Source organism: Marinicrinis sediminis (assembly GCF_042685085.1).
Classification (GTDB): Bacteria; Bacillota; Bacilli; order Paenibacillales; family KCTC-33676; genus Marinicrinis; species Marinicrinis sediminis.
Window position 1 is genome coordinate 1 of sequence record NZ_JBHUMM010000012.1, and the last position, 57,671, is coordinate 57,671.

The following is a 57,671-nucleotide window of genomic DNA, read 5'->3' on the forward strand; positions in this document are numbered from 1 at the left end:
CTTGCATGTATTAGGCACGCCGCCAGCGTTCGTCCTGAGCCAGGATCAAACTCTCCAATAAAGGTAAAAAGTTTGGCTTGCTCATTTTGTTGCTGGTTGGAATTTTCATTCCGGGGGTTCCCGTCCGATCCATCATGGAAAGGACAATGAAACCTTATTTTGAAATTTGGACAATTTCGCTCGCTGTTCAGTTTTCAAAGGACAAGATGTTTCGTCTGTGTGATGCGTTTCTCAGTAGCTGCGTGGTTAGCAGCGAGAAGTATCATAACACATTCGTTTTTGTTTGGCAAGTCTTTTTTCACTCGGTGATGACTCTGTATGGAGTGAAGAAGAACTTATCCATGTCGCTGTCGTTTTCAGCGACGTTTTTTAATATATCACAATCGCTTGCGCTTTTGCAAGTGCTTTTTTCATCCGGTCTCTCGCACATGGCGCTGAGTCCAGAAGCGATATGACGCTTGCTGAGGCAGGATTACATCCTACCACGTTCGCTCCGTTCAGACAAGTTCATCTTTTTCCAGTTTCCAATTCACTCTATACGGAGATGAACTCGATTGTGGGGTGTTCGATAGACAAGCCGTTTGAAGCGGCGAGTAATAATGTATCAAATCTCTGGTGAATTTGCAAGCACATTTTTTTCCTTACGATCACCATATCTCTTCCCTTTGAAATCCAGGATGAACCTGAGCATTCAATCCATCACAAAAGACCTTTCGTGCGCGACGAAAGGTCTTTTTGCAGACATCCATATGATGATTTTAACCCCGAGAATCGTATCAGCATGCATATCGGGGTTCATCTTGCCGTTACTGCTGTTCCCCGGAACGCTCTCTCATGAGTGGGAATAACAGCACATCTCGAATGGAAGGCGCATTGGTCAAAAGCATGACCAGACGATCAATCCCGATACCGAGTCCTCCGGTAGGCGGCATGCCGTATTCCAGGGCACGAATGAAATCTTCATCCATCATATGAGCTTCATCATTTCCCTGTTCTCTTTCCTTCAACTGGGCTTCAAAGCGCTCACGCTGGTCAATCGGATCATTGAGCTCTGTGAAGGCATTGGCATGCTCACGAGCTACAATAAACAGTTCAAAGCGATCCGTAAAACGAGGGTCTTCTTCATTTTTCTTGGCCAGAGGTGAGATCGCCAGTGGATGCCCATATACGAAGGTTGGCTGGATCAAGGATTCTTCAACCTTCTGCTCGAAGAACTCGTTGACGATATGCCCGAATGTCATCATAGGTTCTACCTTGACACCATGCTCCTTCGCCAGGCGATGCGCTTCTTCATCGGACATTTCCTGTTTGAAATCAATACCCGTTACTTCTTTGATCGCGTCCACCATACTGACCCGTTTCCACGGGGTTCCGAGATCCACCTGCTGACCCTGGTATTCCACCATGGTCGTTCCAAGAACCTCTTGTGCGATATGACGAACAAGGTCTTCGGTCAATTGCATGATATCCTCATAATCGGCATAGGCCTCATATAGCTCGATCATGGTAAACTCAGGATTATGACGGGTGGAAATGCCTTCGTTTCGATACACACGTCCGATCTCGTATACTTTCTCCAGTCCACCAACGATCAGCCGTTTTAGATGAAGTTCAATGGCAATTCGCATATACAACTGCATGTCCAAGGCATTGTGATGCGTAACAAATGGTTTGGCAGAAGCACCGCCTGCAATGGCATGCATCGTAGGTGTCTCTACTTCCAGATAGCCGCGTTGATCCAGATATCTGCGCATGGACTGAATAATTTTTGAACGGAGAATGAAGGTATGTTGTACCTCCTGATTCATGATGAGATCCAGATAGCGCTGACGGTAACGCAGTTCTACATCCTTCAAACCATGATACTTTTCCGGAAGCGGGTACAACGATTTCGTAAGCACTTCCAATTCTGTCACTTTAATGGAAGTTTCTCCGGTTTTCGTTTTAAATACGTTTCCTTTTACCCCTACCATATCGCCGATATCAAGCAAATCATAAGCGTCAAATTTGATATCACCGACCGTATCTTTGCGGACATAAATCTGAATTCTTCCGCTAATATCCTGAATATGGGCAAACCCTGCTTTCCCCATGGAACGCTTTTGCATAATTCGACCGGCCAGAATGACTTCCTCTTTCAATTCCTCTAGCTCTTCTTTGCTCTTTGCATCGAATTGCTCCATGACTTCGCCTGCGGTATGCGCCCGTTCGAAACGCTTACCAAAAGGGTCCACGCCCATCCCTCTTAATTGATCCAGCTTATTGCGCCGAATCACCAGCATTTCATTCAGTTCCAACTCTTGACTCATGCTCTTCCACTCCTTTTACACGTACCTCTCGTACATCGTCTATTAAGTATCATATATAAATCAGCCCCGGAAGTCCATGGCGGACATACCCGCCTGCCTTTCCTGCAACTGTTCAAACCGATAAACAAGTTAAAAGGAATCCCCCATGCCACATTCGGCACAGAAAATTCCTTTCTCATGAAACGGCAGTTAAACAGCCATATGAAAAACGCCTCAAGTGATGAAGCTTTTCTTCATAGGATGATTATTTTTTGATGTCCAAAATCTTGTATTGGATTACACCAGCAGGTACGTTCACATCAACGGTAGCGCCTTTTGATTTCCCCAAGATGGATTTCCCGACCGGGCTTTCATTGGAAATTTTGTTCTGGGAAGGATCGGATTCCGCTGTCCCGACAATCGTATATTCTACTTCATCTCCAAATTCAATATCCTGGAGGATCACCTTGGAGCCAATGCTGACTGTGTTGGTATCCACATCTTCATTGTTAATGATGCGAGCATTGCGCAGCATTTTTTCCAGTGTAATGATGCGTCCTTCGATAAAGGCTTGCTCATTCTTGGCATCCTCATATTCGGAGTTCTCACTGATGTCCCCGTAACCAATTGCTATTTTAATCCGTTCCGCGACTTCACGACGCTTTACGGATTTCAAATTTTCAAGTTCTTCTTCAAGCTTTTTGAGCCCATCCTGGGTTAAGATCACTTCTTTTTCAGTCATCCCTACAAAACTCCCGTCGTGAATAAATTTTCTTCCCACGCTTCCAACGATAATAAGATGATGTGCACAGGTATTACCTATTCATATTCATGTCATCAGGCTTCATGACACATGCTGCTTCAAGCCTGCCTCATTTCTATTCGTTGATTATATTTCATGCTTTCCTAAATGTCAATGATAGGTAAAACAGGCGGGAAGGTTAGAAAAACGCTCGTATTGGCCTCTTCCTCACACGGTTTGACCTGACTTTTCCTGCTGCTCTTTCTCTTCGTACTCGTTCACATACTGCTCAAAAATTCGAACCATATCGTCGCGCCTGGTCAGCTCCATAATCTGATCCTTGATGCGAGCTGCACCACGCAGGCCTTTCAGATACCAGGCCATGTGCTTTCTCATTTCCCGCACGGCTACAGCCTCGTTGCGAAGCGCAATTAACCGGTCCATATGAAGAACGGCAATTCTCAGTTTCTCCCTTGCCGTCGGTTCTGGAAGAAGCTCGCCGGTGGAGAGGTATTCGATTGTCCGATAGAGCATCCACGGGTTTCCGAGTGCAGCCCGTCCGATCATCACGCCGTCACAGCCGGTTTCGTCCAGCATTCGCTTCGCATCCTCCGGAGAGAATACGTCGCCATTTCCGATTACCGGAATATCCACGCTTTGCTTGACTTCCTTGATAATATCCCAGTTCGCGGTCCCGGTGTACATTTGCTGTCTGGTTCTTCCGTGCAGGGAAACAGCCTGACCGCCTGCTCGTTCAACCGCGCGGGCATTGTCCACCGCGTAAATATGATCTTCATCCCAGCCCATACGCATTTTGACCGTAACCGGCTTATCTACCGCCTCTACAACAGCCGAGACCATCTCTTCAATCTTGGCTGGATCGAGCAGCCACCTGGCTCCCGCATCGCATTTGGTGATTTTCGGAACGGGACATCCCATATTAATATCAATGATATCCGCATTGGTTTGCTTATCCACGACCTTCGCCGCTTCGACCAGCGATGCCTTGTCACCACCAAAGATTTGCAGGCTGAGCGGCTTCTCGCGCTCATCTACATAAAGCATCTGCATCGTGCGTTCATTGCCATGCAGAATAGCTTTGTCACTCACCATCTCCGCACAAACCAGTCCGGTGCCAAACTCTTTGGCAATCAAGCGAAATGCGGGATTGCAAACGCCGGCCATTGGAGCCAGCACCACGTTGTTTTTCATTTCAATGTCTGCAATTTTCAGCAATGTTTTTCCCTTCTTTCTTGCGCGCTCTGATTATCCGAGCAGCTCTTTTTTATCAATATTCAGCCTCTCGCATAATTGGTGGATCAGTTCGGGGTCTGCCTTCCGATTGCCTCGTTCCACCGCACCGAGCACACTGATGGAGATCCCGAGCTCTGAAGCCAGTTCCGTCTGTGTGAGGCCTTTTAGTTTGCGAAATGCACGGATTCGTTTTGCCAATTGATTGTTTTCCATCTTGTTATTCCTTCCGTCTGTTCCAGGTTGTCCATCATCTTGCGCGCATGCGCCAACTCTTCCGGGCGGCAGGTCTGCTTCAGTACATCCACCAGGGGAACCAAAACAAATCCCCGTTCATGCATGCGAGGATGAGGCAATATTAAATCATGGCTATCGTAGGCACGTTGCAAGTGCTCATAGGCCAATAAATCTAGATCAAGGGTTCTGGGTCCCCAACGCATCGTTCGAACCCGCCCCTGCTGCTTTTCCACATCGAGCAAGACCGCGAGCAGTGCTTCGGGATGCAACAAGGTACGAATCTGCACAACCATATTTAGAAAGGAGTCTTGTTCCGTATACCCTACCGGGTCGGTCTCATAGAGAGCCGAGCAGCCTTCCACTTCGATTGCGTCATGCTGATGCAGGCCAGTCACCGCCTGAATCAGGGCATGTTCCCGGTCGCCCATATTAGAGCCGAGACCGATCCATGCCGAACAGGCAACTGAATTTTCGGTATTCATCTATTGCTCCCGCTTTCTATAAATTTCAACCGAAACGCCATCAAAATGAATGTCAAAAGGCGGGTTTGGCTTGATGACCCGCACCGTAAGTGCCTGCACCTGATCGTACTCAGCAAGTACCGCACGGGCAATATGTTCCGCTACCGCCTCAATCAATTGATAAGGTTTGCCCTCCACTATACCACGAATGGTATCCACAATGGTAGCATAATTAACGGTATCCTCCAGCCGGTCACTCTGGCCACTGGCCTGGAGATCCATATACAGCTCTGCATCAACCCGATAGCGCTGACCCAACTTGTTCTCTTCTGGAAACACACCATGGTACCCGTAAAATTGCATACCTGACAGACTGATTTTATCCATGATTCACTCCATCCTTTCTACGCAGTATGGCATCGGTCATATCAGCCGTTCTCCGCATCTGCTTGACATCATGCACCCGAATGATGGAGCATCCCTGTTCGATCCCCATTACCGTGGTCACCGCTGTTCCCTCCACGACATCATCGACGGGCCGTTGAAGAATGTGACGAATCATGCGTTTGCGAGACGTGCCCAGCAATACCGGATAACCGAGCTCACAAATCACGTGAAGATGATTCATCAGATACAAATTCTGCTCCATGTCTTTGGCAAAGCCAAATCCCGGGTCCAAGATGATCTGCTCTCGCTGCACACCGGCCTGGAGGGCCATATCCATACTTTCTTCCAAATCACGAATCACGTCGGTTAGAAAGTGTTCGTAATTCGCTTCCTCCCGGTTATGCATCAGAATGATAGGGGCGCCCGAATCTGCAGCTACCTGGGCCATATCGCGGTCTTTCTTGCATCCCCATACATCGTTGATAATATGAGCCCCTGCCTCCAAAGCCCGTCTGGCTGTCTCGGCCTTGTACGTATCGATGGAAATCGGTATATCGATCTCACCCGCTACCGCTTCAATTACTGGTATCACACGCGCCATTTCTTCCTCTGCTGTTACCGGCTGTGCACCTGGTCTGGTCGATTCCCCGCCTATGTCCAGCATATCTGCTCCTTCGGCTACGAGCCGACGGGCCTGATCGAGCGCTTTCTCTATATCCATGAACGTCCCCCCATCTGAAAAGGAGTCCGGTGTAATATTCAAAATACCCATGATGAGTGTCCGTTCACCCAGCTTCAATTCCCTTCCTCTCATTTGCAGCCATCGTTCATTCAAAATTTCGTTCATCCTTCCCGATTGTGAACCTGTCTTCTATATAAACGGAGCCATTGTTCCGTATGATATCCAATTTCACCCCTGCTTACAATCTGATGTTGTCCATGCTGGTCCCACAGCGCCGTAATGGGAATCAGTTCTTGAATAGAGTTGGTCATAAAAATTTCGTCTGCCTCTGTCAGGTCAGACCAATCATATAACCCTTCTTTGACGGAGACGTCAATTTCCTTCAGCAGTTGTATGACATAGGAGCGGGTCACACCAGGTAAAATGCCTGTGTGCAGGGACGGTGTGTACACCTGACCATCTCGCACGAAAAACAGATTGCTGACCATCCCTTCAGCAAGGTGACCATCCGCAGTCAAAAACAATCCCTCTACTCCATGTGGATGTTTCGCCCAGGTGTACTGGTTCAGCTCTTTCTTGGCAAGCAAACTGCTCATATAGTGAAAGCTTTTGTGACGAACAGCCGTCTCCGGTAGACGGCGGGGCTGCTTAAGCTGTACCAGTCCCTTGCCTGCTCGATAGACCGGGCTGTCTGTACCGCTCGGCAACGGTTTGCCGTACAAGATAGTAGTGGGCGATACATAAGCTGTTGTTGGCAAGCCCACCTCTGCTGAACCGGCACTGACGGACAGACGAATATACACATCATCCAGCTGGTTTTCTTCCAGCAAGCTTGCAATATCCTTGCGAATGTCCGTATCGGAAATCGACCATTCAATATCCAGTTCAGCCAGCCCTGAGCGCAGTCGCGCCAGATGCAAATCCAGCAACCATGGGTACCCGGCATAGGTGCGGAACGTTTCAAAACAACCCATTCCATAAAGAAAACCGTGATCGTATACCGACACCACGGCTTCCTCCTCTGCAACTGCCTTTCCATTCACCATGACCCTCATGATGACGCATGCTCAGCCCTCGATGTGCTGAGAAAATTACGCAGCATCTGATGGCCGTAATCCGTAATAATCGATTCCGGGTGAAACTGAACCCCTTCAATCGGGTACGTTTTGTGACGCAGCCCCATAATCTCGCCTTCGGCTGTCTCTGCAGTAATCTCCAGGCAATCCGGCAAGGTCTCCCGCTTCACGATCAGAGAATGATAGCGCGTAGCAGTAAAAGGGGATGGCATGCCCTGGAATACACCTTGCTGCTGATGATGAATGGGAGAGGTTTTCCCATGCATGAGCCGTTCCGCCCTTACGACCTCACCTCCGAACACCTGACCAATCGACTGATGTCCGAGACAAACGCCGAATATAGGAATCTTCCCCTTAAAGGTCTCAATAACTTCCAGACTGATCCCCGCCTCATTCGGTGTACAAGGTCCGGGGGAGAGCAGCAGGTGGTCCGGGTTTTTCTCCGCTATTTCTTCTACCGTAATTTCATCATTCCGGTAAACGATCACCTCTTCGCCCAGCTCCCCCAAATATTGAACGAGATTGTATGTGAATGAATCGTAATTATCAATGACCAGGATCATCGTGCACCCCTCCTATTTTACATAATCTGATCCATGTCGAGACGGATCACCATAGTAGCGTTCCTGATATTCCAATGCTTTAGACAAAGCTCTCGCTTTATTTAGCGATTCCTTGAATTCGCGTTCCGGATCGGAATCAATCACAATGCCTGCTCCGGCCTGCACATGCACAAGACCGTCCTTCACAAGCATCGTTCGTATAACTATATTAAATTCCATATTGCCCCGATAGTCAATCCAGCCCATAGAGCCCGTATACAGTCCTCGTCTGACCGGCTCCAGCTCTTCGATGATCTCCATCGTACGCACTTTAGGTGCACCGGTAATGGTTCCACCGGGAAATTTCGCGCGAATGACATCCAGCGCATCGGCACCATCCCGGAGTTGTCCCGTCACTTCAGAGACCAGATGCATGACATGGGAGTATCGCTCGATGACCATCAGTTCCTCTACTTGAACAGAGCCATAACGCGATACTCGTCCCAGATCATTGCGATCCAGATCCACCAGCATGACGTGCTCGGCTCGTTCCTTCTCGCTTTCCAGCAACTCCTGCTCGAGAAAAACATCTTCTTCCTCGTTCTTCCCGCGGCGCCTGGTCCCGGCAATAGGGCGGGCAGAAACCTTGCCCTCGTGCAGCCTGACCAGCAGCTCCGGAGAAGCAGAGGCCACCTCAAATTCCGGAAAACGCAGATAGCCCATATAAGGGGACGGATTAATAAGGCGAAGCCATTCATACAATTCCACAGCACTTCCAACGAGTGGCCGGCTGCGTCTGAGCGACAGATTCGCCTGAAAGACATCGCCATCCAGAATATAGGCTTGAATGCGGCGAACCGCCTCCATATACTGTGCTTTGGAGAATGGAGAATGCCAACGTGGATCCTCATATAAGAAACGATGATCGGAATCCTCCGTGGCATAGCGTTCATAACAAGCCCGACGCCGCTGAACATCATCTGCATCTTCCTGTTCGAGCACATGCTGTCTGAACCATTCAAACATTCCGGACACGACGCTCTGAGCAGATCGACATACCGCTCGCACCTCTTCGTCGGTAGCGTTGTCGAGGGTCGGATCAGACCGGTCGTTCTCTTCCTGACGGTTCATGTTCTCGATATAGATGCAATACAGTTGATCATCGGCATGATCCATGACATACAGCTCATGCACGCGAGTAAAGTAATAGGCCGGGCAATGGAGATCGTCTACAGCCCGGACAGGCAGACGCTCAATCTCTCGCGCCATATCATAACTGAAATACCCCGTAATGCCCCCAATAAAGGGCGGCAATGAAGAACAGACCTGCTCCGCTGGTGCCAGCTTGCCGCTATGCAGCCACAGGCGTAATGCGGAGATCGGATCGGTTGTCTCCCATTCCCGCTTCCCCTGCTCACCGGACGCATCCATCTCTGTCAATTGTCCATTCCCATATTGAAGCGATTGTGTGGCTGATCGGCTAAAATAGGTGTAACGCCCACTTTTGCCGCTCTCCAGCAGGGTCTGATACGAAGAATTGCCATGATCGTGTTGCAAGGCTTTCTGCCAGCTGGCTGCTCTCCACCCTGAGGGCAGCGAATAAGTAGCGACCATGGGTAGAAGCTTGTATCCTTGTTGATGCCACTGCAACCAGTGTCCTTCATCGATTTGAAACAATGGTGTACGTCCTCTCCAGGCACTGTCGTCCAAAAAGATGGATTCCGCATACAGTTGCCCTTGTCTTGATATGTCTATCGCTTATTATAATCGAAGAAACGCGATGTGAAAAAGCCCTCTGTCAGGAAATCATTGACAAAGGGCCTTTCGATGAATCGGTATATGAATGGATTACTGCTCGTCAAACTGATACAACGGTGTGCTTAGGTAGCGCTCTCCGTTACTTGGTACAACCGCTACGACGCGCTTGCCTTTGCCCAGCTTCTTCGCCACCTGCAGAGCGGCATATATAGCGGCCCCCGAGGAAATACCGCCCAAGATGCCTTCTTCTTTGGCAACTTGTCTGGAGGTCTCAAAGGCTTGCTCGTTTTCTACCTGAATCACTTCATCATAGATCTCTGTATTCAAGATACTCGGTACAAATCCAGCGCCGATGCCTTGAATTTTATGAGGTCCTGGGCTTCCTCCGGAAAGAACCGGTGAAGCGGCAGGCTCTACTGCGTAAATTTGAATGCCCGGGAAGTTTTCTTTGAGAACAGAACCTGCACCCGTGATCGTGCCACCGGTTCCAATCCCGGAAATAAACGCATCCAGCTTGCCGTCTTCGGCCTGAATCGCTTCTACAATTTCCGGACCTGTTGTTCTTCTGTGAATCTCCACGTTGGCCTGATTGTCAAACTGCTGAGGCATGAAATAGGAAGGATTCTCCGCTTTCAACTCTTCTGCACGCTTGATTGCGCCTTTCATCCCCTCTGGTCCCGGTGTCAGTACCAGCTCTGCGCCATAAGCCCGAAGTAGGTTGCGGCGCTCCATGCTCATGGTTTCCGGCATGACCAGAATGGCACGGTATCCTTTGGCAGCTGCCACCATCGCTAGACCAATCCCCGTATTACCGCTTGTCGGTTCTACAATGGTATCCCCCGGCTTCAGCTTGCCTTCTTTTTCAGCTGTTTCAATCATGTTGATCGCAATCCGATCCTTTACACTCGCTCCCGGATTTTGAAATTCCAGCTTGACGTACACCTCTGCACTGTCCGCTGGAACGACACGATTCAACCGAACTAGCGGGGTATCACCAATCAACTGCGTAATATTTTGAACCAATTTTGCCATGATAGGGCCTCCTCCTTCGTCACTCGCCACATTATTTCCGAGTAAATCGCTAGGTTTTATCTTAGGTCTATCTTACCAATGCCCTATTCACTTGTCAACTCTATCTTGTGTACGGTGTCAAATGCGTTCTGCCTGGCATTCAGCTTACATGGACGCCATAATCTGCTGCAGCTTCGCTCCGTTGAACAGATATTTCTCATTGCAGAAATGACAAACAATCTCAGCCTGTCCGTCTTCTTCGAGAATTTGGGACAGCTCTTCCTTCCCGAGGCTGATCAGGGTGCGTTCCACCCGTTCCTCGGAACACTGGCACTGAAAGCGGAGCGGGATGCGCTCGAGCTCGGTGAAGGAAGGGATCACTTTCCGCAGGACGTCTTCAATCGCCATGCCTTCCTCCAGATACTTCGTAACGGTATACAACTCGGAAATTTCTTTCTCAATCTCCGAAATTTCATCATCTGTCAGGCCAGGCAAGAGTTGAATGATAAATCCGCCTGCCGTCAGCAGCTCATCGCCCTTGCCCACGAGTACCCCGGAAGCAACAGCCGATGGCGTCTGCTCAGAGACCGCGAAGTAGTACGTGAAATCCTCACTGATTTCCCCTGAAATGATCGGAGAGCTTCCGCGGTAAGGCTCTTTCATTCCGAGATCCTTGATGACATAGATCTGGCCTTCTGTGCCTACTGCCCCTCGGACGTCGATTTTCCCTATCTCATTTTTCGGAAGCTGCACAGCAGGATTGTCGACATATCCGCGCACTTCGCCTTTGGCGTTGGCATCCACGACAATTTGTCCGATCGGACCGTTTCCCTTGACCTGGATGGTGAGCTTTTCTTCACCCTTCAGCATAAACCCCAGCATCGAGCCAATCGTGGCCGCCCTCCCGAGCGCAGCGGTAGCCGTTGACCATGTGTCATGCCTTTGCTGCAGTTCTGCCACAAGATGCTTGGAGTACGCTGCAAACGCTCTAACTTTTCCGTTCATCGCGGTACCGCGAATGAGATAATCCTGCATGGATTCTTGCTCCCTTCTGATGCCTGTTTATGGATAAACCTGAACCTTCACGATCCCTGATTGCGTTCATATAAGATTTTCAGACCTTGTAACGTTAATTGTCCGTTTACGATATCGATTGAATCACATTCGCCGGCGATCATTTCCGCCAGTCCGCCTGTGGCCACCACTTTCGCATTCACCTGCATCTCCTGCTTCACCCGGTTGACGATCCCTTCCACAAGTCCGGCATAGCCGCAAATAATGCCCGCCTGCATCGACTGGATGGAGTTGCGTCCAACCACACTTTTCGGTGTTTTCAGTTCGATGCGCGGAAGCTTGGCTGCCTTCTGATATAACGCCTCGGTTGAAATGCCGATACCCGGCGCAATCGCCCCGCCGATATATTGACCTTTCTCGTCAATGTAATCAAAGGTTGTCGCGGTTCCAAAGTCAACAATGACGAGCGGCGCCCCGTACAATTGAATAGCAGCCACCGCATTCACAATGCGGTCCGCTCCCACTTCACGCGGATTTTCATACCGGACATTGAGCCCGGTTTTAATTCCCGGTCCGACGAACATCGGGGTTTGCTTCAAATAGATCTCACAACACTTCTCCAGCACATGAATGAGCGGAGGCACAACAGATGAGATGATGATCCCCTCTACCTGGTCTTCGTGAAATCCTGCATGGCGAAACATCGTATGAATCATAATGCCGTATTCATCCACCGTGGCATCCCGATTGGTACTCAGTCTCCAGTGGTGGGCCAGTTTGTCACCTTCATATACACCAAGCACAATATTGGTATTCCCTACATCAATGACTAAAATCACGGGCGCCCCCCCTTTTTCTTCTCATTCAGATCGAGACTGATATCCAGTGGCGAGATGTCATTGGTTAATCGCCCGACCGAGATCACATCTACGCCGCATGCTGCAATGGCAGCAATCGTATGTAGCGTTACACCCCCGGATGCTTCCGTCACCACATGGGGAGAATGTGCCTGAATGTGCGAAACGGCTGTGCGCATTTCCTCATGACGCATGTTGTCCAGCATAATAATATCCGCTCCTGCTGCCAACGCTTGTTCGACCTGCGCCAGATTTTCGGTTTCCACTTCTATTTTCATCGTATGCGGAATCGCTGCTCTAGCCTGCTCAACGGCCTGCTGAATGCCGCCGGCCGCCTTGATATGATTATCCTTGATCATGACCGCATCATACAGGCCAAAACGGTGATTGTGCCCGCCGCCAACCTGAACCGCATACTTCTCCAATAACCGATGACCCGGTGTCGTCTTGCGTGTATCCACGAGACGGACAGCGGTACCCGCCACTTGCTGGGCATATTCATGCGTCCGGGTGGCAATGCCGGACATCCGTTGCAATAGGTTCAAGGCGAGTCGCTCCCCGATCAGAATACTGCGTGAGCTGCCTTCCACAATGGCCAGGGTGTCTCCCTGCTGGACGGTGTCCCCGTCGGCCTTGAGCGGTTCAAACGATACCGTGGCATCCACCACCTCAAAAACCCATTGCGCAATCTTCATTCCGCATGCAATCCCTGCTTGTTTCGCATGGATAAGGCCTTTGGATACATGTCCCTCCGGAATAGTTGACAGGGTCGTTACGTCCCCACTGCCTACATCTTCCTTCAGCCAATGGACAATCTGTTCTTTGATCTGTGTACTAGACGGATGAAACATCATTCACTCTCTCCTCTACCATCCCTTTTTCGCGATTCAAGATCGTATGCTTGCGCCACATCAAATCATCTTTTTCTGGGAAATCTTCCCGAAAGTGCGCCCCGCGGCTTTCTTCCCGATGGATCGCCGCATTTGTAATCAGGAGCGAGCAGGTAAGCATATTCGCAAATTCATATTCCTCACGCTTGCTAATGGCATATTGATAAAAGGGCAACTGGCGTTGCAGTTCTGTCAAGCCTTTCTGTAAGCCCTTCAGGGATCGCTTGAGACCGACGTAGCGCAGCATAATCTTTTGCAGCTTCAACCGCTTCTCTACGATAGCCTGAATGGGGGGGGCCAGATGTTCGACGGAAAACGAAACATGGGAGGCCTGAACAGGCTCCAGTTCATGAATCCGCTCAGCAATCCTGCGACCAAACACAATCGCTTCAGACAACGAATTACTCGCCAGCCGATTGGCACCATGCACACCTGTGGAAGACACCTCACCGCACGCAAACAAACGCTTCACCGACGTTTCTCCGTTCAAATCGGTGCGAACTCCACCCATCATGTAATGAGCAGCGGGGGCAACCGGAATCCAATCAGCAGCAAGATCCAGCCCATACCTTAGGCAAAACTGGTAAATGGTCGGGAAACGATGCTTGACCAATTCTTCCGATTCATGGGTGAAATCGAGATACACAAAGGTGGATTTCGTTTGTTCCATCTCACTGACGATGGCCCGGGCTACCACATCACGCGGGGCCAGTTCAAGCTGTGGGTGATACGATTTCATAAACCGCTCTCCCTTAATATTGCGCAGAACCGCTCCTTCCCCACGAACCGCCTCAGAGATCAGAAAGCGAGGAGCACCTGGATAGCAAAGGGAAGTAGGATGAAACTGAATGAACTCCACATCCCGAATATCTGCGCCCGCCCGGTACGCCATCGCAATTCCATCTCCTGTCGCCACATCCGGATTGGTCGTGTAGCGATAAAGTTGCCCCGCTCCGCCACTGCACAGCACAGTCGCCTTGGCCCGGACGAACTGCTTGTGACCCTGTTCATCCTGGACGAGTACTCCGACACATTCCTGTTGATCGGTGATCAGGTCGATCACATACCGGTCATCCCACATCTCAATATTCGGATGCTGATGTGCGGTATCCAGCAAGGCTCGTACGATCTCCGCTCCGGTAGCGTCCCCGTGCGCATGCAATATGCGGCGCTGACTGTGTGCCCCTTCCCGAGTCAAAGCGAGCATGCCATCCTTCTCATCGAACTTCGTACCCATGTGAATGAGGTCCTGCACCCCGGCAGGTCCTTCATGAACGAGCACATCTACCGCCTTTACCGAGCACAATCCTGCTCCAGCGATCAGGGTATCCTGCCGATGATACATCGGAGAATCCTCTTCCGAGATGACGGCGGCAATCCCTCCTTGCGCATACCTGGTATTGCTCTCCGTCAATGATCTCTTGGTGATCAGGAGAACACGCTGATGCTCGGCCGCCTTAATGGCCGTAAACAAACCGGCGATGCCTGCCCCGACGAGAATGACATCCGTCTCATAGCGGGACAACGTATTTAAGTCAAACCCTGTCAAGTACCGGGGGAGTTGTTCCATGGTGAACACCGACCTTCCGTAACATGCGATTTCCAACCTTTCGCAAATAAATGCCATTCAAACAGCGAAAAACAGAGATTCAACTGGAGTTCCCAATGAATCTCTGTCTGCATCACTCGTGACCTTTTATTAAACCGTCACTTCCAGCATCCGTTCGAGGGAACGACGTGCCTTGTCCGCAACCTGAGGCGGTACATAAATCTGCGGCTGCATCGTTTCCAGGCATCGCACCAGCTTTTTCAGGTTGTTGACTTTCATATTCGGACACACCAGAAATTTGCTCGCGAAATGGAACGTTTTGTCCGGGCTGTCCAATCGAAGCTGATAGCCGGTTCCATCCTCCGTGCCCACGATGAATTCTTTGGCCTCCGCCTGTTTGCAATATTTCAGAATGCCGGTTGTACTTCCTACAAAATCAGCCATCTCGACCACTTCCGGACGGCATTCCGGATGAACCACGAACTCGGCGTTCGGATACTTGGATCTCATTTCCTCTACGTCTTTGACGGTGAGCATATCATGTGTATTGCAATAGCCTTCCCAAATAATCATTTTCTTGTCGGTATACTGGGATACGTAGTGACCCAGGTTCTTGTCCGGAACCCAGATGATCTCATCTGAATCCACAGACTGGATCACCTTGACCGCATTGGCCGACGTACAGCAGATATCGGTTTCGGCCTTGATCTCTGCGGAGGAGTTAATGTACGTCACAACGGTGGCATTGGGGTGCTTCTGCTTCAATGCACGCAGTCCTTCCACATTTACCATATCGGCCATTGGACAGCCTGCACGCTCATCCGGGATCAGGACGGTTTTGTCCGGAGCCAGTATTTTGGCACTTTCCCCCATGAAATGCACGCCGCAAAAAACGATGACATCGGCATCGGTTTCGGCCGCTTTTTGTGCGAGCAGGAAGGAATCTCCCCGAAAATCCGCCACTTCCTGAATTTCATCACGCTGATAATAATGAGCTAATATAATGGCATTGCGCTCTTTCTTCAATTGCAGTAAACGTTCCTTCAGCTCCAGATTGCGTTGCTTTTTCGCCTCTATCGCTAACGTCTCCATGCTGCAGCAACCTCCTCTATCTCAAATGCTGACTCTGTTCATACGTATCTCCTGTGATCGCTAGCTTCGTTCAAGCGATACGTTTCATAGATTGAGCAATAATTCACAAGTGCAGTTTTAGTTGATACTTAATTTACAGCACCTTACTGCAGGTGTCAATGTGCAGAGAATGAAAAATCCGGAATCCCCAATGGAATTCCGGATCAAATCCAAGGATAACAATATTATTCGCTTTTCTTGTCATCCTTATGATCTTCAGTTGATTTTTCATCTTGCTGATCAGTGGAAGAAGTGGATTCTTCTTGCTTGTCAAAGCCCAGCTTATTGGCTTCATTCTCGGCATCATCCTGCTTCTGAATGTTGACTTTGACATCATTCTTCCCATCATCTGTTACTCGCTCGCGGATGTTAACCTCCAGTTTGCCGGTTTCCAGCAACTCGTAAATTTGATCCTTGTCGAGCGTTTCCAGTTCCAGCAACTTGTTCGCGATCAGATGAACCTGATCCGCATGTTCGCTCAGAATCCGTTTGGCTTCCTCATAGCAGTTGCGAATCATGTCCTGCATTTCCTTGTCTATTTCGTAAGCAACCTGATCACTATAGTTCTGCTCATGGTTAATATCTCTGCCTAGGAATACCTGCCCTTGGCTGTTGCCAAATTGCAGCGGCCCAAGCTTGTCACTCATGCCGTATTCCACGACCATAGCGCGAACAATACCTGTTGCTTTTTTGAAGTCGTCATACGCACCGGTTCCGATTTCTCCGATATACAGTTCTTCGGATACCCGGCCGCCAAGCAAGCCCGTCACACGATCGAGCAATTCTGACTTGGTCTGAAGCATACGATCTTCGCCATCTTTCGGAATCATCATCGCATATCCGCCAGCCCGGCCGCGTGGCACGATGGTCACTTTATGGATGATATCCGCGTTGCGCACATGATAACCGATAATGGTATGACCTGCTTCATGGTAAGCCACAGTGCGTTTCTCTTTGTCGCTGATGACACGGCTCTTTTTCTGCGTTCCGACGATGACACGGTCGAACGCCTCATCCAGATCCGCCATGCCGATATTCTTTTTGTTCCGACGAGCTGCGATCAACGCGGCTTCATTCAGCAAGTTTTCCAAATCTGCGCCTGTGAAGCCCGTGGTGTACTTGGCGAGTACATCCAGCTTCACATCATCGCCGAGCGGCTTGTTGCGCGCATGGACTTTCAGTACCGCCTCGCGACCTTTTACATCTGGACGATCAACGGTAATCTGGCGGTCAAAGCGTCCCGGTCTGAGAAGGGCCGGGTCCAGGATATCTGGACGGTTGGTAGCCGCGATGATGATAATGCCTTCATTCGCTCCGAAGCCGTCCATCTCGACGAGCAACTGATTGAGCGTCTGCTCTCTTTCATCATGTCCACCGCCAAGTCCGGCTCCACGCTGACGACCTACGGCGTCAATCTCATCGATAAAGATAATACAAGGCGCGTTTTTCTTCGCATTTTCGAACAAGTCACGTACACGAGATGCACCGACCCCGACAAACATTTCAACAAAGTCAGAACCACTGATGCTGAAGAACGGCACACCTGCTTCCCCTGCAACTGCACGGGCTAGCAAAGTTTTACCTGTTCCCGGAGGACCATTAAGCAATACGCCCTTCGGAATGCGAGCACCCAGCGTGGCAAACTTCCGCGGGTCCTTCAGGAACTCGACCACTTCCACCAGTTCCTGCTTCTCTTCATCTGCCCCCGCTACGTCATTAAAGGTAACCTTTTTCTTCTCTTCATTATAAAGACGGGCTTTGCTCTTGCCAAAGTTCATCACCTTGCCGCCCCCGCCTTGTGCCTGGTTCAACAAGAAGAAGAAAAGGATGAAGATAATCACAAATGGAATAATGGAAGTCAGGAAACTCAGCCAAATGCTGTCCCCTTCCATCTTTTTCACAGTCAGTTTCACATTTGAAGCTTCAAGCTCGTCAAATATACTGTCTGAGAAAGGCGCCTGAGTTTCAAATACGCTTGTACCTGTGTCCCGAATGTTGCTCTTGGTCGTCCCCTCGATATAATAGGAGTACCCTTCAAATTGAACGGTGACCTCATCAATTTGATTTTCCGCAAGCAGCCCTCTGAATTCGTCAAAACGGATCTCTTTGGTTTGATCGTTTTGTGAGCTAATAAAATGAACAATCCCGACGACAACTAAGAAAATTAGCAGATAAAATCCGGTGTTCCGGATGAATCGATTCATCCCTTACCTCCTCTCAACTGCAAAGCATGATTGTTATGATGAAGTCGACTCTTTACAAGAAAGAAGCGACTTGTACATGATTTTTAGGCAACTTTGTATATTGTACCACAGCAGGTATTCCGATCTCAATAAATGCAAAAACACCCTCAGCTGCTGTATACTTCTTCTTTTAGTACGCCGATAAACGGAAGATTGCGGTACTGCTCCGCATAATCCAGGCCATAACCGACGACAAAGGAATCCGGCAATTCAAATCCGCTGTAATCCGGCACCAGTTCCACCGTGCGTCTCACAGGCTTGTCAAAGAGGGTTACAATTTTCACTGAGGTGGCGTTGCGTCGCTTTAAAATATCAATCAGATAGCTGAGTGTCAGTCCGCTGTCAATGATATCTTCCACGATTAGCACATCCCGGTTTTCGACCGTCGCATCCAGATCCTTGATAATCTTGACGACACCCGAGGATTTTGTGGACTGTCCATAGCTGGATACGGCCATAAAATCCGTCTCAAGCGGAACCGAGATTCGTTTGACCAAATCCCCCATAAATATAAAAGCACCCTTCAGCACACAAATCACCAAAGGATTTTTCCCTTCATAGTCCACACTGATTTGCTTTCCAAGTTCCTCAATCTTGCTTTGAATTTCTTCTTCGCTGTACAATATTTCCTTAATATCGTTAAGCAAGTGTAAACCCTCCTAAATGGATTGTATGAATGCTGATGTTCGGATATGTAGAATCCGCTTCGTTGTCGGGCTGATCAGGGCATGCGCAGACCTTGCCACACCAGGCATCCACAAAATACGTCCCTTCGCGTCTGCAAGCAGCGGCAAGCCGTCGCGCAGCAAACGGGGGATTTTTCTGTCGATGAGCATATCTTTTACTTTTTTGCTGCCATTTAATCCGTGAATCTGCATGCGGTCACCAGGCTGTCTGGAGCGTACCTCCATCGGCAAAAGGAGGGCATCGGCATCAAAGCTTGCCGCATATATCGAATCCACTGATTCAAACCCTTCTCTCTCCAGCCAGCGTTCCTCAAACGTCAAATGGATTCCGCCAGGCAGCATCCATTCCGGCTGTGCCCGCCAATCCCATATCACATAAGCGAATGGTTCCGGGCCGTCAACAGCCCCTGTAAAACGCAGCTGTCCGTATTCCTTAACCAGATTGACGCCATTTGCACCCTTGATCACAAAATTGGCACGATCCTGTCTTTCGCATGCTTCTCGAAACTGCTCAATCGTCTCAAAATCCGCTTCCTTTTTTCGCGTATGGGACAAAAGATAACTTAATATTAGTTTAATCAATCTCCTTTGTAAAGAAGGATGGAGCTCCAGCCAATGCGCCTGCAGAATCAGGCAATCCGCCCCTTCTGTCTTTACCGTGTTATGGAAAACCTCCTGCGCCTGCTGCATGAGAAAATGCTCATCCGATCTGGACTGATCGCCCAGTCTAACCAGCGCATCCGAGATTTGCGGATTGATCTTCGACAGTTGCGGCATAACCTCCAGTCTGACCTGGTTTCGTGTATATCGTGTGGACAAGTTGCTCGAATCCTCTGCGTAGGGATAGCCGCCCTGCTCACAAAATGAAATAAGGTCTACCTTGGGTATACGGAGAAGCGGACGGATAAGTTTCACTTTTTTTTCATATCGGACGACAGACATTCCGCCAAGACCTGCAATACCGGTTCCCCGAATGACTCTCATTAAAATGGTTTCTGCCTGATCATCCGCGTGATGACCTAGCGCGACAGATGCCTGCCGCTTTGTTGCCAATTCGGTCAAAAAGGCATAGCGCAAATCTCTCGCCGCTTCCTGCAGTCCCTTGCCGGACTGAGCCATCTCCGCCTTCACATCCAGATGCGTCACATGAAATGGCACTCCGGCCGATCGGGCCAGCTCCCTGACCATCTGCTCTTCCTGCCTGGACTCCTGCTCTCTGAGCTGATGGTTGATGTGCGCAATCTCCAGCTCCAACCGTTTCCCTGCCGGAGAAGCAGACCATTCCCTCAGTATGTGAAAAAGGGCCACAGAGTCGGGTCCTCCCGACACGGCCACGATGATGCGTTCATCCTCATCCATGTATGGTTCCAGTTGGAGTTTTTCCCATTGCCTTGCACTCCACATCATTCGCACACTTCTTCCATCTTCTGTCATCCCTTTTAATTTGCCCACTGGCTTCCCTGCTGTCTTCCCTATCGTTATCCCGACTGTTTCCCCGCTATTTCCCCATTGCTTCCCTACTGTATTCCCCACTGTATTCTACTATTGTTTTCCCTACTGTATTCTTCTATCATCGATTGCTCATGCCGCATAAAAAACAAGCCATAATGCAGATACAAACAGCAATAAAGCGGCGAGGAAAGCCGTATTCAGCCATCTGATGGATGGCCTTGCACTGAATCTTCGTTGACGATGCCGGTGCAGAACCTGTTCCCAGTCTGACAAGACCTTGTCTGGACTGTGGCAATTGCCTGTAAGCATGTCTTTCAGGATACTTTGAAACGGTTTCAGTTCGGGCAGCTCCGTGCATCGCTGCTGCAACCATTTCTCCGTCCGCTGCTGGGGAAGCTCCCGAGACCAGGCTTTCATCTGCTCCTCTGGATCAAAAACATGCACAGCCAGAGCGGCAAAGGAAAACCAGTCGTAAGACGCATCGGCAATGCGAGACCCGCCATTCCAGAATCCCCGATCGTACCATTCCGTAAATTGCTTGACCCCTTTGCCAAATGGCGTGACCCCTCCAAAATCAATGAGCTGGCAGCGGCCATCCTGCTCCACCAAAATATTGTGCGGCTTCAGATCTCCGAAGACATAGCCTTGCCGATGAATGCTGTGCAGTTGCTGCAACACCTGAAATCCAACCACACCAAACCATTCCCAGCCCTTCTCTCTGAGAAATTGAGAGAACGGTTTGCCTGAAAAATAGGGCATCGTATAGAAAGGCCAGGTTGTCTGCCCCACCTGGGCATCATCTACATCATAGAGTGCCAGAAAGAAAGGTTTAGCCTTGTCTTTGGCCTGAGAGAGGGACTGAATGGCGTTGACCTCTGACTGAAGGTCTACCGCATCGAGTGCCACTTTCATCGCTACCTTTTTCCCCTGTGGGTTGGTAGCCAGATAGACTGTTCCGTTGGCACCTTCCCCAAGCTTCTGTCCAATCGTATACGTATGCCCGTTCCACTTGCCCTGTATGCGGGTGCCCGGCTTCCAGGCCACCCGATCCATGTCCGAACTAGACGATATAGTCACGATACATCCCCTCTTCATCGCTTGCCTCATTGCACAATCCTGCCTGCTGGACAGTCTGCTCCCTCTCCTGATCCGCAACCGATGCCATCTGAAAATAAGGGATCGTATGCAAAATAGCCGGACCTGTCGGGGTCGCTCCCCGCATATGCAGTTTCTTGAACAGCTCTGCAGCCCGCCCGAATTGTCGGGTCCAGGGCAGGTCCATCGCGGTTTCATCATGAGAGCGGCCCGGAAAATGCAAGACTGCCAGTTCACTGACTCCTGCTCTGGACTGCAAGCTCAACATGAGATCATATACCGCTTCTTCTACAGCTTGCAGCTTGGGCTTCATGCTCGCACTCGCATCGATCAGCAAGGCCACCCGCATCGGCAGGGAATCGGTTAACTTGTCCATCACCCCTACCGCTTTCGCCCGGCGTGAAGGAGACAGCTGTTCAATATCCGCTGTCTGGAATACTTCCTGCAGCTCCACCGATACGGCTTCTCTCACCGTAGACAGCACCGTCTTGCGGGTCATCATCTGTACCGTCCGGCTCAAATCAACCGCTTTCACCAATCGGCTCATCCCGCCTCCAGCTCGGGCAATTGCCTCCACTTCTTCTTCACCGCGTCTGCCAAACTCCCCATCATCGGTCATGCCAATGACATTGACCCGAATGTCTTTATTTCTCGCTTGTACCGCTGCCGCCACCGGGTCCATGCCGACATTGGAGCATCCGTCTGTAATCAGAATCAGTTGCTTCATCAAATTGAACGCCTCCCTGACAGATTCGCATCCGCAATTGCCTCATGTTCATAAGCGGATCTTTCTATCAACAGTGTTGCCCAATTCATAGATCACTAGACCTCTGAAACATAGATTCAAAACAAACGGCGGGCTTCCATCCACCTCACCGCCTCGTCCACAAACGGAACCATCTCAATCAGCCGGGCATGGGCCATCCCGATCGGCCCCGTCTGGTAATACTGATCCTTCTCTTCAAAAGCACGCCCTATGGTCTGAAAGTCTTCCGTATGCATTTCCAGCTCCGTCCATTCACTCCAAATCGACCCCGCTGCATCCGAAGCAACCGGAGCGGAACGCAGCACCCAGGCCTTGCCGGGATAATTCGCCCTGTATTCAGCCAAGTGAAGGGCTGTATTTACTTCATGATCGACGCCGAGCAGCAGAATACGCGCCTGATGCCGGTAACATCTCCCGAGTGGCGACGATTCACCAAGACCTTGCTCCAATGTATGCGGATGCAGCAGGTCACTCGCCAGTCTGCCATAGGCGCAAAATGAAAAATGAGGATGACTGCTTCGAAGGACACCCGGATAGGAGCGAAACGTTTCCGCAATCTTCCCCATGCCGTAGGTCATGGTTGTACGCGGATCATACGCCGGCATGTGACGCCTCATCTCATTCCACCAATGAGAGGGAACAGGAGGGTAATTCCATTGGGCCGGATCTGACAAGTCGGTAGATTGAGCGGGCATGACCAGCGTCCCCTGCTCTCCCACCGCTTCGATCAACGCTTCAATCACCGTTACTGCGCCTCCAACGACATATCCAAGGCGACTTAGACTGCTGTGCACCATCAATACTTGTCCCCGTTCGACACCCAGTGCCTGGAGTTCCTTCAAAAGCATCTCTCTTGTCAGTGGCGTATGGGTTCTTCTGATTACTTCTTGAAGGCTCATTGATTCGGCTCCTCTCCACTGAGAATCTCCATGCAATCCCCATGCTTATTGTCGGATATTCTCTATGTTAGCAAGCCTTCCTCAAAATGAAAAGTCCTTTGAAGAGGACTTCTTCAAAGGACTGCTTGCTACGGATTACGCTTACATGGATTGAGACGTATGCGGGTAGACAGACTGTTCATTGGAATACGAGCCGACAGGCTGCATATAAGAGGTTGCAGACTGAATAGAAGACGCATGCTGCTGGATCCATTGCTCGGTTTGCTGCTGGGTTTGCATATATTGCTTCACCTGCTTGTCCAATTCCTGACGCAGTACAGGTGAAGACGTATTGTACATTTGCTGCTGATTCATAAATTGATACAGCTCGCCTTGCATATGTAAGCCGTCCTGCAGCAAATCCTGAAACATCTGCCGCACCACCTGACAATTCGATTCCGTTGCAGCGGTGGTATATTCCCGGCAAACTCTTTTCAAATCAGCCAAAATGGTGTACAACGCATCCGAATCGGGCATATAGACATGAGATGATTGAGCGGTCATGAATGTATCATCCTCCTTGCACTCTTTGGGCTGTTGCTTGTTATTGTGTCATGTACGGCGGCTGGACAGGGGCGAGTGACGCATGATGCTGCATCACATTCATCAAATGATGGTAATGCTGCTGGTGACGCTGCATCATATGCTGACACAGTTGCTTAATTTGCGGGTTTTGCGTATGGATGCTCGTCATGGCACACTGCTTGATCAACAGATCCTCGTTGGACATGGAATCGACGATATACTCCAGTTCTTTGGCTGTCAAAGGTTGCATGTCATCCCTCCTTTCCAACGTATAGCATGTGCCAGCGGATGCCGATTTATTCCAGCCTCACCGTGCACGCTCAACTCACGGTGCGAGGACGCTCAATGCGCTTGAACCCAGGCCAGCGGAAGGTCGCCCATTCCGGCTTGTATTTCTCCACCTTGGCCACGATCACGGTCATGTCATCGTGAATACTGCCATGGTGATGACGTACTACCTGCTCCAGCAGGCAATCAGCAATCTCCTGGGGCTCCTCTGCCTTCATCTCCTGAATCACCCTTTTCATCCAGAGCTCCTTATTGACCGCATGACCCGGCGCATCATAGATGCCATCTGTCATCATGATCAAGGTATCCCCGGGCAGCAACTGAATATTGACCAGTTCAACGTCAATCTCCTTGATAATGCCGACCGGCAAATTGTTGGCCTGGATTGGAATCACTTCCTGTCCACGTTTAATAAAGCTTGGCGTAGAACCAATTTTCATAAAGGTTGTATGGGCATTGTACAGATCGATCAGGGCCACATCGATCGTCGCGTACATCTCATCCGAGGAGCGAAGCAGAAGGACGGAATTGACCGATTTGATCGCCAGTTGCTCGTCCATCCCGGACTGGAGCAGCTGCTGCAAAATATTCAGCGCGGTATGACTTTCTGTACTGGCCCGTTCCCCATTTCCCATACCATCGCTGAGTGCGACAGCGAACTTGCCGTTGCCAAGCTCTATGGTACTGAAACTGTCGCCAGACAGCAGTCCTCCCCCCTTGGCCGCACCTGCGACCCCGGTCTCTACTTCATATTCCTTGGCAGAACCGAAGGTAACGGTATAATATCCGCTTTTCCCCTCATTACTTTCCTCCTTTTTGACCGCGATGTTCTCCGACAGAATCTCTGACAAGAGCGGTGCAATGATCTTGCGGCACTCGTCAAAGCCTCTGCGGTACTGATGGATGATTTCGATTTCCACGTTGCCTTCATCCAGACTGATGATATCCACACTTTGGATAGACAAGCCCAGCTCCTCCAGCGCGTGGCGGATTTGCTCTTCCTGCAAAAACAGCTCCTGACCCTCCCGCTGGATTTCCTTGGCCAGATCCTCCATCACCTGAGATACGCCAAACAACTGGTCAGCTACAAGCTGACGGCTATCCTGAATCTGTCTCTTCCAGTGCTGATTATGGCGATGCAGCTCATGCTGCTGCTTCATGAGTTCCAGTACCTGAGGCAGCTTCACACACGATTTCTCCCAGCTGGGTGGAAGTGCTTTTTCTGAACAGGACGGATTCTCCTCAATCATCGTGATCATATCCGTCATGAGCCTGTAGGTCTGATAAAACCGGTCTTCCCAGCATTGCTTTTGCCGCCAGCAGGTCGCGCAGCTTTTCTCGGCGACACCATTCATGAAATGACCCATTTCCTCATCCGTCTTCCCCTGTGCTTGTGCCATCGGGGAAAAGCTGGTGGAGAGCTGGCGAAACACTTCTGAAAATTGCCGGACTCGATCCGCGGTCACATCCCGCACCCGTTTGGCATAATCATGCTGGGACTTGACGTGCTCCTGCGTACCGGGTATGTATCTGGCAATCATATGAACAAGCCCTTTCGGCGTTAGCAGAAAAAGAGCAATGGCACTAAACGACTCCCAGGCAGACTGCATGAATGCGCCTGTGCTGCCCAAGTAAAGGGACAAGATAGACGTTCCGAGCAGCAGTCCAAACGCGACGGCGAGACGCTTGCCCTCTCTGAGGAGGCCAGCAAGCATACCGGAAAAAGCCAGGACGCTCATCTGGTAAATGGCATCCACACTGGCCAGACTGAGAATGAGTCCGGTAATCACCCCGACCGAGGCTCCGATCGGCGCACCCCCGACAAAGGCGAACACGAGAATCAGGTAGCGGGACAGAATATTCTCGGCTGACATATCCCCGACAAACCAGCCGACGGTACCGGTCATCATCGAGGCCAGCAGGATCATCAGACAGATGATCTCTTCGCTGCGCAGCTGATAATTGGATTTCTTCATCGTAAATACAGGCAGGGACTGCATGAAAATCAAGGTCAGAATGAAACTTAGCCCTGCTTCGACTGCGCCCATGGTGAGGATATACCAGGAAAAGGACTGTGCAACAATTCCGGCAAACAAACTCACCGTAAAGGAAGAAACAAAGACAAGCAGCGGAGCTTGAGCCAGATCACCCTGCCTCCCTTTCTCCAGGCCTTTCTGAATGCCATAGAACAGCACCACACTGGCCAGGGAACCCATCATGTCCGGTGAATAGGCGAGCAGTTGACCACTCATCAATGCCGCGAATACCCAATAGCGAATATCGGGCCGCATAAAGTAAATGACAGCAAAATAGGGAAGCAGAAAAGGAGACAGCTCGTCCAAAATCATGGCACGTCCTAACAGAAACGCCGTGCCGATCAGGATCATATCCACCCTCTTCGCAATCATCCCCTGTATGAAACGATGTTGCCTTCCTTTCTCGATTCCGTTTTCCAGCCAGCCTTTCTTCCCTTTCATCCCCATCTTGTCAGGAAGCCACTTCCCGACGCGCTTGAAAATTTGTCGTGTAAGCATTCCGTTTCAGACACCACCTATCCGTATTCGAGTGAGTCTATTATATGGGGAATCTCTCATAAAGTTTGTCAGAATGAGTTGGTAGAATCAAAAAAGTTTACGACAAGATCCTTGAAAAACCGGACAGGTTGCCGAAATAAAAAAACCGCCTCGATTCGAAGCGGAGAAAGGTGTATGCAAGCTGTTTCTTCTATTTTGGTGCCATGTCTGCTCCTGGATGCACGCACAGACAGGGGCAAATATTCAGCAACGCTGTCGAGGAAGCAATGATCAGGGACGAAGTCGACAAAATCTGGTGCCTCACCCGGAGGCAACAAAACTGAAAATGAAAAACGCACCGGGATTTTCATTCCGATGCGCATTAACCTTCATATGTGAAAAGATCACGAGGTTAAGATCGACGTGCGCCTCTTCCCCCTCGTTTACCTTCCGTATTTTTCTTCAACGAGGACATTTTCTCTTCGCTGTCCTTCAAAAACTTGGACACTTTGTCCTCAAAACTTTGGCCTCTCTGGAAGCCCTGACCTCTGGAATAGCCCTGTCCCTTCGGACGATCAAAGTCACGTCTAGGTCGGTCTGTCCGTGGGGGCCTAGTTTCAACAGGCTTATCCACTGCTTTTCGGATCGATAATCCGATTTTCCCGTCCTTATCAACGTTGATCACCTTGACGGTAACCGTATCGTTCACTTTCAGATGATCGTTTACATCTTTCACATAATTATCTGCAATTTCCGAAATGTGGACAAGTCCAGTCACTCCTCCTGGTAGCTCAACGAAAGCCCCAAAATTTGTGATGCCTGTAACCTTGCCTTCAAGTTTGCTGCCCACTTCAATTGACATAAACCTAATTGCTCCTCCTTAAACGTAACCTTTAGTAGTTGGGAGTTCCAAATCTTCAACGAACAAAGACTCGGGCTATGCCGATTATACCCCGAACCGCATATGAGGTCAATACGCAACCGACTATTTGCTTTCAATGAATAGGGTTTCTCCCGGTCTCACCATATGATGCTCCTTGCGAAGAATCTGTTCAATGTATTCCGGATCGTTCAGCTTTTCGATATCCTCGTGAAGTTGCTCATTCTTGGCTTGAAGCTCGGAGAGCTTTTCCTCCAGTTGCGATAGACGAGCCTGGCTGGCGTTAATATTTCCGGTCTGGTGCCAAAAAGTCATGCCTGCCCACACCAAAAATACAGAAAGCACAAACAGGAGCAAGCGAAACCTTCTTTTTGCCCCTTTTCTTCTTGCGGAAGTTTGTACACTTTCACGCCCCATAACGGCCCCTCCTATTATTCTTTGGACTTCATCCAGTTTCGCAAGGCAACGGTTATCTTTGTCACGGCATGGATGCTGAACTGTACCAACCTCCATCGAAGGATGGGCGCACACAACCATCGAACCAATCTCCACAATGGATATCCTAATTGTAGCATAATTTTTACAATGTACATAGTGATCCCGATAACGATTCCGATGATAAACTTCAATAGCCGATAGCAGCCTATCAGCGGTTTGATCACGATCTGCCTGAACAGCATCACCAGAATCTGAATCGTTCTTCTGACCAGGTGAATGAGGAGTAAAGTCATTCGCTGCACGAGCTGACTGCAGCCGTAATGGTACGCAACGGTTCCTGCGGCCAGTGCCAGAAAAATATATACCCTGACTTGTCCATGATTGGTGATGGCGAGCATCTGAAAAACAAACAGGCCCGACAAGACCCAATAGCACAGATCCAGCACCGGGATCAGCCAGCGCTTAAAGCGAAGCTGCGAGGAGGTCACACGATACATATCAAATACCATACCCATGATGACACCACTCATAAACATCATGAGCAAGGTCATCAATTGTGTATGCAGACTCACTTGAACAGCTTACTCAAAAAACCTTTGGAGGCTTTTTGATTGGCGGAGTCCAGATAGGCCATGGTATGCATATAGCCTTCTATCGCCACCAGACCCTGCTCCAGATTCAGATTTTTGATATGCAGATTCTGGCCGGTAATCGCCAGGTATCCGCACTCTGTTTCGAGCAAGAACTCCTCGCTGTCAAAGCTCTCCACATTGAGTACCCCTGAGATTTCCATCAACTTCCGATTGAGCATCTTTACTTCCTGTCTCTTCGTTTTTCCTTGTTCCATCATAGCCTGTACCCCTCCTTACTTCTACGATATGGAGAGGATCGGCAAATTAGAACCAAGAAAAAAGACTTGCCTCGTAAAGGCAAGTCTTTATGTCGTGCTGCAATTCACTGTTAGCCTATGTGTACCTACAGCTGTTTACCATTCTGTCTCATTCTTGCGACTCTCTTCTTTGAGAATCGTATACATGCCGGCAGCCTCATCCTTCTTGGTCGTTTCCATGAGCTTCTCGATTCGCACAGTCATCAAGCGCTGTCCGAATTGAATGGTCAGCTCATCTCCGACCTTGACGGTACTGCTTGCCTTGGCTTCTCGTCCGTTCAGCTCGATCCGGCCCGCTTCGGAAACTTCCTTGGCTACCGTTCTGCGCTTGATCAGACGGGAAACTTTCAAGAACTTGTCCAGACGCATTACTTTACAGCTTCTTTAAGCTTGTTCCCAGCTTTGAATGCAGGTACAGTTGTTTCAGGAATGGTGATTTCTTTTCCTGTTTGAGGGTTGCGACCGGTACGTCCGGAGCGCTTGCGAGTTTCGAATGTACCGAAACCGATTAATTGAACTTTGTCACCGCTTGCAAGTGCGTCAGTTACTTCTCCGAGGAAACCGTTGAGTACTGACTCTACATCTTTTTTGGAAAGTCCGCTTTTCGCAGCAATGTTGTTTACGAGATCTGTTTTGTTCATGTTCAATTGCCTCCTAATTCATGCTTGGCGGTGCACAGTGCCGTGCTGACCGCGATCGTATTGGCTTTCGTTTTCTTATATTCTTCTTTTGCGAGGAAATTCCTTCTATTTAGACAAAGTTTTTTTTAGAAACGGTGTTTTTTTGCCTGCTGCCACAAGGATTCCATCTCAGCAAGCTGGACAGAAGCGGTTGTTTTGCCGGCTTGCTCCAGCTCTTTCTCGATATACTGAAACCGCTGAATGAATTTTTGATTGGTTAGTCCCAGCGCCTCTTCCGGGTCAATCTTCAGCATTCTCGCTGCATTGACAACCGCAAACAGGACATCACCGAGCTCTTTCTTCATCTCTTGCTTATCATTTCCAAGGAGACTGGCTTTAAGCTCCTCAATTTCCTCATTGATTTTGTCGAATACCGGATCAACCTGTGGCCAGTCGAATCCCACTCTCGCTGCCTTTTTCTGAATGGCTACCGCTTTATACAGAGACGGCAGGCCGGAGGGGATGCCGCTTAGGGCAGAGGCTGGGGACATCTGTCCCTTCTGCTCCTTCTCCTGCTTCTTGATGGCCTCCCAATTTTCAAGAGCACGCTCCGCATCTTCAGCCGCGATATCTCCAAATACATGGGGATGACGGCGGATCAGCTTTTCGTTAATGCCAGCGAGCACATCCCAGATCGTAAAGCTGCCTGTCTCTGCTTCCATCTGTGCGTGCATGATCACTTGCAGCATCAGATCTCCGAGCTCTTCCTCCATGCCTTGTACATCTTCTTCGTCTATCGCTTCGATGACTTCATAGGCCTCTTCAATCAGATTCTTGCGGATGCTTTGATGAGTTTGTTCCTGATCCCACGGACAACCTTCCGGTGAACGCAATATGTTCACGATACGGACCAATTGCGAAAAAGTGCGGCGAAGAACCGCTCCGTCATCCGATTTGGGCACATAGACGAGACTTCGATTGCCAAAGCTTTGCCGGTCAAGCTCATACAACGGGACGTTCGCAATGACCTCTTCGTCTTCGATTCCGAGTGAATGTGCCACCACAACCTGCTGATCATCCTGATACAGCTCCATGAGCGTCAGCTTGACATCGGAAGCCGTGAACCGGTCATAAACCTGGGTAATCACGGTGTGCAAATGAGGATTCAGCATGTCGCGATGGATGGTCTGCGCATCGAGCAGTTGGAATCCGTCAATCGGATCGAGCTGCAGCTTGATAAACAGTTCATCCAGAAAGCTTTCTCCACCCAGAATGGTTAACGCGATGCCCTGCTCCTCACACGCCATGCGCAATCGACGCACGACATCCTCCGCTACAGACGGATGACCCGGTACGGCATAGACGACGCTTCCCTTGCCCTGCTGTACCTGCTCCATGACATGCTTGGCTATGGCATCGTAGACTGCTTCAAACTGATCATGCTGCTCATAGAACATATCCAATGGCTGATAGGCAATACCTTCCTCATCCAGGAATCGGACGACGGGATGATCCTGGGTCCGAATCAGAAGATGGTCGGCATTGCGGATAGCCCGGTAGACACCCAGTGTGAGCGCATCGCTTGCTCCCGCTCCCAGCCCGACAATCGTAAGCCCGGGGCCTTGATTTGACATGAATGCCTTCTCCTCCTTTCAGCCGCTATGTAGGTGCGTGCTATGGCTTCACTTTACCCCTGCTTTGTCTAAAACGCAACCCAGGAATATGACGGATCTCTTCTGGTTCCAATCCCTTCATCGTAATCAAGACGATGACAAAGACAACCGCGCCGATCAACACCCCGGTCAGCGAAGTCAGGGTTGCCGTGGCCCGAGCAGGCCAGCCCATTTCCAGCAAAGGCAAGAGCTGCAGCAACCATTGCCATCCCTGGAGAACGAGCGCCATTGCAGCGACGGCGATGAGCGGAATGCCCATATCCATCTTCCATTTGAGGGTGATGGTCTGCATGCGGATCAGACTGCGGATGTTGAGGGCCGCGGCCGTTCCGAAACTCACCACGGCTGCGATGGCAGCTCCCTGAATGCCGTATACAGGCACCAGCAGGAGATTCAGTGCAACTTTCATCAAAGCGGCAATCATCAAATGCAAGGCGGGAATTCGAACGGCATCCATTCCCTGTAATACACTGGCGGTCATAATATTGGTCACACTGAACATAATGGTAAAGGCCAGAATGCGGATGGTATCCGACCCCATCGTATTCGTATAGAACATGCCGTTAATGGGTGTAGCCAGCAAACACAGACCCACAGAAGAGGCCAAACCAACCAGCCATGTCAGGCGCAACGCGGTCCGGGCCTGGAGCTGAACACCCCGCACAGAACCTTTGGCCCGGCTGGCTGCAATAGCTGGAACGAGCGCTACAGACATGGAACTGAACAGCATCGCGACCATCTGGACCAGCGGCAACCCGCGTGCATAAATGCCATATTCCTTCATGGCCGCTGCCGCTGTGTACCCCTGCGCTGCAATCAGCCTCGGCATGGTGAACGTATCTGCGATGTTCAGAATCGGTACCACAATGGCACCCAGGCAAATGGGGAGTGCATATTGCGTTAGCTTGCGAATCCAGTACTTAGAAATACGTGGACGGCTGCTCACATGCCCTAGACTTGCTGAGACGTGCTCTTCGACCTGCTGCTTGCGCCGCTGTCGGACATATTTCCGATGATAGTAGATCATCACGAGCAGTCCCGCCAATGCGCCGGTTGCAGAACCAAAGGTAGCTCCGGCTGCGACCCAATCATGACCGAAGTCGGCTTGATGAAACCACCACAGCAGGGCCAGCATTGTCCCCACCCTGACAAACTGTTCCCATACTTGGGATGCGGCCGTCGGCACCATATTTTGCTTGCCTTGATAATAGCCTCGCAGTGCCGCCATCACCGGTACGAAGAACAAAGCCAACGATACACTCTGAATCGATCTCACCGTCTGGTCATTGCCAATGAGATAAGCGATCCCGGGTGCTCCAAAAAATAACACGGCAAAAAACAAAAGGCCGGTTCCAGTCAGGACAACAAAGGCACTCAGCAAGATGTGTCCCGTCTCTTCATCCTGTCCTTGCTGTATGGCTTCGGAGACAAATTTGGATACAGCGACTGGGAAGCCTGCTGTGGCCAAAAACAGAATCAACGTATAAAAAGGAAAAACAATCGAATAAATGCCAAACGCTTCGTCTCCGCCAATATTTTGAAGCGGCACCTTCTGCAAGACACCCAGCAGTTTGGACACGATCGCTGCAGCACCCAGAATTGCGGCACCCTTCGCCAGAGTGGAGGTTGCTGAGGAAGTTCCTCCCGCCATGCTCGCATCTCCTTTCTCCACTCTCCGCGTTCTACTTTCTGATGACGACTTCCGGAACTTTTCTTTCTCCATGGTCTCCATTATATCCCAGTATGCGGCATGATGCACCGGTTGGTTGCAATATAAAAGCTTCCGCTCAGTCGCTCTCTGTCCGAGAAACGCCTGCTGCGGAAGCTAGGTGAATGAATCCAGATCACTGTTCCATTTGCTTGGCGAGAAATCCGGCTGCGGTTTCCGCCATTTTGATTTCCATTTGACTCATTTTCACACTGTCATCCTTGCTCAGCATCACAACGGTACCAATCGGATCTCCGCCTGCGATGATCGGTGCAATGACGACTGAAGAATACGTCTCATGGTGATCTTTCGTCACCTCATACTGTCCACTATTCGTTTCCAGCACCGTTTTTCGCTGCTCCATGCTGCTCTCCACGATGTTTCCGACCTGCTTATCCATGAAGTCTTTTTTGGAAGCGCCTGATATGGCGATGATCTGATCGCGGTCAGATATCATCGTGATGTGATTGGTGCTTTCATACAGCGACTCTGCATATTCTTTAGCAAAATCCCCTAGCTCACCAATGGGGGAATATTTCTTCAAAATCACTTCACCGTCGCGATCCACGAAAATTTCGAGCGGATCGCCTTCACGAATGCGAAGGGTACGGCGAATTTCTTTCGGTATCACAACCCTGCCAAGATCATCAATTCTACGCACGATTCCAGTTGCTTTCATACCTCTTGTTGCCTCACTTTCTCTGAAGATTTGTTCACTGGATAAATACGTGTATGGTTGTTTGTTTCTGACCATAGTATTCTTCTGCTCCCATTTTCTTATGCATGAGGGCAGGAATCCAATCGAAAGGAGAAACAGGCATGAGACCAACTTTCAGGCTTTAAGCAGGCAAGTCCATTTCCACGATGTGATCGGGAAGCTCCTGCTCCATAAAGGCCACGAACCGCTGTTCAACCATTTGTCCCTTTACGGTTTCAATGACGTCTTCGTACGTCGGCACTTCGCGCTCCTCCACCTTAATCAAATGATAACCGTAGGTGGTCTCCACCGGATCACTGATCTTGTTGAGGGGCAGCTCCAGTACCGCCTTACGGAATGGCGCCACAAAATTGTTGACGTTGGCATTCTTCATGGTCCCGCCTTGATCCTTTGATCCTGGATCATCCGAATACGAGGCTGCCAATGCGGCAAAATCCTCTCCATTATCCAGCTTCTGCTTGACACTTTCCGCTAATTCCAATGCTTCATCCTGGGTTCTGTCTTCATTGGTTCCAATCAAAATATGGCTCACCGTTACTTCAGATACATACGCGTTCGGATCTGCTGCGATGGTCTCTTCATAATGCGCCTTGAGGTCCGCTTCCGACACGGATGCCGCAATCTGATCAATCGCCATACTTTGCAACAGCATATATTCTTTATACTCGTCTTCGGTCAAGTCAACCTGATCCAGCATTTCATTCCACTGGGACTCCCAATCCGGGTTGGTCGTCTCAAGCTCCTTGGTCATGGATGTGAAGGCATCATTGGCCTCCTGTTTCAGTTTGTCGCGCTCTTCCTCTGACAGTCGGGATTCGAAAATTTTCAATGCGATATACTGCTTGAGCATATCTTCCTCAAACTTCGTATCCATCGATTTTCGCTGCTCATAATACGGATCATTGGCTTCTTTGACGGATTTGAAGGTTTCAAACTCTTCTTCCGTCACCTGTACCGTATCTGTGTCATTTGGCTCCAGCTTGTACACAGCAAGCTGGTCTTGACCACCGCATGCGGTAACTGCCAGCACAATCGCCATTAGCAGTATACCTATCCATACCACTGAACGTTTACTTCGAAACATCTTGCAATTCCTCCTTCGGCTTGATGACCTGCTCATATTGGGATAAAAACTTTAACAGCTGCTCCATCATGTTTTCTGCTGTATAGCCCTTGCCACTAAACTGGATCTTGATTTCTGAGCCTGCTGCAATTTTGATTCGTTTCTCAAACTGCATCGTCAGCTCAAACAGCTTTTGCCCATCGATGTGCGAGTTTTCCGTTTGGGAGATGACCATCTCCACGTCCAATCCCTTTTGGGAAACACTCAGGATATGATAACGTTTCCCGTACGCTTTCAGCTTGGCTACATCGATCAGATTCACGACCGCTTGCGGCGGTTCTCCGAAACGATCGATCATTTCATCCAGCAGATCCAGCGCTTCGTCGATGGTAGAAACGGCGGCCACCTTTTTATAAATCTCAATTTTTTGCATACTGTCGTATATATAGTCAGGCGGCAAATAGGCGTCGATATTGAGGTCAATCTGCGTGTTGATCTCGGGCTTGGGCTGCTCCACTTCTTGCTGGAACTGGGCTTTTCGCTTGTTGATTTCCTCCGTCAGCATCTGTGAATACATATCGAAACCGACAGACGCAATGAATCCATGCTGCTCCGCTCCCAGCAAATTACCCGCTCCACGTATGGACAAATCACGCATGGCTATCTTAAATCCGGAACCAAGCTCTGTGAATTCCTTGATGGATTGCAGTCGCTTCTCCGCGACTTCGGTAAGCACTTTGTCACGCTGATACGTAAAATAAGCATAGGCAATCCGGTTGGAACGCCCCACTCGTCCCCTGAGCTGGTACAACTGGGAAAGACCCAGTTTATCCGCATCGTGAACGATCAGCGTATTGACATTCGGGATATCCACTCCGGTCTCGATAATACTCGTGCTCACGAGCACATCGTATTCCCCGTCGAGAAAATCCAGGATGGTCTTCTCCAGCTCCTGCTCGGACATTTGTCCGTGGCTGACCGCCACTCTCGCTTCCGGTACGAGCATCGAAATTTGCTCGGCCATCTGGTAAATGCCCTGTACGCGGTTGAACAGGTAGTACACTTGACCGGATCTCGCCAGCTCCCGTTCGATGGATTCGCGGATCAGCGCCGGGCTGTACTCCAGCACATAGGTTTGCACCGGAAAACGATTCTCCGGCGGTGTCTCGATAACCGACAGGTCTCGTACGCCCAGCATGGACATATGAAGCGTTCTAGGGATCGGAGTAGCGGTAAGGGTCAGCACGTCTACGTTGGTCTTCAATCTCTTCAGCTTCTCCTTGTGTGTCACCCCGAATCGCTGCTCTTCATCGACAATCAACAGACCGAGATCCTTGAACTGAATATCCTTGGAGAGCAGGCGATGCGTACCGATCACGACATCCACCGTCCCTGCTTTTATGCCCTTTGCTGTCTCATTCTGCTCCTTGCGTGAGCGGAAGCGACTGAGCACCTCGATTTTGAACGGGTAGTCGCTGAAACGTTCCTTGAAAGTCTCATAATGCTGCTGGGCCAGGATCGTAGTCGGGACGAGTACGGCTACCTGCTTGCCTTCAATGGCAGCCTTGAATGCGGCCCGAATGGCCACTTCCGTCTTCCCGTATCCGACATCCCCGCACAGGAGGCGATCCATTGGGTATGTTTTGTGCATGTCTTTCTTGATCTCTTCAATGGCTCGAATTTGATCCACCGTTTCGTCATAAGGGAACAAGTCCTCGAATTCCTTTTGATACGGCGTATCCTTGGAAAACGCAAATCCTTGTGTCGATTGGCGTTCCGCATACAGCTTGATCAGGTCATCGGCAATATCCTTGACGGAGGATCTGGCCTTGCTCTTGACTTTGTTCCATTCATTGCCGCCTAGTTTATACAGCTTCGGTTCTTTTTCTTCTGCGCCTACATATTTCTGAATGAGGTGAATCTGGTCAATCGGAACCGAGAGCTTATCCCCGCCTGCATACACTACATGCAGATAATCCTTGTGTATGCCATTGATCTCCAGGGTGCCGATGCCTACATATTTCCCGATGCCGTGATTGACGTGAACGACATAGTCGCCTTCCTTCAGTTCGAGATAGCTCTTGATGCGCTCGGCATTCTCGATTTTCTTCTCGGTCTTCTTGCGGGTCTTCCGCTGCTTCTGAGAGAAAATTTCGCCTTCGGTAATGACCGAAATGCGCGCACCCGGGAATTCATAACCGGCATGAAGGTTCCCGTTGATAATCGTGGGCAGGGCAATGTCATAATCTTGCAGGATGCGCTTCAGTCGCTCGACTCGTTCCTCCCCGTTGGCCAGCATGATCACTTCCTGACCGCTCTTCTTCCAGCGGTCCATCTCGGTTTTGAGCACGTTCATCTGACCATGGAAGTTCTGCATTCCCCGGCACATAAAATTGACAATGTTCTGCGGCTGGGTTTGCGGTATCTGTCTCAGGAAGAGCGAGGTATACAAGATGGAATGGGCACTGTACTGCAGCAATGACTCATAAGACTTGGACATGACAAACCCGGGGAGACTCTCGCCACTCTCCAGCATCATCGCCAGCGACTCTGATTCATCCTTCTCCATTTGCTTGGCTGTTTCCACCAGTCTCATCGGCTCGTCGACCAGGATGAAGCTGTCCTCATGAATATAATCAAGCAGGGTATGTCGTTCCGGGTACAGCAGCGACACGTATTTATACATGGATTGAAAATAGACCCCTTGACGCAACTGCTCGATCTCTTCGGAAAGGGTCTGTTGCAATTTCGCTTTTGCTTCCCGATCGGACATTTTATTCAGTTGCTGCTCCAACAAATCATAGGCATGATCTGCACTGTTGCTCAGTCTGCGCTCATCGGCAATCAATTCCCTCGCTGGTGCAAGCAACAAGCTGTCCAACGCATCCGTCGAACGCTGCTCATGGGGATCGAATATACGGATGGAATCGACTTCATCTCCGAACCATTCTACCCGCACCCCCTGGTCAGACTGAAGCGGGAAGATGTCCACGATGCCGCCCCGCACACTAATCTCGCCTCTTACCTCAACCCGCTCTGTACGCTCATAGCCCATATAGACAAGCCGTTCAACGAACTTGTGAATATCCATTTCGTCCCCGACGGAAATTTGAAGCTGTGCCTGTTGCATCGCCTCCTTGGACGGAAGCAGTCTTCGGATGCCCGCATACGGTACAACCAGCACACCCTTGAATCCTTGCGACAACGCAGAGAGCACTTCAATACGCTGTGCCATCATCTCCGGACTGCTGATTGCCGCTTCTGTCATCATGATTTCATTGGCCGGATAGAGCCAAACCTGCTCGTTCGGAAGCAGCTCCACCAAGTCTTCCACGATTTTTTGCGCGGAAAACATATTATGCGTCACGACAACCATATTTTTCTGATGTGCTGTATACAATGTAGCGGCCATCACTTGCTTGGATGATCCCGCCAGTCCACTGATCAGCTGTTCCTTCATTCCTTTCTCAAGCCCTGCCTGGATGGAATGAAAATCGGAATCCTTCTGGAAAGATGCAAATAATTGTTCAAACATGCCGTGTGTTCCTCCCCTTCACGCCAAAGAAGCCTTAGCAGAAAGCCAAGGCTTACGTAAGCCGCGCATCCCTGGATGCGGGATGCTTAACTTTGCTTGTTGCGTTTCTTCTTTTTTCAGTATATGTATGAAACGGAAACGATACCAACAGTATGGACGATTCGGCTTCATTTCAAACTTAACCATTGCACTGCCCCATCACCTTCTCAAAAGGTTCTTGCAAGATCATTTTCATGGCCCGTTCCGATTGATCGAGGGCCATTTGCAACGCTTCCTGCTCTGCCTTGGCAAAAGGCGACAGGACGTAATCCACCACGGTCATTTGTGCCGGTCTGGAGATCCCCATCCGTATACGCTTGAACTGCTGCGTACCGGTATGCTGAATGATCGATCGAATGCCGTTATGTCCGCCAGCGCTCCCCTTGTATCGCAGTCTGATCTTTCCAAGCTCGGTATCCAGGTCATCGTAGACGACAATAAAATCATCCAGATCTATTTTATAGTAATCTAGAAAAGCTCGCACGGCTTCCCCCGATAGGTTCATATATGTCATGGGCTTCATCAGCATGACCTTGGTGCCCGCGATCGTTCCTTCTGCGATTTCAGACCGAAATGATTTTTTCGTGGTAAACGTCAACCCATGGGACTGTGCAAATTGATCCAGTGCCATAAATCCCACATTGTGGCGGGTTGGCGCATATTGTTTTCCCGGATTTCCCAATCCTACAAACCACTTCACCACATATCCCCCTTTCGAACATTTCTTTGCTTCTGGCATTCACGTGACCGAATAGCATGCTTCTCATTTGAGCAGGCACCCGTTTGTGAGAACAGCATGTACGAAAATACATGAAGTTTGTGAAAAATTTGTAGTATTTGTTTTGTTTCTGCTGAAACGAAACGGCTTTCTTAATTGTCTTATTAATGAACATGAACAAGTAGGTGATGAGATTGTATTATAATGGCCAAGCTTTAACAGAAGACATTCATTTTGAGGATCATATCGAGCATGCGGTTCCGATCCAAATCTACGAGGAAAATGCCCACTATGATATCGGGTTCGTAGAAAGGTATGATGGTTCACATGTCATCGTCAATCAAACCAGATATCCCCGAAGTCGATTTCATTTTGTTTCCCGGCCTGGTTATTAGATGATAGACGGTAAGGGTTGTTTCTCTCAAACAGAGAAACAACCCTTTTTTTGCTGAACTCAGCTTTTTGATAACCTCATGCTGTTCACTGCATCATGCGATTCGCTGACGACGAACGTTCATTCAGCCTTTTCTTCGCTATCTTCGTTCTCGTTTTCATTACTCGCTTCGATGGCAACTTCTTCCTCGGTGTCAAGTTTCTGTGCAGTCAGAATCGTCACAACAACCTCCGATGGGTCATTCTCAATTTCTACCCCTTGTGGAGTCTCGAGATCCGATATACTGAGATGGTCACCGGCATGTAAATGATCGATCGGTACTTCAATGTTGCCAGGAATCTCGGCTGGCATGCAGCGGACCACGACTTGATGGGTCTGAACCTGCTGCAAACCTCCCTCTTCCTTCACCCCGACGGCCTCTCCAGTGAAGATAAGCGGAACTTCCGCCTGAACCTGTTCATTCATCTGAATCTGATGGAAGTCTGCGTGTAAAATCTGCTTCTGCAAGGCATCACGCTGCATATCCTGGAGAAGGACAGAAACGGCATCGCCCTGTACATCCAGCTCCACAATCTGATTGGGATTGGACTGGTACAAGCGGTTCAATTCCTGCTCTGATACCGTAATGGCTACACTACCAAATTCCTTGCCGTATACGACAGCCGGAATATGCCCGGCATTGCGAAGCTGTCGCAATTCCGATGCCGTTTGCGCGGAATCTCGTTTCTCTGCCTGAAGTTGTACGGACATTTGAAGGCCTCCTCATTTCGTGGTATACGCATTAATGTACCCGAACGAGGATGTTTCAAATCAATTTTCGAACAATTTGCTGATGGAGAGCTCTTCGTGAATACGGACGATGGCTTCGCCAAGCAGTGGCGCCACAGACAGTACCTTTATCTTCTCAGGCAATTCCCGATTCTCGAAGGAGATCGTATTCGTTACAACGACTTCCCGAATATCCGCCTGATCCAGTCGCTCCATAGCTGGACCTGAAAGGACTGGGTGGGTGCAGCACGCATAGACTTCCTTGACCCCTTTGGCCTTCAGGGCATCCGCGGCCAGGCAGATAGTTCCTGCAGTATCTATAATATCATCAATCAAGATGGCGGTTTTGCCTTCTACTTCCCCGATAATGTTCATCACTTCACATACATTCGGTTCTGGTCTTCTCTTATCAATAATGGCAAGCGGCGCGGCCAGATAATCAGCCAGCTTTCTCGCACGTACAACTCCGCCATGATCCGGAGACACGATTACAATCTCCTCCAGCTGCTTGCTCTTGAAATACTGACCCAAGATCGGAACGCCAAGTAAATGATCGACCGGAATGTCGAAGAAGCCCTGAATCTGCGTAGCATGCAAATCCATGGAAATGACGCGATGAGCGCCGGCTTTTTCGATCAGGTTGGCGACGAGCTTCGCCGTAATCGGATCTCTGGAGCGTGCCTTGCGATCCTGTCTGGCATAACCGTAATAAGGAATGACGACGTTGATGCTCTTGGCGGAAGCCCGCTTCAGTGCATCGACCATCACGAGCAGCTCCATCAAATGGTCGTTGACGGGAGCAGATGTGGACTGAATGACGAACACATCGGCGCCACGTACACTCTCTTTGAGATTGATTTGAATTTCACCGTCACTAAAATTTTCTACAGTGGAATCACCCAGTTGTACATCGATTACACTTGCAATTTCTCTTGCTAGTCCAGGGTTGGAATTACAGGTGAATACTTTTAACTTTGAATCTGCGTAAGGCACAGCCGTTCCTCCTGATTGATTAGATTCCGATCACGATGATCCGATGGTCATGTTGGTAGACGAATTCAAGATTTTTGCTTGCGCTGACGCAACTTTTCCGCATAGCCAGGCTTGGTAGTTTGTCTGGCCCTTGCAATCGCCAGCCCGTTTTCGTCAATATTATGTGTAATGGTGGACCCTGCTACTACGTAAGCATTTTTGCCCACGGTGACTGGGGCAATCAGGTTGGAATTACTTCCGATAAACGCCCCGTCTTCAATGCGTGTCACATGTTTATTCATCCCGTCATAATTAGCCGTGATCGTTCCGCAGCCAATATTGACCCCGCTGCCCACTTCCGCGTCTCCTACATAGCTGAGATGAGGAACTTTGGAACCATCCCCGATCACGCTTTTTTTGATCTCGACGAAATCGCCAATTTTTACGTTGTTGCCAATCGTGCTTCCTGGACGAATATACGCAAATGGCCCTACCTGTACTTGATGACCGAGGCTGGATTCGGTAATGACGGACTGCTTGATCACACAGCCATCGCCGACCACACTCTGGTCGATCTCCGTATTGGGTCCCAGCACGCACTGTTCCCCGATCTTGCTTCCTGCTTTGATGATCGTGCCCGGCAGGAGCTGCGTATCCATGCCAATTTCTACTCCGGTCTCAATATATACACTGGACGGGTCCTGAATGGTTACACCGTTACGCATATGGGTTTCACAGATCCGCTGTCTCATCCATTGCTCTGCCTGGGACAGGGCTACGCGATCGTTAACCCCGATGGAATCCCGGATATCATCCAGCACATACGCCTGAATGGTCTCCCCCTGCGACTGCAAGATGGAAATGACATCGGTCAGGTAATATTCCTGCTGCGCATTGTCATTGGTCACTTGCTCAAGCGCCTCAAACAGCTTGCGATTGTCAAAACAATAGGTGCCGGTATTGATCTCCTGAATGGCGGCTTCCTCTTCGCTGCAATCCTTTTGCTCCACGATCTTCTGCACGAGATCATGTTGGTCCCGCACAATGCGTCCATAGCCTTGTGGCTGGTCCAGCACCGCGGACATGATCGTTGCAGCCGCGCCTGATTCCACATGCAAGCGATGCATCGCTTCAAGTGAATCTGCCCGAATGAGCGGTGTATCTCCACATACGACAAAGGTGACGCCTTCTTCCTGCGCCAATAACTCAGACGCCTGCAGTACAGCATGACCGGTTCCAAGCTGTTGTTCCTGCATAACATATTCAACGCGCTCATCCAAATAGCTGCGTACCGCCTCTGCGCCATGTCCAACAACGACCACACTGCGATCTGCCTCAACAGCCTCGAGCATGTCGACTACATGACCCACCATTGGCTTGCCGCATACGGGATGGAGCACTTTATACAATTTCGATTTCATCCGCTTGCCTTGGCCTGCGGCTAAAACGATTCCGATTTTTTTACCCACTGTCTTCACCCTCCCTGCGATATTTGGTTAAGCAGGATATGGCAGCTTTTTATGCCTCTTTTTTATGCCTCTAATGAATATATCTTACTTTGCACAAAAAGAAAAGAGAGCTTGACAGCTCTCCTTCATTTACACTCGAGTTATGCGCCTTCTTCAATGATCTCTTCTTCTTCGGATGCTGCCCGGTCATATTCAGCCAAAACTGCGCTTTGAATTTTTTCACGGGTTTCAGAAGAGATTGGATGGGCTATATCTCTAAATTCTCCATCTGGAGTTCTTTTGCTTGGCATTGCAACGAACATTCCATTGTTCCCATCGATGACACGGATGTCATGGACAACAAATTCGTTGTCAATGGTGATGGATGCGATCGCCTTCATACGCCCATCTGAGTTGACTCGGCGGAGTCTCACATCAGTAATTTGCACTAAGTTCACCACCTTTTCCTATCAAAAAGACTTGGTGTATAATTCCACAATTTAGAGCAAATTCCTTCTAGGATCACGAAAAAAAATACAAAATTTTATAGATTTTAAGTTTACTTAAACAGATTCGACAGAAATCGAGGAAATCAATTCTATTTCTACCCTTACATCTTTCGGTAAACGAGCTACTTCTACCGTGGATCTGGCAGGTCGATGTGTGGAGAAATATTGGCCGTATACGTCATTCAAAGCGGCAAACTCGTTCATGTCTTGGATGAATACGGTCGTTTTAATCACTTGCTCAAATGAGCTTCCTGCTTCATCCAGAATGGCTTTCAGGTTGCGAAATACTTGATGCGCCTGTTCCGTAATCCCGCCTTCCACCAGCTGCCCTGTTGCATCTAGCGGGATTTGACCGGACGTATAGAGCAGTCCTCCGTGGATGACCGCTTGGGAATAAGGGCCGATCGCCGCAGGGGCCTGATCGGTATGCAAGGTTTGGATGGACACATGACTCACTCCTTCTCAAAATAATTGCCTGGTTTCACGATAACCGTTCTGTTCTTGATATCTACCTTGGACAAGACGGCAAGCGACACATAATCCTCAACAAGCGTCTCTTCCTGCTGTTCGTCCCTTGCCTCCACCAGCACACCTACACCGCCAACCTTCGCATTGAACTCCTGCAACAAGTCCATCATGCCGCGTATGGTGCCCCCGGCTTTCATGAAATCATCAATGATCAGCACGCTGGAACCATCAGCCAGTGCACGCCGCCCAAGTGACATGGTCTGGATTCGCTTGCTTGATCCGGACACATAGTTAATGCTCACCGCCGATCCCTCGGTCACCTTGTTGTCTCGTCTTACGATTACGACAGGCAGATTGAGGTAGGAAGCGACGACATAGGCCAGCGGAATGCCTTTTGTCTCTACGGTCATAACACAATCGAATTCACGGCCTGAAAAGGCAGAAGCGAAAATTTTGCCGACTTCATTCAGACTGGACGGCATTCCGAGCAGGTCAGACATATACAGATAGCCGCCAGGCAGGATTCGTTCCGGCTGACTGAGCTGTCTGCATACCGCTTCGATCATTTGCAATGAACGTGTTTCAGATACTTTCGGAATGTACTTGACTCCACCAGCTGCTCCAGCCAGCGTGTTCAGCTCTCCTACATCCTCGTCTTCGAACAGTTCCTTAATGATCGCCAAATCTTCACTGATCGAGGATTTGGCAGACTGATACCGATCCGCAAAATACGTTAACGGAACGAGGGTGTGGGGTCTGGCGATGAGGTATTGGGTCATATCAATTAAACGCGAACTTCTCTTCAATTTTTTCATTGGCATCTATACCCCTAAAAATGATATTTTCCTGCATATTACGGGAATCACGGCGCTCATTTCCGAACTATTAAAGAAAATATATCATTTTTATACGTTTTTTATCAAGGTTTTGTTCCGTTTTATGTTAATATTCTTACCACATACACCTGTTTGCAAAACCCTCTGAGTCCGTTATAGATACGAGTAACTCTCGATTCCTTCTGCACAAGCCCGAAGACAGTCGGTCCGCTTCCAGACATGAGCACTCCTTCTGCGCCCATGCGAAGCATCGCTTGCTTGAGCTGCCTGACCTGAGGATACCTTTCCAGCGTCACTTCCTCCAGCACGTTGCCGAGCGCCTGGCACATCTGATCAAAGTCACGATTTTCAATCGATTGGATCATCTGCCTCGTATCAGGATGGCGGTGAATTTCATCGGCTTTCAAGGCGCCATAGATCTCAGCAGTGGAAACATTAATGGGCGGCTTGGCCAATATGACCCAGCAGGGGGCAGGCGAAGGAAGATAGGTAAGCTTCTCTCCTCTTCCGCTAGCAAGCGCGGTTCCCCCACTCACACAAAACGGAACATCCGAACCCAGTTCTTCACCCAGCTTCCGCAGCTCTTGTTCCGGTATGTTCAGACCCCACAGCCGATTCAGTCCCCGCAAGGTAGCGGCCGCATCACTGCTCCCGCCAGCGAGTCCGGCTGCGACGGGAATTTGTTTATCTAAATGAATGTAGACACCCTTTTTGACATCATAGCGATCCTTGATCAGCCTGGCAGCCTGAAAGGCCAGGTTTTTCTCATCAAGTGGTATGTAGCCAGCCTGACTGGTAATCATGATCGTATCTCTTGGGAGCTCCTCCATTTCAAGTCGATCTGCCAGATCGACCATGGTCATAATCATTTCCACCTCATGATAGCCGTCGTCACGCTTGTGCAATACATCGAGGCTGAGATTGATTTTTGCCGGAGCTTTCTCATAAATTTTCATGAAGCACCCCCATTGCCTTCCATCTTCATACAATTGGATATAACTCTTACTATAACAAATGGCAATAAAAAAAGCTAAGAGCATCGCTCCTAGCTGTTCCATCACACGCTAGCCTCTTAGCCGGTAAGGCGGATAGGTCTGTTGGGGATTGGCGTACGTCTGCATGCCGTTAGACGGATAGCCTGCTCCATTTGGCTGTTCGACCTTCTGCTGCGCAGCTTGCTCGGCCATCTGAATGGCGCGTTTCACCATATTCCCGGCATCCTTGGCTTTGATGCCGCCCCAGCCTTCTTCCTGAACGGTATTGTAAAACCCCAGATCCTTTGCCAGTTCATATTTGAATGATTCGGACATCGTGCCTCGTCTGCGACGTGCCATCACCATCATCTCCCTTTGACAGAAGTATGTGCCCCTGTAGTATGTGCGGGCACATCACCGTCTATACAACAAAAGCAAAAGCAGTGGAAGCATCCCTCCACTGCTTTTGCTTTCCTATCTCGGGAAACCCCTGGGCGTCCCATTTAATGTTGGACGAGCGAAATCCGAACCTGTCCGTCGTCCTTGCAAACTGTTACTTCTACGGATTCCGTCAAGATGTCCGCGTAACTATATGAAACCCGTTTAAACGCATGCTGTTCCTGATCCAGCTTCACGATAAATACGGAAGGGTAGGTTTCTTCCAGCACACCTGATCTTTCAATGGTCTTGCGGCGGCCTCCATTGGCCTTCAGCAGCACTCTGGAACCTACATGTGGCTCAAGACTGCGCTTGATATCAACTAAAGAGTTTTTTGCCATGTTTAAGTACCACCTCTTTCCTCTACATTATATAGATAAAAGGGCGGTATGTCAAACAAGCTAATAATTATATCAGCCAGTCAAAGTTTTTGTCAATGGAAAAAGTGCTTAATCTCTCTGTTTTTTCAATCGCTTTCAATCACTCTGCTGACTCATTCATCAGATTGGGCAGACCGATTCGATAGCTGCCTCTTGATTCGATCCCGCCCATGCCTTTCAGCCCGCTGACGGTATTGCGTATTACATCGAGCATGTTGACACTTTCCTGTATAGAGGTGTAGGCCACCTTGCAGGCAATCTGAACCGGGTCCAGCGCATGAATCAGAATGCGTCCCGGCGAACTGGCAAAATTGGAGCCCGCCTGCAACAGGGCTTCAAAATGAGACTGACACGCACCGGCGATAATGGTCATGGTATCCCGATTCTTCTCGAATTGCCTGGCCACCTTGATGGCTTTCACAAAATGGGTGGAGTTTTTATAGCTGTTCAAGTGATATTTGCTCTCCGCGTGTTCCTTTTTGAGCATGCCGTCATGTCCGGTGATGACGACGATATCCGGTTTCACCATCGGAAGCAGTCGATGAAGCGCTTCAGGCATTTCCCGCTCCGCTACATAATGCCCTTCGACCGGCACCTTCATTTTCCCGTACAGATCCATGCTCTTTCTTAGATAGCTGGCATCTCCGTCCAGATGCAGCACCTTGCCAGGGACTTCAAAATATTCCGAATCAATTCCGGCTTCCTGCATCGTACGCATCTGTTTGTCAATCTGATCCTTCCGAAATCGGTTCATTTGCTCCCGTGCCTCGGCAAAACGAGCATGGAACTGATGTGCGGGATGTTCGTTCGGCTCCTCCACGGCGGTCAAATCGGTTAACGGGGCATCCGCAATCAATCGAAACTCGGTCCCTCTTAAAATGGCTATGTGTCCGTCTATCTGTTCAACCCGAAAAATGACGTCGCCGCCATAGGATTTGCGTATACAGTAATCCCCTATTTTCATCCCGAATCCCTCCTCCGACTATCTTATGGTCAAAGGTCTAGTTCGGTTCCTGTCACAGCGAACGGTCCACGATCGGAATGGGATGGGTCTACGATTGCTTTGAGATTGTTTTAAAATTAGTCCGGGATCGAACAGGACGTACGCAAGGGGTGCCGCACGCTCCTGAATGGGGATCAGCGACTCGTGATAAAGGGCTTCAGTTGTTCCGTCAGTCCAGCAAATTCCTCCATGGTGAGGGTCTCGCCTCTCCGGCTTGGCTCGATGCCGCTGCTCTCCAGGATTGCCAACAGCTGCTCTTTGTTGTCCTTGCCAAAAAAACGCTGTGCCAGATTGTTGGCGATGGTTTTTCTTCGCTGAGCAAATGAGGACTGGACCACTTCAAAATACAGGTCAACATCACTCACTTCAACGGCTGGCGCATTGCGCATCGTTAACTTCATAACGGCTGAATCGACGTTCGGCTGCGGAACAAACACCGTCTTGGGCACCGTGGCGACGAGTTCGGTCTCACAGTAATATTGAATGGCAATGCTGAGGCTGCCATAGTTTTTGCTGCCCGGCTTGGCGGTCATTCTCTCCGCCACTTCCTTCTGCAGCATGACCACGATATGCTCTAATGGCAGTTTCGCTTCCAGCAGCTTCATAATGATAGGGGTCGTAATGTAATAGGGCAGATTCGCCACGACGCTTACCTTGCCCCAGGTTGCGAATTCTTCGCGAAACAATTGATGAAGGTCCGCTTTCAGTACATCCTGATGAAGCACCTTGGCCTGCGGATACGGCGCCAGCGTTTGTCCCAAAATCGGCAGCAATCTCTGATCGATTTCCAGTGCGACTACTTTACCGGCCTTTTGAGCCAATACTTCTGTCAGTGCGCCGATCCCCGGTCCGATTTCCAGCGCAGCCTTTTCCTGCGTCAACTCCGCAGCGGCTACAATATTGCGCAATATGTTCTGATCCATCAGGAAATTTTGTCCCAGACTTTTTTTCATATTCAGTCCGTACTGTCTCAGAATACGCTTGGTATAGGACGGCGAACCGATCGCCTCCAGTTTATCCATGCTGCTCTTCCTCCTCTTTGTGCACTGTACGGAGCGCTTGTTCGAATTCATCGACCGTGATGCCAAACTGGTTGCAACGTTTGAGGAACTGCTTGCCATTGCAGGAGCCGAGCTTCAATAACTCGCCCATTCGGCTGCGGCGTTCGGCCGAACCAGCCCCGCTTGCCAGACCCGCTCTCATGAGATGATGAATCGTCCACACCTCATCTACAGGCGCAATTGCTATGGTATGAACGGATTGGAGGGCGTCCTGAATCGCTTCTGGATCGGCATGCTCGACGCCAACCTTTCCTTTTGATTTGGCTCGCTTTATATCAATAAAGGCATGCTTGCAGCCTGGCACCTGTTCATGGATCAGACTGCGGATACGCTCGCCCGGATGATCGGGATCAGTGAAGATAATCACGCCTCTTCGCTGCTGGGCCAAGCGGATAGTCTCGATGGTGGAGGCATTCAGCGCAGACCCGCCCGTTTCAATGGTATCTGCCTCAACGGCCCGCAAGATGGCGTTCGTATCATCCTTGCCTTCCACGACGATAAATTCCTGTATCCGTATTTTGTCCATTATGTCCTTCCCTTCCCACACCCCCATAACGAACAGGAGTGGGTGAATGTCTTGTACCATCATATCCTTTCTCGACAAAAAAAAGAAGAGGTGCATCCACCTCTCCTGTCCGCTGCACGATATAAAGTCAAACATGAACAAAATGTCCGGTTCTGTGTCAGGATGGTTTTTTGGGACCGATCACATAGACCGTATATCCCTTTTGTCTGCCAAACTGCTTGGCCTCATCGACACTTTCCATATAGACATCGATATGCTTGCCTTTCACCGCACTTCCTGTATCCTCCGCTTTTCGGAGGCCAATTCCGTCAATATACACCCACCAGCCAAGCGGGATGACCTTGGGATCGACAGCGATGGTTCTTCCTTCCGCCACGGTCGTACCCGTATACGTCACACCGTACTGTGGATGAGATTTGTCTTTACCTGTGGAGCCTACACCGGCATCGTATGCGGTGAGCGTCACGTTGTTCAATACTTGCTTGTACGAAAAAGTCGTGCTGTTCATCGTGGCTTCTGCAATTGCAGGAGAAGTGGCAGAGAGTACCGTCACCGGATTCTTCATCCCGATCTGAATAATCTCATCAATGGCTTCTTCCACGACTGAGGTGGCCAGAATAGACTCGGACACCTGCTCGCCATCGGCGAAAATTTTCTCAATCTGGGAAACTTTCTTGCCTGATTTCCCTTCCTGCACAAGTCGCTGCTTGCCTTTGGTCAGGGCATGATCCTCTTCCTTCACCTGGGCAAAAGGAATGGATTCCTCCAGTTCTTCGACTTTCTTCTCAATATCTATGACGGTTACTTTCTGGTCTGGCGTGATGGCTTCCAGCTTGCTTGGGAAAATTTTGTCCTCCCCATCTACCGCAACGCCGAGATCCGCCAGCGCTTCTCCGACAGTAGCCGCCGTCGTGTAACGAGTTTCCTGTTCACCAGCAATCGTTAACTGAATGGGTACAGCATACTTGATTTGAATGTGATCTTCATCCGCGATTTCCTTTTCCAAAGGCACATTCAATTCATCGAACTCACCAATGACCAGTTCTTCCTCTTCCAGCAGCTCTGCTACCGTCTCGGCCTTGGTGCTGATTTCTAGTGGCTGATCATCTACGGAGAGATAGACCGTTTTGGCTGCAGTCAGTTGTGACCATAGCAGCCAGCCGATCACACTGGCCAGCAGCGCGGCTCCGATGATCATATACCACTTTTTATTTCCGCGTGTAAACGGGTATGCGAATGACATTGCGGATGATCGCTTCACGGGTTCGGTTTCGTTTGATTGAAACGACACGTGTTTCGCCCTCCTTCAAAGTCCCGCCTTGTAGGTGTATCCATGATGACTGTTTTGACGCGACTGTATTTTAATTTCTTCATAGTGCCTGTAATGGCGGAAACCTCCTCATGCTCCACATTGTATGAGGCAGGCCCTTCTTACATTCCAATTGTCTCAAGCTCGGCTCTCTGTATGGGTTGCCTTTGCTTGCCCGAACAAAACAAAAAAAGCCAGCGGGTGCGGAGAAGTCCGGTCGCGGCTTTTAGCTATCTTGCTCTTCGTGAATGCGCAGCGGTTCTCTCTTAGACGCTTACGAGGTTAGCTGTCGGATTCGGGCCAAGAGATGCCCTATTGATTCGAGTGGAATCAAATTCACCCCAAGATACCATTCTTCACAATTCGATCGGTCGAATGTGCAGCCATGTTTTCAATCTGGGTCCCCCGTTTTCCAATTAGGAAATAAAGCGATGTGCAATTGGAATTGCATATGAAGTTTCTAAGAAAGAATATTACGCACTTTCTGATAGACTGTAAAGGTTTAATAAAATGCGATTTTATGAAAAAAACTTGAAAACAGGATCAAAATCGAAAAAAAAGCTGGAGGAAGAATTGTTTCTTGCGAAATTGCTTTGATTTTCTCTCGAATAAACACTAATCTTAAAAGATGTCAAATACTTTTTTGGCATTATTTCCAGTTATTCGGATGATTTCATCAAAAGTTTTCCCTGTCAGCTCTGCTGCTGCCTCTGCCACCAACTTCACATAACCGCTTTCATTTCGCTTTCCTCGATAGGGGTGAGGAGTCAAATAAGGGGAATCTGTCTCTACCAGCAAACGGTCCAATGGCACCTTTTTGAGTACTTCTTTGGGCTGCTTGGCATTTTTGAAGGTGACCGGACCGCCAAATGAAATATAGAAATTCATATCGAGGCACTGTTTGGCGATTTCCCAGCTGCCAGAATAGCAGTGCATAATGCCTCCTACTTCTGAGGCGTTCTCTTCTCTTAGAATATCAACCACATCCTGGTGGGCGTCCCGGTTGTGGATAATGATCGGTTTTCCAATCCGCTTCGCCAGGTCAATCTGCTTGCGAAATACGTCCTGCTGAATGGCTCTTGGCGACTTGTCCCAGTGATAGTCCAGACCCGTTTCACCAATGCCCACCACTTTGGGATGTGTCGTGGCAAGCTGTTCGATCCACTTCAAATCTTCTTCCGTCATGTCCACGGCATCAACGGGATGCCAGCCAATTACGGCATAGATAAAGTCATATTTCTCGGCTAGCTCCAGCGTAGAAGTAATCGTCTTGCGATCAAAACCCACATTGATCATCCGTTCTACTCCCTGATCGAGAGCTCGCTGTATCACTTGTTCCTGATCTTCTACAAATGCGTCTGCATCCAAGTGTGTGTGCGTATCGATTAACATATGCGTCTCCTTTTCAATTAGATAAATGACATCCCTTCGGGATAATACAGGTGATGGGTACCCATCTGAACGCCGCTGATCGATCGGATGATATCTGATTTTTTCGAGATTTCGATCAGCTTCCCGCGATCATTCCAAAGATAAATGGGAATTTTACCGTCTGTCTCCCCGGCTCGATACACATCATAGGAGAGATCGGCGGGGAAATCAACTTCCAGATAGTATTGCGGATCATAGCCAGCCTGCACGACCTGCTGGCGCATGTTTCGAATTTTCCTCTCATCCAGTAACTCCATCGTACTATATTTGAACAATCTTCGATGAAGGAAGCGATCACACAGATCTGCCAGGATCTCGTCCCGTTCGTGGGTCCACTGCATCATAGACATCTGCATGAACGATTCATCCAGTAGTAGATACTCTTTCGACTCTATTCGATTTTCAATCAATGCCCCCAGTGGATGAGGAAAGAAGTCAAATGCGTAGCCATTCAGGTATAAATATTTGACACGCTCGAACATCTTTCGCAAGATGATTTCCGAGCTGCGCGTAACCGGGTGGAAATACACCTGCCAATGCATCTGATACCGGGACATGAGATAGGCCTCTACAGCATGCATGCCGCTTTCTTTCACCACCACATGTCCGCGATGCGGCCTGAGCACGCGAATCATGCGCTCCAGATCATAGGTTCCGTAGTTGACTCCCGTATGATACGCATCTCGCAAAATATAATCCATCCGGTCTGCATCGAGTTGACTGGAAATAAGGCTGACGACAATTTCTTTGGGATAGGTTTTACAGATGACTTGCTCCACTTTCTTGGGGAAATCGGCAGACACTTTCGACAACACTTGGTTGACCTCCGTCTGCTCTCTGAGCATTCGGCATGTCCATTCTTCATGATCGGTGTCGAAAGCCGATTCGATCGAATGGGAAAATGGCCCGTGACCGATGTCATGCAGCAAAGCCGCACACAGACAGAGCAGCCTTTCCTCGGTGGGCCAGTCGGAAAAACCATTGCGCTCAAATTGTGAAATGATTTTTCTCGTAATTTCATATACACCCAGGGAATGAGAGAACCGGCTATGCTCTGCCCCGTGAAACGTATAGAAGGAAGTTCCCAACTGACGAATGCGGCGAAGCCGCTGCATTTCCCTCGTATTGATGAGGTCCCAGATCACTTCATCCTGGACATGCACATACCGATGAACCGGATCTTTGAAAACTTTTTCCTCTTCTAACATCTGACTTCCCCTCCAATCTGACACATTTTGAGTATGATTTCGATACAATGGCACCCTTTTATATTTTTTTCGACAATTTTGCGATATTTTTCGACACGTTCTGTCGAATCCGAAAATCTTGACTTCCATTTTCTATTGCTTGTATTTTTCATGATATCCAGCTAATGTGTAATTATGGGGTAGTAATCACCGCTGGTACGTTACTGCATCATTAGTAAAGTTCACGCGCGTCAAATTGTATTGACTGTTATGGGAATGGTTGGTATGATAAGAATCGAAAATTATGTCGAATAATGACGATTCATTTTAAAATATTTAGGAGGTCATTTCGCTATGATGAAATCTACAGGTATTGTTCGTAAGGTTGATGAGTTGGGTCGTGTTGTTATTCCAATCGAGCTTCGCCGTACACTAGGTATCGGGGAAAAAGACGCGTTGGAAATTTATGTGGATGGCGAAAGAATTATGCTGAAAAAGTATGAGCCTGCTTGTATTTTTACAGGAAATGCAGACGAGCTTATTTACTTCAAAGGCAAGATGATCAGCAAGTCTTGCATCCCTGAACTAATTGATTTATATAATTCCATGACAAATGAGAAAGAATAAGTTATAATAGAGTTATTCCAATATGTTAATTCTAACCTTTTCATATCTCCTTTTGCTTGTCCGCTGTTCATTTACGAACAGCGGTCTTTTTTTTATAGTTCATGACACTGATCATACAGATCCCGCTTTGATACACCCCGATCTCCTGCCGCCAGCTTCATCGCTTCTTTTTTAGAATGACCCTGATTCATGTATGTTTTTACATGTTCCACAACTTGCATACCTTCCCACCATCCGACGATTTGCTCGGCTTCTGGAGAAAGATTGCCTTCAACGACCAGACAGAACTCACCAATTGGAGGCTGGTTTGCAAAGTAGTCCATGGCGGATGCCACGGTTCCTCTCAGCCATTCCTCATGACGCTTGGTAAGCTCGCGACCACAACTGATTCTGCGATCTCCCCATACCTCGAACATGGCCGCCAGTGTTTTCTTGATGCGATGAGGGGATTCGTACAGCACCAGCGTCTCTGTATGATTCTTCCATTGGTCCAACGTCTGTGTCAATTGCTTTTTTTCCCGCGGCAGGAAGCCGAGAAAGGTAAACGCCTTTGTGTTCAACCCCGATGCAATCAAGGCAGAGATGGCCGCATTGGCCCCGGGTATGGGAATGACCGACAAGCCTTCTGCAAGCGCAGCCTCCACGATCTCCATGCCGGGGTCTGAAACGGCCGGCGTTCCGGCATCACTGACCAATGCGACGCTTTGCCCCTCTTTCAACAGATCGATAATCCGTTCTCCGCTGGCCATCTTGTTGTGTTCATGGTAACTAAAAAGACGGGTGGAAATCTCAAAATGATTCAGCAGCTTTTTCGTTTGCCTCGTATCCTCTGCGGCTATCCAATCGACGGAATGCAGTGTATTCACAGCCCGGAAGGTCATGTCCTCCAAATTGCCGATCGGGGTAGCCACCAAATACAGTTTGCCATACTCAAGCTCGGCTGGGGCAGGGTTATGAGCTGGCAAGCGATGTGCTTGCGCTGCAGGGTGCGGCAAAAAGCTTTTTTGAATGTTCATTGCTCCCTCTCTCCCTTTCCGTAATAGATCTCCATCAATTCTTCGGCATATTGCTGCTGCTCATTATAAACAATGAGCGGCGGAAGCACTCTGACCTCCGGCTTGCCATCGCGGATTGCCTCGATAAGCACCATATTGGCCTCGGCATCCTTTTTCGGATGAATCCATCGGATGCGCTTTGGCTCCATTTTGTATTTGCGCATCAGAAATAAAATATCCATGATTCTCGAAGGACGGTGGACCATCGCTACTTTTCCGCCACTTTTGGCCATTCGACCACAGGCTGCGATCACATCCTCCAGCGTACAGGAAATCTCATGTCTTGCGATTGCGAAATGACTGTTCTTATTTTGATCCCCGGTCTGGGCGGGCATGTACGGCGGGTTAACGGTCACAAGATCAAAATGGCCGTTATATGTGGTGGTCATTTCTCTTAAATCTCCGTGTATAATTTCAACCTGCTGCTCGAGGTTGTTCATCTGTACGTTTCGCTTTGCGATGTCCACCAGTTTTTCCTGTATTTCTACAGCGGTGACAGAAGCTTTCGTACGAGCTGTAAGCAGTAGCGGGATGACCCCGTTTCCGGTACACAAGTCCATAATGCGACCCCGGTAAGGAACCGAACAGAAGCGGGACAACAAGACGGCATCCATGGAAAAGCTGAACACTTCATCACTCTGGATGATATGTAAATCCTGATTGATCAGGTCGTCTACTCTTTCGTTGGGATGAAGCGGTACTTTTTTTCTCATTCGGGTTTCATTCCTTCTCCTCGTGTTTAATCTTGTAGGGGATGTGTCATACGGGTGGAAAAAAACCGTAGAGCTGATCTCTACGGTTTCAATCAATGTGAAGGGACTATTTATTTAAAAAGGACAGGCAAAATAAGCAATCTCCTTCGGTGCGCAATTGACCATAATGCAAGTTACAAATATGGAAGCCTTCCGCATACAGACGAGCCAAGTTATCGTATCCTTCTCCTACATATCCGGCTTGCTCGTGTGGGGATTGAGGCTGCTCTTCGTTCCCATCTTCCTGTTCAGGCTGGGATTCTTTCAAGAGACGGCGAAGCTGTTGATTTTCGATGCTAAGTCGCTTGTTCTCCTCCACCAACGCAGCTACTTTCTGTTTCATTCCTGAGAATTGTTCCAACAGATGCACCCACTGTTCTTCCATATGTGAAAGTTCCGAATACATGTCTTTCTTGACCACGAACTTCACCTCAGTGTTTGTCTAACGGTTACTCTTGCAAGGCTACATCATCAAATGGCAGTTTCACATTTTTCTTCAGCTCGAAGATTTGAATGGAGGCAGTTCGTTCCTTGGGATGAACCGAAACAACTTTTCCTTCACCCAATGAAGTCACTACCAGGCTGCCAATGGACGGCATCTCTTCTTTTTCTCTGGCTTCTTCATAATTATCATGCTCATACTTCAGGCAGCACATCAATCGACCGCACAATCCTGATATTTTGGTCGGATTAAGGGACAGATTCTGATCTTTGGCCATCTTGATGGACACGGGCTCGAAATCGCCAAGCCAGGTCGAGCAGCATAACGGACGACCGCAAGGTCCAATGCCTCCAAGCATTTTCGCCTCATCACGGACCCCGATCTGTCTGAGCTCAATTCTGGTTCTGAAGATACTCGCCAGATCCTTGACCAATTCTCTAAAATCGACTCTGCCTTCTGCCGTAAAGTAAAATATCACTTTGTTGCGATCAAATGTATATTCAACATCAACCAGTTTCATCTGCAACTTATGCTGACGTATTTTATCCAAACCAATTTGAAAAGCATCTTTCGCTGCGTGTCGGTTCTCCTCAACGACATTTGCATCTTTCAGATCTGCAATGCGAATGACTTTTTTCAAGGGGAGAACCACATCCGACTCATCTACCTGTTTTTTCCCTACAACCACCTTGCCGTATTCAACCCCGCGAGCGGTCTCAACGATGACATGGTGATCTCTCTCAATCTGGAGCTCTGTAGGGTCGAAATAGTAGACTTTGCCGGCCTTCTTAAAGCGTACGCCGACAACACTATACATTCTACTCCCCCTTTATTTTGACACATAACTGCTCAAGTACGAGCTGTGGACTCACATGCGAGCGTAGCTGCCGCTTGGCTTCGACAGTTTCCTCCATCCACCTGACCATTCTTGACGTATCCATATATCGGGCATGCTGACGAATCCAGTCCGATTCATCCTCGAAAATGATTCGGTCTGCTTCCGCTCCAGCCTGCGCTCTTAGCATATCCTTAAACCATAGCAACAGCATGTCCAGCATCAGTGGAATGTGATCTGTCAGTGCGGCTTTGACAATCTTTTGCTGAATCGTCAGGCTTGCACTGGCAAAGGGTGCCGTAACACATTCCTTAGCCAATTGTATCACTACGTTTCTACATTCTGCAAATCCATTTCCTTGGATCAATTCTCTGGCTCCTTGTACACCTGCAGCCAAATGAACGGCCAGCTTGGCATCAAGAGCCCCAAATCCCTCTTGCTTCAGCTGCATGAACAAACTTTGTGGAGAGGGTGGCGAAAACGGTACCGGCTGTGTACGGGATCGAATGGTCGGCAATACAGCCTGTCCATTTTCCGTAATAAGCACAGCAGTCACCATCGAAGCGGGCTCCTCCAGAAACTTCAGCAAGCTGTTTGCAGCTTCTACGGTCATTTTCTCGGCCTGCTCGATGACATAAATCTTTCGCTTGTCACCTGTCTTGAGCGAGAATTCGCGTTGCAGCTTTCGAATCTGGTCGATTTTAATTGCCGTTCCCTCCGGCTCCAGCATGAAAAGACGCGGATGATTCCCGTGGGCTACTTTTCGGCATTCAATGCATGTGCCGCAAGCATCTTCTATTTGATTCAAACAAAAAACGGCCTGGGCCAAACTGACTGCCGCTTGCCGTTTCCCTGTCCCTGAAGGGCCGATAAATAAATATGCATGCGAAAGCTGGTTTTTCCGCAACCCGCTTTGCAAAAGCTGTTTCACCATATCCTGCCCTTGCAGTTCTTGAAAAGACATGTATATTAAACTCCCTTTTCTTCATTAAAACCATAGATTGATCAGCAGGCCTCTGATCTCGCCTACCCGGTTTAGCAGTTCTACCTTGCCATTCTCGGCCTCTAGCAGTTCATCGGCCATTTCCAGCAAATATTGATCGATCTCTTCCAGGATCTTGTATTTCTTGCCCCGTCCTCTGCGATCCCAGCCCCGGGTTTCCTTCAATCCCACTCCCCGGCGTACGGTTTCCTCCAAGAATCGTTTGACGAGCAGCTTGTATTGCCGAAGTTCCCGCACGGTCATCGATTTTAGCAATCTTTCACCTTGCTGTTGTACTTGATCCAGCATTTGCTTCAGTTGCTGCTGCGTCGCTTGCTGGTGCTGCTGTCGCATGGTATCTGAAAACTGATTTTGTTGGGTACTCGGGGTGCCGCCTGCATCATTTTTCTGAATGTTGCGTACAGGCTGAAAACCAGGGTTAATTTTCACAGCAGCTTCCTTCTTTCCATGCAGGTTGGATCATTCGGCATTCCTCAGGCAATTCAGAGGCATTCGCACAGCTTGCAAGCGGGCCTTCCCTCGTTCAAGCAGACCTGGAATGAACGGCTCCGGCCAGAGGTGCTAATAATGCTCAAACCGCTCAACCGGAA

Annotated in this window: 60 protein-coding genes, 1 rRNA gene, 1 pseudogene and 1 riboswitch (1 of these 63 running past the window's edge); of the genes and pseudogenes, 2 read left to right on the top strand and 60 right to left on the bottom strand. The window is 49.3% G+C overall.

The window, feature by feature from the left end; all coding sequences use genetic code 11:
- The 38 genes from ACFSUC_RS07785 to pth all read right to left on the bottom strand — a co-directional run.
- Window positions 1-61, bottom strand: a 16S ribosomal RNA gene (locus ACFSUC_RS07785); the annotation flags it as partial.
- 745 nt (window positions 62-806) lie between these two features.
- The gene (gene lysS / locus ACFSUC_RS07790) at window positions 807-2,309 is read right to left on the bottom strand and encodes a lysine--tRNA ligase (protein WP_379928979.1); all 1,503 of its coding nucleotides are present in this window, start codon (window positions 2,307-2,309) and stop codon (window positions 807-809) included.
- 244 nt (window positions 2,310-2,553) lie between these two features.
- A complete protein-coding gene (greA, locus tag ACFSUC_RS07795) occupies window positions 2,554-3,030 on the bottom strand; it encodes a transcription elongation factor GreA (RefSeq protein WP_379928980.1) in 477 nt (158 codons plus the stop codon).
- Between the two features lie 228 nt (window positions 3,031-3,258).
- Window positions 3,259-4,266 (bottom strand): tRNA dihydrouridine synthase DusB, encoded by a 1,008-nt coding sequence (dusB, locus tag ACFSUC_RS07800; RefSeq protein WP_379928981.1) that lies wholly within the window; start codon window positions 4,264-4,266, stop codon window positions 3,259-3,261.
- A 30-nt stretch (window positions 4,267-4,296) separates the two neighbouring features.
- Window positions 4,297-4,497 (bottom strand): helix-turn-helix domain-containing protein, encoded by a 201-nt coding sequence (locus tag ACFSUC_RS07805; protein WP_379928982.1) that lies wholly within the window; start codon window positions 4,495-4,497, stop codon window positions 4,297-4,299.
- Entirely contained in the window at window positions 4,449-5,000 is a 552-nt protein-coding gene (gene folK, locus ACFSUC_RS07810; protein ID WP_379928983.1) for a 2-amino-4-hydroxy-6-hydroxymethyldihydropteridine diphosphokinase, read from the bottom strand. Before folK ends, ACFSUC_RS07805 begins: the two co-directional genes overlap by 49 nt.
- On the bottom strand, window positions 5,001-5,366 hold the full coding sequence (gene folB / locus ACFSUC_RS07815) for a dihydroneopterin aldolase (protein WP_379928984.1): 366 nt from the start codon (window positions 5,364-5,366) through the stop codon (window positions 5,001-5,003). It lies immediately after the preceding gene.
- A complete protein-coding gene (gene folP / locus ACFSUC_RS07820) occupies window positions 5,359-6,213 on the bottom strand; it encodes a dihydropteroate synthase (protein WP_379928985.1) in 855 nt (284 codons plus the stop codon). The genes folB and folP overlap by 8 nt, the downstream gene beginning before the upstream one ends.
- Window positions 6,210-7,094 (bottom strand): aminodeoxychorismate lyase, encoded by an 885-nt coding sequence (gene pabC, locus ACFSUC_RS07825; RefSeq protein WP_379929044.1) that lies wholly within the window; start codon window positions 7,092-7,094, stop codon window positions 6,210-6,212. Before pabC ends, folP begins: the two co-directional genes overlap by 4 nt.
- Window positions 7,095-7,099: 5 nt before the next feature.
- Complete coding sequence (pabA, locus tag ACFSUC_RS07830) at window positions 7,100-7,687, bottom strand: aminodeoxychorismate/anthranilate synthase component II (protein WP_379928986.1); 588 nt, start codon at window positions 7,685-7,687, stop codon at window positions 7,100-7,102.
- Between the two features lie 12 nt (window positions 7,688-7,699).
- A complete protein-coding gene (locus ACFSUC_RS07835; protein WP_449288688.1) occupies window positions 7,700-9,280 on the bottom strand; it encodes an anthranilate synthase component I family protein in 1,581 nt (526 codons plus the stop codon).
- Window positions 9,281-9,514: 234 nt separating this feature from the next.
- Entirely contained in the window at window positions 9,515-10,456 is a 942-nt protein-coding gene (gene cysK, locus ACFSUC_RS07840; protein WP_379928988.1) for a cysteine synthase A, read from the bottom strand.
- A 144-nt stretch (window positions 10,457-10,600) separates the two neighbouring features.
- A complete protein-coding gene (gene hslO, locus ACFSUC_RS07845; RefSeq protein WP_379928989.1) occupies window positions 10,601-11,470 on the bottom strand; it encodes an Hsp33 family molecular chaperone HslO in 870 nt (289 codons plus the stop codon).
- Between the two features lie 47 nt (window positions 11,471-11,517).
- A complete protein-coding gene (locus tag ACFSUC_RS07850) occupies window positions 11,518-12,288 on the bottom strand; it encodes a type III pantothenate kinase (RefSeq protein ID WP_379928990.1) in 771 nt (256 codons plus the stop codon).
- Window positions 12,285-13,160, bottom strand: coding sequence for a carboxylating nicotinate-nucleotide diphosphorylase (gene nadC / locus ACFSUC_RS07855; protein WP_379928991.1), 876 nt, complete (start codon window positions 13,158-13,160; stop codon window positions 12,285-12,287). Before nadC ends, ACFSUC_RS07850 begins: the two co-directional genes overlap by 4 nt.
- Window positions 13,141-14,766, bottom strand: coding sequence for an L-aspartate oxidase (gene nadB / locus ACFSUC_RS07860; protein ID WP_379928992.1), 1,626 nt, complete (start codon window positions 14,764-14,766; stop codon window positions 13,141-13,143). The genes nadC and nadB overlap by 20 nt, the downstream gene beginning before the upstream one ends.
- A 129-nt stretch (window positions 14,767-14,895) precedes the next feature.
- Window positions 14,896-15,837 (bottom strand): quinolinate synthase NadA, encoded by a 942-nt coding sequence (nadA, locus tag ACFSUC_RS07865; RefSeq protein ID WP_379928993.1) that lies wholly within the window; start codon window positions 15,835-15,837, stop codon window positions 14,896-14,898.
- A gap of 224 nt (window positions 15,838-16,061) precedes the next feature.
- On the bottom strand, window positions 16,062-18,080 hold the full coding sequence (gene ftsH, locus ACFSUC_RS07870; protein WP_379928994.1) for an ATP-dependent zinc metalloprotease FtsH: 2,019 nt from the start codon (window positions 18,078-18,080) through the stop codon (window positions 16,062-16,064).
- Window positions 18,081-18,226: 146 nt separating this feature from the next.
- Window positions 18,227-18,766, bottom strand: a complete 540-nt coding sequence (gene hpt / locus ACFSUC_RS07875) for a hypoxanthine phosphoribosyltransferase (RefSeq protein ID WP_379928995.1) — start codon at window positions 18,764-18,766, stop codon at window positions 18,227-18,229.
- A 12-nt stretch (window positions 18,767-18,778) separates the two neighbouring features.
- A complete protein-coding gene (gene tilS / locus ACFSUC_RS07880) occupies window positions 18,779-20,257 on the bottom strand; it encodes a tRNA lysidine(34) synthetase TilS (RefSeq protein WP_379928996.1) in 1,479 nt (492 codons plus the stop codon).
- Between the two features lie 129 nt (window positions 20,258-20,386).
- On the bottom strand, window positions 20,387-21,334 hold the full coding sequence (locus ACFSUC_RS07885; RefSeq protein ID WP_379928997.1) for a serine/threonine protein kinase: 948 nt from the start codon (window positions 21,332-21,334) through the stop codon (window positions 20,387-20,389).
- Window positions 21,318-22,079, bottom strand: a complete 762-nt coding sequence (locus tag ACFSUC_RS07890) for a hypothetical protein (protein ID WP_379928998.1) — start codon at window positions 22,077-22,079, stop codon at window positions 21,318-21,320. Before ACFSUC_RS07890 ends, ACFSUC_RS07885 begins: the two co-directional genes overlap by 17 nt.
- A gap of 116 nt (window positions 22,080-22,195) precedes the next feature.
- Window positions 22,196-23,017 (bottom strand): aminoglycoside N(3)-acetyltransferase, encoded by an 822-nt coding sequence (locus ACFSUC_RS07895; protein ID WP_379928999.1) that lies wholly within the window; start codon window positions 23,015-23,017, stop codon window positions 22,196-22,198.
- 141 nt (window positions 23,018-23,158) lie between these two features.
- Entirely contained in the window at window positions 23,159-23,560 is a 402-nt protein-coding gene (locus ACFSUC_RS07900; RefSeq protein WP_379929000.1) for a spore coat protein, read from the bottom strand.
- Between the two features lie 40 nt (window positions 23,561-23,600).
- Complete coding sequence (locus ACFSUC_RS07905) at window positions 23,601-23,831, bottom strand: hypothetical protein (RefSeq protein WP_379929001.1); 231 nt, start codon at window positions 23,829-23,831, stop codon at window positions 23,601-23,603.
- Between the two features lie 70 nt (window positions 23,832-23,901).
- Entirely contained in the window at window positions 23,902-26,352 is a 2,451-nt protein-coding gene (gene spoIIE, locus ACFSUC_RS07910; RefSeq protein ID WP_379929045.1) for a stage II sporulation protein E, read from the bottom strand.
- Between the two features lie 442 nt (window positions 26,353-26,794).
- Window positions 26,795-27,244: a S1 domain-containing RNA-binding protein gene (locus tag ACFSUC_RS07915; RefSeq protein ID WP_379929002.1), complete on the bottom strand. Its 450-nt coding sequence runs from the start codon at window positions 27,242-27,244 to the stop codon at window positions 26,795-26,797.
- 123 nt (window positions 27,245-27,367) lie between these two features.
- Window positions 27,368-27,679, bottom strand: a complete 312-nt coding sequence (locus ACFSUC_RS07920; RefSeq protein WP_379929004.1) for an FtsB family cell division protein — start codon at window positions 27,677-27,679, stop codon at window positions 27,368-27,370.
- Between the two features lie 14 nt (window positions 27,680-27,693).
- The gene (gene yabQ / locus ACFSUC_RS07925) at window positions 27,694-28,272 is read right to left on the bottom strand and encodes a spore cortex biosynthesis protein YabQ (protein ID WP_379929005.1); all 579 of its coding nucleotides are present in this window, start codon (window positions 28,270-28,272) and stop codon (window positions 27,694-27,696) included.
- Window positions 28,269-28,550 carry a sporulation protein YabP gene (gene yabP, locus ACFSUC_RS07930; RefSeq protein WP_379929006.1) on the bottom strand — a complete coding sequence of 94 codons (282 nt, stop codon included), beginning with the start codon at window positions 28,548-28,550 and terminating at the stop codon, window positions 28,269-28,271. The genes yabQ and yabP overlap by 4 nt, the downstream gene beginning before the upstream one ends.
- A gap of 135 nt (window positions 28,551-28,685) precedes the next feature.
- On the bottom strand, window positions 28,686-28,958 hold the full coding sequence (locus ACFSUC_RS07935) for an RNA-binding S4 domain-containing protein (protein ID WP_379929007.1): 273 nt from the start codon (window positions 28,956-28,958) through the stop codon (window positions 28,686-28,688).
- Window positions 28,958-29,230: an HU family DNA-binding protein gene (locus ACFSUC_RS07940; protein WP_379929008.1), complete on the bottom strand. Its 273-nt coding sequence runs from the start codon at window positions 29,228-29,230 to the stop codon at window positions 28,958-28,960. The genes ACFSUC_RS07935 and ACFSUC_RS07940 overlap by 1 nt, the downstream gene beginning before the upstream one ends.
- A gap of 125 nt (window positions 29,231-29,355) precedes the next feature.
- Window positions 29,356-30,843, bottom strand: coding sequence for a bifunctional methyltransferase/pyrophosphohydrolase YabN (locus ACFSUC_RS07945; protein WP_379929009.1), 1,488 nt, complete (start codon window positions 30,841-30,843; stop codon window positions 29,356-29,358).
- A gap of 40 nt (window positions 30,844-30,883) precedes the next feature.
- On the bottom strand, window positions 30,884-32,533 hold the full coding sequence (locus ACFSUC_RS07950) for a putative polysaccharide biosynthesis protein (protein ID WP_379929010.1): 1,650 nt from the start codon (window positions 32,531-32,533) through the stop codon (window positions 30,884-30,886).
- Window positions 32,534-32,726: 193 nt separating this feature from the next.
- The gene (gene spoVT, locus ACFSUC_RS07955) at window positions 32,727-33,269 is read right to left on the bottom strand and encodes a stage V sporulation protein T (protein WP_379929046.1); all 543 of its coding nucleotides are present in this window, start codon (window positions 33,267-33,269) and stop codon (window positions 32,727-32,729) included.
- A gap of 160 nt (window positions 33,270-33,429) precedes the next feature.
- A complete protein-coding gene (locus ACFSUC_RS07960; protein WP_379929011.1) occupies window positions 33,430-34,392 on the bottom strand; it encodes a peptidylprolyl isomerase in 963 nt (320 codons plus the stop codon).
- Window positions 34,379-37,906, bottom strand: a complete 3,528-nt coding sequence (mfd, locus tag ACFSUC_RS07965; RefSeq protein WP_379929012.1) for a transcription-repair coupling factor — start codon at window positions 37,904-37,906, stop codon at window positions 34,379-34,381. Before mfd ends, ACFSUC_RS07960 begins: the two co-directional genes overlap by 14 nt.
- A gap of 178 nt (window positions 37,907-38,084) precedes the next feature.
- Window positions 38,085-38,645 (bottom strand): aminoacyl-tRNA hydrolase, encoded by a 561-nt coding sequence (pth, locus tag ACFSUC_RS07970; RefSeq protein WP_379929013.1) that lies wholly within the window; start codon window positions 38,643-38,645, stop codon window positions 38,085-38,087.
- A gap of 206 nt (window positions 38,646-38,851) precedes the next feature.
- Between pth and ACFSUC_RS07975 the strand changes: the two genes are divergently transcribed.
- Window positions 38,852-39,058 carry a hypothetical protein gene (locus ACFSUC_RS07975; protein WP_379929014.1) on the top strand — a complete coding sequence of 69 codons (207 nt, stop codon included), beginning with the start codon at window positions 38,852-38,854 and terminating at the stop codon, window positions 39,056-39,058.
- A 119-nt stretch (window positions 39,059-39,177) separates the two neighbouring features.
- On the opposite strand, the gene ACFSUC_RS07980 is transcribed toward ACFSUC_RS07975, so the two are convergent.
- From ACFSUC_RS07980 to ACFSUC_RS08050, 15 genes and pseudogenes are all read right to left on the bottom strand, one after another.
- On the bottom strand, window positions 39,178-39,807 hold the full coding sequence (locus ACFSUC_RS07980) for a 50S ribosomal protein L25 (protein ID WP_379929015.1): 630 nt from the start codon (window positions 39,805-39,807) through the stop codon (window positions 39,178-39,180).
- A 60-nt stretch (window positions 39,808-39,867) separates the two neighbouring features.
- Complete coding sequence (locus ACFSUC_RS07985) at window positions 39,868-40,818, bottom strand: ribose-phosphate diphosphokinase (RefSeq protein WP_379929016.1); 951 nt, start codon at window positions 40,816-40,818, stop codon at window positions 39,868-39,870.
- A 65-nt stretch (window positions 40,819-40,883) separates the two neighbouring features.
- Complete coding sequence (gene glmU, locus ACFSUC_RS07990; RefSeq protein ID WP_379929017.1) at window positions 40,884-42,266, bottom strand: bifunctional UDP-N-acetylglucosamine diphosphorylase/glucosamine-1-phosphate N-acetyltransferase GlmU; 1,383 nt, start codon at window positions 42,264-42,266, stop codon at window positions 40,884-40,886.
- A 140-nt stretch (window positions 42,267-42,406) separates the two neighbouring features.
- Entirely contained in the window at window positions 42,407-42,694 is a 288-nt protein-coding gene (gene spoVG / locus ACFSUC_RS07995; RefSeq protein ID WP_379929018.1) for a septation regulator SpoVG, read from the bottom strand.
- Window positions 42,695-42,808: 114 nt separating this feature from the next.
- The gene (locus ACFSUC_RS08000; protein ID WP_379929019.1) at window positions 42,809-43,201 is read right to left on the bottom strand and encodes a RidA family protein; all 393 of its coding nucleotides are present in this window, start codon (window positions 43,199-43,201) and stop codon (window positions 42,809-42,811) included.
- A gap of 5 nt (window positions 43,202-43,206) precedes the next feature.
- Window positions 43,207-44,037 (bottom strand): pur operon repressor, encoded by an 831-nt coding sequence (purR, locus tag ACFSUC_RS08005; RefSeq protein ID WP_379929020.1) that lies wholly within the window; start codon window positions 44,035-44,037, stop codon window positions 43,207-43,209.
- A gap of 122 nt (window positions 44,038-44,159) precedes the next feature.
- A complete protein-coding gene (gene ispE / locus ACFSUC_RS08010; protein ID WP_379929021.1) occupies window positions 44,160-45,014 on the bottom strand; it encodes a 4-(cytidine 5'-diphospho)-2-C-methyl-D-erythritol kinase in 855 nt (284 codons plus the stop codon).
- A 204-nt stretch (window positions 45,015-45,218) separates the two neighbouring features.
- A pseudogene (locus ACFSUC_RS08015) lies at window positions 45,219-45,392 on the bottom strand (small, acid-soluble spore protein, alpha/beta type); the annotation flags it as partial.
- 143 nt (window positions 45,393-45,535) lie between these two features.
- Entirely contained in the window at window positions 45,536-45,811 is a 276-nt protein-coding gene (gene veg, locus ACFSUC_RS08020) for a biofilm formation stimulator Veg (RefSeq protein WP_379929022.1), read from the bottom strand.
- 139 nt (window positions 45,812-45,950) lie between these two features.
- On the bottom strand, window positions 45,951-46,814 hold the full coding sequence (yabG, locus tag ACFSUC_RS08025; protein ID WP_379929023.1) for a sporulation peptidase YabG: 864 nt from the start codon (window positions 46,812-46,814) through the stop codon (window positions 45,951-45,953).
- A 173-nt stretch (window positions 46,815-46,987) separates the two neighbouring features.
- The gene (gene rsmA / locus ACFSUC_RS08030) at window positions 46,988-47,875 is read right to left on the bottom strand and encodes a 16S rRNA (adenine(1518)-N(6)/adenine(1519)-N(6))-dimethyltransferase RsmA (protein ID WP_379929024.1); all 888 of its coding nucleotides are present in this window, start codon (window positions 47,873-47,875) and stop codon (window positions 46,988-46,990) included.
- Entirely contained in the window at window positions 47,868-48,440 is a 573-nt protein-coding gene (gene rnmV / locus ACFSUC_RS08035; RefSeq protein WP_379929025.1) for a ribonuclease M5, read from the bottom strand. Before rnmV ends, rsmA begins: the two co-directional genes overlap by 8 nt.
- Window positions 48,441-48,597: 157 nt before the next feature.
- Window positions 48,598-49,731 (bottom strand): 3D domain-containing protein, encoded by a 1,134-nt coding sequence (locus ACFSUC_RS08040; RefSeq protein WP_379929026.1) that lies wholly within the window; start codon window positions 49,729-49,731, stop codon window positions 48,598-48,600.
- Window positions 49,732-50,005: 274 nt separating this feature from the next.
- Window positions 50,006-50,190: riboswitch (cyclic di-AMP (ydaO/yuaA leader) on the bottom strand.
- A 180-nt stretch (window positions 50,191-50,370) separates the two neighbouring features.
- A complete protein-coding gene (locus ACFSUC_RS08045) occupies window positions 50,371-51,141 on the bottom strand; it encodes a TatD family hydrolase (protein ID WP_379929027.1) in 771 nt (256 codons plus the stop codon).
- Window positions 51,142-51,158: 17 nt separating this feature from the next.
- Complete coding sequence (locus ACFSUC_RS08050; RefSeq protein WP_379929028.1) at window positions 51,159-52,388, bottom strand: HD domain-containing protein; 1,230 nt, start codon at window positions 52,386-52,388, stop codon at window positions 51,159-51,161.
- A 333-nt stretch (window positions 52,389-52,721) separates the two neighbouring features.
- Here ACFSUC_RS08050 and ACFSUC_RS08055 point away from each other — a divergent pair, with 333 nt between their 5' ends.
- The gene (locus tag ACFSUC_RS08055; protein WP_379929029.1) at window positions 52,722-52,994 is read left to right on the top strand and encodes an AbrB/MazE/SpoVT family DNA-binding domain-containing protein; all 273 of its coding nucleotides are present in this window, start codon (window positions 52,722-52,724) and stop codon (window positions 52,992-52,994) included.
- A 92-nt stretch (window positions 52,995-53,086) separates the two neighbouring features.
- Here ACFSUC_RS08055 and rsmI read toward each other — a convergent pair whose 3' ends face one another.
- The 7 genes from rsmI to ACFSUC_RS08090 all read right to left on the bottom strand — a co-directional run.
- Window positions 53,087-54,010 carry a 16S rRNA (cytidine(1402)-2'-O)-methyltransferase gene (gene rsmI / locus ACFSUC_RS08060; RefSeq protein ID WP_379929030.1) on the bottom strand — a complete coding sequence of 308 codons (924 nt, stop codon included), beginning with the start codon at window positions 54,008-54,010 and terminating at the stop codon, window positions 53,087-53,089.
- Window positions 54,007-54,762 (bottom strand): tRNA1(Val) (adenine(37)-N6)-methyltransferase, encoded by a 756-nt coding sequence (locus tag ACFSUC_RS08065; protein ID WP_379929031.1) that lies wholly within the window; start codon window positions 54,760-54,762, stop codon window positions 54,007-54,009. The genes rsmI and ACFSUC_RS08065 overlap by 4 nt, the downstream gene beginning before the upstream one ends.
- Window positions 54,763-54,868: 106 nt before the next feature.
- Window positions 54,869-55,222: a DNA replication initiation control protein YabA gene (yabA, locus tag ACFSUC_RS08070; protein WP_379929032.1), complete on the bottom strand. Its 354-nt coding sequence runs from the start codon at window positions 55,220-55,222 to the stop codon at window positions 54,869-54,871.
- Between the two features lie 28 nt (window positions 55,223-55,250).
- Window positions 55,251-56,060, bottom strand: coding sequence for a PSP1 domain-containing protein (locus tag ACFSUC_RS08075; RefSeq protein WP_379929033.1), 810 nt, complete (start codon window positions 56,058-56,060; stop codon window positions 55,251-55,253).
- A 1-nt stretch (window position 56,061) separates the two neighbouring features.
- Entirely contained in the window at window positions 56,062-57,042 is a 981-nt protein-coding gene (gene holB, locus ACFSUC_RS08080) for a DNA polymerase III subunit delta' (RefSeq protein WP_379929034.1), read from the bottom strand.
- A gap of 24 nt (window positions 57,043-57,066) precedes the next feature.
- Window positions 57,067-57,510 (bottom strand): YaaR family protein, encoded by a 444-nt coding sequence (locus ACFSUC_RS08085; RefSeq protein WP_379929035.1) that lies wholly within the window; start codon window positions 57,508-57,510, stop codon window positions 57,067-57,069.
- A gap of 132 nt (window positions 57,511-57,642) precedes the next feature.
- Window positions 57,643-57,671: the end of a cyclic-di-AMP receptor gene (locus ACFSUC_RS08090; protein WP_379929036.1), read on the bottom strand. 301 nt of this gene lie beyond the right edge of the window; 29 of the gene's 330 nt are visible here — the last part of the coding sequence; its start codon lies beyond the right edge, outside the window; it ends in the stop codon at window positions 57,643-57,645.

Bases quoted from the DNA above. Each gene is read 5' to 3' on its own strand.
- folK (WP_379928983.1), bottom strand. From the start codon at position 5,000: ATGAATACCGAAAATTCAGTTGCCTGTTCGGCATGGATCGGTCTCGGC.
- nadA (WP_379928993.1), bottom strand. From the start codon at position 15,837: ATGGAGACGTTAGCGATAGAGGCGAAAAAGCAACGCAATCTGGAGCTG.
- ACFSUC_RS07950 (WP_379929010.1), bottom strand. From the start codon at position 32,533: ATGGCGGGAGGAACTTCCTCAGCAACCTCCACTCTGGCGAAGGGTGCC.
- purR (WP_379929020.1), bottom strand. From the start codon at position 44,037: ATGAAAAAATTGAAGAGAAGTTCGCGTTTAATTGATATGACCCAATAC.
- ACFSUC_RS07920 (WP_379929004.1), bottom strand. From the start codon at position 27,679: ATGGGGCGTGAAAGTGTACAAACTTCCGCAAGAAGAAAAGGGGCAAAA.
- folB (WP_379928984.1), bottom strand. From the start codon at position 5,366: ATGGATAAAATCAGTCTGTCAGGTATGCAATTTTACGGGTACCATGGT.
- pabC (WP_379929044.1), bottom strand. From the start codon at position 7,094: ATGGTGAATGGAAAGGCAGTTGCAGAGGAGGAAGCCGTGGTGTCGGTA.
- ACFSUC_RS07935 (WP_379929007.1), bottom strand. From the start codon at position 28,958: ATGCGTCTGGACAAGTTCTTGAAAGTTTCCCGTCTGATCAAGCGCAGA.
- rsmI (WP_379929030.1), bottom strand. From the start codon at position 54,010: ATGAACATTCAAAAAAGCTTTTTGCCGCACCCTGCAGCGCAAGCACAT.
- nadC (WP_379928991.1), bottom strand. From the start codon at position 13,160: ATGATGTTTCATCCGTCTAGTACACAGATCAAAGAACAGATTGTCCAT.
- ACFSUC_RS08055 (WP_379929029.1), top strand. From the start codon at position 52,722: ATGATGAAATCTACAGGTATTGTTCGTAAGGTTGATGAGTTGGGTCGT.
- spoVT (WP_379929046.1), bottom strand. From the start codon at position 33,269: ATGAAAGCAACTGGAATCGTGCGTAGAATTGATGATCTTGGCAGGGTT.
- nadB (WP_379928992.1), bottom strand. From the start codon at position 14,766: ATGGAACAACTCCCCCGGTACTTGACAGGGTTTGACTTAAATACGTTG.
- yabG (WP_379929023.1), bottom strand. From the start codon at position 46,814: ATGAAAATAGGGGATTACTGTATACGCAAATCCTATGGCGGCGACGTC.
- ACFSUC_RS07975 (WP_379929014.1), top strand. From the start codon at position 38,852: ATGAGATTGTATTATAATGGCCAAGCTTTAACAGAAGACATTCATTTT.
- ispE (WP_379929021.1), bottom strand. From the start codon at position 45,014: ATGAAAATTTATGAGAAAGCTCCGGCAAAAATCAATCTCAGCCTCGAT.
- ACFSUC_RS07805 (WP_379928982.1), bottom strand. From the start codon at position 4,497: ATGGAAAACAATCAATTGGCAAAACGAATCCGTGCATTTCGCAAACTA.
- ACFSUC_RS07915 (WP_379929002.1), bottom strand. From the start codon at position 27,244: ATGTCAATTGAAGTGGGCAGCAAACTTGAAGGCAAGGTTACAGGCATC.
- rsmA (WP_379929024.1), bottom strand. From the start codon at position 47,875: ATGGATAAACTGGAGGCGATCGGTTCGCCGTCCTATACCAAGCGTATT.
- ACFSUC_RS07980 (WP_379929015.1), bottom strand. From the start codon at position 39,807: ATGTCCGTACAACTTCAGGCAGAGAAACGAGATTCCGCGCAAACGGCA.
- yabP (WP_379929006.1), bottom strand. From the start codon at position 28,550: ATGATGGAACAAGGAAAAACGAAGAGACAGGAAGTAAAGATGCTCAAT.
- ACFSUC_RS07835 (WP_449288688.1), bottom strand. From the start codon at position 9,280: ATGGTCGCTACTTATTCGCTGCCCTCAGGGTGGAGAGCAGCCAGCTGG.
- holB (WP_379929034.1), bottom strand. From the start codon at position 57,042: ATGTCTTTTCAAGAACTGCAAGGGCAGGATATGGTGAAACAGCTTTTG.
- ACFSUC_RS07940 (WP_379929008.1), bottom strand. From the start codon at position 29,230: ATGAACAAAACAGATCTCGTAAACAACATTGCTGCGAAAAGCGGACTT.
- hslO (WP_379928989.1), bottom strand. From the start codon at position 11,470: ATGCAGGATTATCTCATTCGCGGTACCGCGATGAACGGAAAAGTTAGA.
- ACFSUC_RS07945 (WP_379929009.1), bottom strand. From the start codon at position 30,843: ATGTCAAATCAAGGCCCCGGGCTTACGATTGTCGGGCTGGGAGCGGGA.
- cysK (WP_379928988.1), bottom strand. From the start codon at position 10,456: ATGGCAAAATTGGTTCAAAATATTACGCAGTTGATTGGTGATACCCCG.
- ftsH (WP_379928994.1), bottom strand. From the start codon at position 18,080: ATGAATCGATTCATCCGGAACACCGGATTTTATCTGCTAATTTTCTTA.
- lysS (WP_379928979.1), bottom strand. From the start codon at position 2,309: ATGAGTCAAGAGTTGGAACTGAATGAAATGCTGGTGATTCGGCGCAAT.
- veg (WP_379929022.1), bottom strand. From the start codon at position 45,811: ATGGCAAAAAACTCTTTAGTTGATATCAAGCGCAGTCTTGAGCCACAT.
- mfd (WP_379929012.1), bottom strand. From the start codon at position 37,906: ATGTTTGAACAATTATTTGCATCTTTCCAGAAGGATTCCGATTTTCAT.
- ACFSUC_RS07905 (WP_379929001.1), bottom strand. From the start codon at position 23,831: ATGCAACCTTTGACAGCCAAAGAACTGGAGTATATCGTCGATTCCATG.
- ACFSUC_RS07890 (WP_379928998.1), bottom strand. From the start codon at position 22,079: ATGAAGCAACTGATTCTGATTACAGACGGATGCTCCAATGTCGGCATG.
- spoIIE (WP_379929045.1), bottom strand. From the start codon at position 26,352: ATGGGGATGAAAGGGAAGAAAGGCTGGCTGGAAAACGGAATCGAGAAA.
- greA (WP_379928980.1), bottom strand. From the start codon at position 3,030: ATGACTGAAAAAGAAGTGATCTTAACCCAGGATGGGCTCAAAAAGCTT.
- ACFSUC_RS07900 (WP_379929000.1), bottom strand. From the start codon at position 23,560: ATGACCGCTCAATCATCTCATGTCTATATGCCCGATTCGGATGCGTTG.
- ACFSUC_RS07895 (WP_379928999.1), bottom strand. From the start codon at position 23,017: ATGAGCCTTCAAGAAGTAATCAGAAGAACCCATACGCCACTGACAAGA.
- ACFSUC_RS08065 (WP_379929031.1), bottom strand. From the start codon at position 54,762: ATGAGAAAAAAAGTACCGCTTCATCCCAACGAAAGAGTAGACGACCTG.
- rnmV (WP_379929025.1), bottom strand. From the start codon at position 48,440: ATGGACAAAATACGGATACAGGAATTTATCGTCGTGGAAGGCAAGGAT.
- folP (WP_379928985.1), bottom strand. From the start codon at position 6,213: ATGAACGAAATTTTGAATGAACGATGGCTGCAAATGAGAGGAAGGGAA.
- ACFSUC_RS07960 (WP_379929011.1), bottom strand. From the start codon at position 34,392: ATGTTTCGAAGTAAACGTTCAGTGGTATGGATAGGTATACTGCTAATG.
- ACFSUC_RS08045 (WP_379929027.1), bottom strand. From the start codon at position 51,141: ATGTTAATCGATACGCACACACACTTGGATGCAGACGCATTTGTAGAA.
- ACFSUC_RS08075 (WP_379929033.1), bottom strand. From the start codon at position 56,060: ATGTATAGTGTTGTCGGCGTACGCTTTAAGAAGGCCGGCAAAGTCTAC.
- ACFSUC_RS08050 (WP_379929028.1), bottom strand. From the start codon at position 52,388: ATGTTAGAAGAGGAAAAAGTTTTCAAAGATCCGGTTCATCGGTATGTG.
- pabA (WP_379928986.1), bottom strand. From the start codon at position 7,687: ATGATCCTGGTCATTGATAATTACGATTCATTCACATACAATCTCGTT.